51 protein-coding genes (2 of these 51 running past the window's edge) are annotated in these 57671 nt (G+C 60.9%); 42 read left to right on the top strand and 9 right to left on the bottom strand.

Annotation, left to right across the window (positions count from 1 at the left end; translation table 11 throughout):
- The 8 genes from FIU28_RS17360 to FIU28_RS17325 form a co-directional block, all read left to right on the top strand.
- Nucleotides 1-1123, top strand: the 3' portion of a protein-coding gene (locus FIU28_RS17360) for an ABC transporter substrate-binding protein (RefSeq protein ID WP_143574446.1). It extends 20 nt beyond the left edge of the window; the window shows 1123 of its 1143 coding nt (coding positions 21-1143); its start codon lies off the left edge, out of view; its stop codon occupies nucleotides 1121-1123.
- A 63-nt stretch (nucleotides 1124-1186) separates the two neighbouring features.
- Complete coding sequence (locus FIU28_RS17355) at nucleotides 1187-2062, top strand: branched-chain amino acid ABC transporter permease (protein ID WP_143574445.1); 876 nt, start codon at nucleotides 1187-1189, stop codon at nucleotides 2060-2062.
- A gap of 10 nt (nucleotides 2063-2072) precedes the next feature.
- A complete protein-coding gene (locus tag FIU28_RS17350) occupies nucleotides 2073-3044 on the top strand; it encodes a branched-chain amino acid ABC transporter permease (RefSeq protein ID WP_168209958.1) in 972 nt (323 codons plus the stop codon).
- Complete coding sequence (locus FIU28_RS17345) at nucleotides 3041-3778, top strand: ABC transporter ATP-binding protein (protein WP_143574443.1); 738 nt, start codon at nucleotides 3041-3043, stop codon at nucleotides 3776-3778. The genes FIU28_RS17350 and FIU28_RS17345 overlap by 4 nt, the downstream gene beginning before the upstream one ends.
- Nucleotides 3765-4472, top strand: a complete 708-nt coding sequence (locus tag FIU28_RS17340; RefSeq protein ID WP_143574442.1) for an ABC transporter ATP-binding protein — start codon at nucleotides 3765-3767, stop codon at nucleotides 4470-4472. Before FIU28_RS17345 ends, FIU28_RS17340 begins: the two co-directional genes overlap by 14 nt.
- A 22-nt stretch (nucleotides 4473-4494) precedes the next feature.
- Nucleotides 4495-5811, top strand: coding sequence for an aspartate aminotransferase family protein (locus FIU28_RS17335; protein ID WP_143574441.1), 1317 nt, complete (start codon nucleotides 4495-4497; stop codon nucleotides 5809-5811).
- An 84-nt stretch (nucleotides 5812-5895) separates the two neighbouring features.
- Nucleotides 5896-7566 carry a hydantoinase B/oxoprolinase family protein gene (locus FIU28_RS17330; RefSeq protein ID WP_143574440.1) on the top strand — a complete coding sequence of 557 codons (1671 nt, stop codon included), beginning with the start codon at nucleotides 5896-5898 and terminating at the stop codon, nucleotides 7564-7566.
- Nucleotides 7567-7568: 2 nt separating this feature from the next.
- Entirely contained in the window at nucleotides 7569-9611 is a 2043-nt protein-coding gene (locus tag FIU28_RS17325) for a hydantoinase/oxoprolinase family protein (RefSeq protein ID WP_143574439.1), read from the top strand.
- Between the two features lie 624 nt (nucleotides 9612-10235).
- On the opposite strand, the gene FIU28_RS17320 is transcribed toward FIU28_RS17325, so the two are convergent.
- Nucleotides 10236-11324 carry a hypothetical protein gene (locus tag FIU28_RS17320; protein WP_143574438.1) on the bottom strand — a complete coding sequence of 363 codons (1089 nt, stop codon included), beginning with the start codon at nucleotides 11322-11324 and terminating at the stop codon, nucleotides 10236-10238.
- A 54-nt stretch (nucleotides 11325-11378) separates the two neighbouring features.
- Nucleotides 11379-12002 (bottom strand): tyrosine-type recombinase/integrase, encoded by a 624-nt coding sequence (locus FIU28_RS17315; RefSeq protein WP_143574437.1) that lies wholly within the window; start codon nucleotides 12000-12002, stop codon nucleotides 11379-11381.
- Nucleotides 12003-12409: 407 nt separating this feature from the next.
- Here FIU28_RS17315 and FIU28_RS17310 point away from each other — a divergent pair, with 407 nt between their 5' ends.
- Nucleotides 12410-13426: an NADP-dependent oxidoreductase gene (locus FIU28_RS17310; RefSeq protein ID WP_302466995.1), complete on the top strand. Its 1017-nt coding sequence runs from the start codon at nucleotides 12410-12412 to the stop codon at nucleotides 13424-13426.
- Nucleotides 13427-13439: 13 nt separating this feature from the next.
- Here the strand turns inward: FIU28_RS17310 and FIU28_RS17305 are convergent, their stop codons facing one another.
- Nucleotides 13440-14264, bottom strand: coding sequence for a shikimate dehydrogenase family protein (locus tag FIU28_RS17305; RefSeq protein WP_143574436.1), 825 nt, complete (start codon nucleotides 14262-14264; stop codon nucleotides 13440-13442).
- A 123-nt stretch (nucleotides 14265-14387) separates the two neighbouring features.
- Here FIU28_RS17305 and FIU28_RS17300 point away from each other — a divergent pair, with 123 nt between their 5' ends.
- The 9 genes from FIU28_RS17300 (at nucleotide 14388) to FIU28_RS17260 (ending at nucleotide 22816) form a co-directional block, all read left to right on the top strand.
- Nucleotides 14388-14852 (top strand): MaoC family dehydratase, encoded by a 465-nt coding sequence (locus FIU28_RS17300; protein ID WP_143574435.1) that lies wholly within the window; start codon nucleotides 14388-14390, stop codon nucleotides 14850-14852.
- Nucleotides 14833-15651: a 3-ketoacyl-ACP reductase gene (locus tag FIU28_RS17295; protein WP_246660722.1), complete on the top strand. Its 819-nt coding sequence runs from the start codon at nucleotides 14833-14835 to the stop codon at nucleotides 15649-15651. Before FIU28_RS17300 ends, FIU28_RS17295 begins: the two co-directional genes overlap by 20 nt.
- A 37-nt stretch (nucleotides 15652-15688) precedes the next feature.
- Nucleotides 15689-16456, top strand: a complete 768-nt coding sequence (locus tag FIU28_RS17290; protein ID WP_143574434.1) for an SDR family NAD(P)-dependent oxidoreductase — start codon at nucleotides 15689-15691, stop codon at nucleotides 16454-16456.
- Between the two features lie 124 nt (nucleotides 16457-16580).
- Nucleotides 16581-17435 carry a branched-chain amino acid ABC transporter permease gene (locus FIU28_RS17285; protein ID WP_246660721.1) on the top strand — a complete coding sequence of 285 codons (855 nt, stop codon included), beginning with the start codon at nucleotides 16581-16583 and terminating at the stop codon, nucleotides 17433-17435.
- Nucleotides 17435-18421, top strand: a complete 987-nt coding sequence (locus FIU28_RS17280) for a branched-chain amino acid ABC transporter permease (RefSeq protein WP_143574433.1) — start codon at nucleotides 17435-17437, stop codon at nucleotides 18419-18421. Before FIU28_RS17285 ends, FIU28_RS17280 begins: the two co-directional genes overlap by 1 nt.
- A complete protein-coding gene (locus FIU28_RS17275; RefSeq protein ID WP_143574432.1) occupies nucleotides 18418-19179 on the top strand; it encodes an ABC transporter ATP-binding protein in 762 nt (253 codons plus the stop codon). The genes FIU28_RS17280 and FIU28_RS17275 overlap by 4 nt, the downstream gene beginning before the upstream one ends.
- A gap of 11 nt (nucleotides 19180-19190) precedes the next feature.
- A complete protein-coding gene (locus tag FIU28_RS17270) occupies nucleotides 19191-19937 on the top strand; it encodes an ABC transporter ATP-binding protein (protein WP_246660720.1) in 747 nt (248 codons plus the stop codon).
- 37 nt (nucleotides 19938-19974) lie between these two features.
- Entirely contained in the window at nucleotides 19975-21126 is a 1152-nt protein-coding gene (locus tag FIU28_RS17265) for an ABC transporter substrate-binding protein (protein ID WP_168209957.1), read from the top strand.
- Between the two features lie 49 nt (nucleotides 21127-21175).
- Nucleotides 21176-22816, top strand: a complete 1641-nt coding sequence (locus FIU28_RS17260; protein WP_143574431.1) for an AMP-binding protein — start codon at nucleotides 21176-21178, stop codon at nucleotides 22814-22816.
- A 14-nt stretch (nucleotides 22817-22830) separates the two neighbouring features.
- Here FIU28_RS17260 and FIU28_RS17255 read toward each other — a convergent pair whose 3' ends face one another.
- The 3 genes from FIU28_RS17255 to FIU28_RS17245 form a co-directional block, all read right to left on the bottom strand.
- Nucleotides 22831-23478 carry a TetR/AcrR family transcriptional regulator gene (locus tag FIU28_RS17255; protein WP_143574430.1) on the bottom strand — a complete coding sequence of 216 codons (648 nt, stop codon included), beginning with the start codon at nucleotides 23476-23478 and terminating at the stop codon, nucleotides 22831-22833.
- Nucleotides 23479-23572: 94 nt separating this feature from the next.
- Entirely contained in the window at nucleotides 23573-24526 is a 954-nt protein-coding gene (locus FIU28_RS17250; RefSeq protein ID WP_143574429.1) for a dihydrodipicolinate synthase family protein, read from the bottom strand.
- A 34-nt stretch (nucleotides 24527-24560) separates the two neighbouring features.
- The gene (locus FIU28_RS17245; RefSeq protein WP_143574428.1) at nucleotides 24561-24848 is read right to left on the bottom strand and encodes a DUF1330 domain-containing protein; all 288 of its coding nucleotides are present in this window, start codon (nucleotides 24846-24848) and stop codon (nucleotides 24561-24563) included.
- Between the two features lie 210 nt (nucleotides 24849-25058).
- Between FIU28_RS17245 and FIU28_RS17240 the strand changes: the two genes are divergently transcribed.
- The 4 genes from FIU28_RS17240 (at nucleotide 25059) to FIU28_RS17225 (ending at nucleotide 31861) form a co-directional block, all read left to right on the top strand.
- A complete protein-coding gene (locus FIU28_RS17240; protein WP_168209956.1) occupies nucleotides 25059-25835 on the top strand; it encodes an enoyl-CoA hydratase/isomerase family protein in 777 nt (258 codons plus the stop codon).
- Between the two features lie 76 nt (nucleotides 25836-25911).
- Complete coding sequence (locus FIU28_RS17235; RefSeq protein WP_210247733.1) at nucleotides 25912-27075, top strand: acyl-CoA dehydrogenase family protein; 1164 nt, start codon at nucleotides 25912-25914, stop codon at nucleotides 27073-27075.
- Between the two features lie 33 nt (nucleotides 27076-27108).
- On the top strand, nucleotides 27109-28302 hold the full coding sequence (locus FIU28_RS17230) for a CaiB/BaiF CoA transferase family protein (protein ID WP_246660719.1): 1194 nt from the start codon (nucleotides 27109-27111) through the stop codon (nucleotides 28300-28302).
- Between the two features lie 43 nt (nucleotides 28303-28345).
- Nucleotides 28346-31861, top strand: a complete 3516-nt coding sequence (locus FIU28_RS17225; protein ID WP_143574425.1) for an indolepyruvate ferredoxin oxidoreductase family protein — start codon at nucleotides 28346-28348, stop codon at nucleotides 31859-31861.
- A 22-nt stretch (nucleotides 31862-31883) separates the two neighbouring features.
- Here FIU28_RS17225 and FIU28_RS17220 read toward each other — a convergent pair whose 3' ends face one another.
- A complete protein-coding gene (locus FIU28_RS17220) occupies nucleotides 31884-32360 on the bottom strand; it encodes a hypothetical protein (protein WP_143574424.1) in 477 nt (158 codons plus the stop codon).
- Between the two features lie 92 nt (nucleotides 32361-32452).
- Entirely contained in the window at nucleotides 32453-33814 is a 1362-nt protein-coding gene (locus tag FIU28_RS17215; RefSeq protein WP_143574423.1) for an IS1182 family transposase, read from the bottom strand.
- A 513-nt stretch (nucleotides 33815-34327) separates the two neighbouring features.
- Between FIU28_RS17215 and FIU28_RS17210 the strand changes: the two genes are divergently transcribed.
- From FIU28_RS17210 to FIU28_RS17190, 5 genes are read left to right on the top strand one after another with little or no spacing between them, the layout of a single operon-like run.
- On the top strand, nucleotides 34328-35782 hold the full coding sequence (locus tag FIU28_RS17210) for an MFS transporter (RefSeq protein ID WP_143574422.1): 1455 nt from the start codon (nucleotides 34328-34330) through the stop codon (nucleotides 35780-35782).
- Nucleotides 35782-37320 (top strand): FGGY family carbohydrate kinase, encoded by a 1539-nt coding sequence (locus FIU28_RS17205; protein WP_143574421.1) that lies wholly within the window; start codon nucleotides 35782-35784, stop codon nucleotides 37318-37320. The genes FIU28_RS17210 and FIU28_RS17205 overlap by 1 nt, the downstream gene beginning before the upstream one ends.
- 3 nt (nucleotides 37321-37323) lie before the next feature.
- Nucleotides 37324-39000: a glycerol-3-phosphate dehydrogenase/oxidase gene (locus FIU28_RS17200; RefSeq protein WP_143574420.1), complete on the top strand. Its 1677-nt coding sequence runs from the start codon at nucleotides 37324-37326 to the stop codon at nucleotides 38998-39000.
- Nucleotides 39001-40548, top strand: a complete 1548-nt coding sequence (locus tag FIU28_RS17195; RefSeq protein ID WP_143574419.1) for an FAD-binding oxidoreductase — start codon at nucleotides 39001-39003, stop codon at nucleotides 40546-40548.
- A gap of 9 nt (nucleotides 40549-40557) precedes the next feature.
- Nucleotides 40558-41142, top strand: coding sequence for a glycerol-3-phosphate responsive antiterminator (locus tag FIU28_RS17190; protein ID WP_143574418.1), 585 nt, complete (start codon nucleotides 40558-40560; stop codon nucleotides 41140-41142).
- Between the two features lie 225 nt (nucleotides 41143-41367).
- Here the strand turns inward: FIU28_RS17190 and FIU28_RS17185 are convergent, their stop codons facing one another.
- Nucleotides 41368-42546 carry an IS30 family transposase gene (locus tag FIU28_RS17185; RefSeq protein ID WP_143574417.1) on the bottom strand — a complete coding sequence of 393 codons (1179 nt, stop codon included), beginning with the start codon at nucleotides 42544-42546 and terminating at the stop codon, nucleotides 41368-41370.
- A 179-nt stretch (nucleotides 42547-42725) separates the two neighbouring features.
- Between FIU28_RS17185 and FIU28_RS17180 the strand changes: the two genes are divergently transcribed.
- The 15 genes from FIU28_RS17180 to FIU28_RS17110 form a co-directional block, all read left to right on the top strand.
- Complete coding sequence (locus tag FIU28_RS17180) at nucleotides 42726-42947, top strand: hypothetical protein (RefSeq protein ID WP_168209923.1); 222 nt, start codon at nucleotides 42726-42728, stop codon at nucleotides 42945-42947.
- A gap of 742 nt (nucleotides 42948-43689) precedes the next feature.
- The gene (locus FIU28_RS17175) at nucleotides 43690-44502 is read left to right on the top strand and encodes an alpha/beta fold hydrolase (RefSeq protein ID WP_246660718.1); all 813 of its coding nucleotides are present in this window, start codon (nucleotides 43690-43692) and stop codon (nucleotides 44500-44502) included.
- 440 nt (nucleotides 44503-44942) lie between these two features.
- A complete protein-coding gene (locus FIU28_RS17170) occupies nucleotides 44943-45626 on the top strand; it encodes a TetR/AcrR family transcriptional regulator (RefSeq protein ID WP_143574415.1) in 684 nt (227 codons plus the stop codon).
- Between the two features lie 109 nt (nucleotides 45627-45735).
- Nucleotides 45736-46779: an NAD-dependent epimerase/dehydratase family protein gene (locus FIU28_RS17165; protein WP_143574414.1), complete on the top strand. Its 1044-nt coding sequence runs from the start codon at nucleotides 45736-45738 to the stop codon at nucleotides 46777-46779.
- Between the two features lie 71 nt (nucleotides 46780-46850).
- On the top strand, nucleotides 46851-47537 hold the full coding sequence (locus FIU28_RS17160; RefSeq protein WP_143574413.1) for a DUF4286 family protein: 687 nt from the start codon (nucleotides 46851-46853) through the stop codon (nucleotides 47535-47537).
- 21 nt (nucleotides 47538-47558) lie between these two features.
- Nucleotides 47559-48407: a fumarylacetoacetate hydrolase family protein gene (locus FIU28_RS17155; RefSeq protein WP_143574412.1), complete on the top strand. Its 849-nt coding sequence runs from the start codon at nucleotides 47559-47561 to the stop codon at nucleotides 48405-48407.
- A gap of 3 nt (nucleotides 48408-48410) precedes the next feature.
- On the top strand, nucleotides 48411-50033 hold the full coding sequence (locus FIU28_RS17150; protein ID WP_143574411.1) for a GMC family oxidoreductase: 1623 nt from the start codon (nucleotides 48411-48413) through the stop codon (nucleotides 50031-50033).
- 340 nt (nucleotides 50034-50373) lie between these two features.
- Entirely contained in the window at nucleotides 50374-51228 is an 855-nt protein-coding gene (locus FIU28_RS17145; protein WP_168209955.1) for an IclR family transcriptional regulator, read from the top strand.
- Nucleotides 51229-51248: 20 nt separating this feature from the next.
- A complete protein-coding gene (locus tag FIU28_RS17140; protein WP_143574409.1) occupies nucleotides 51249-52208 on the top strand; it encodes a dihydrodipicolinate synthase family protein in 960 nt (319 codons plus the stop codon).
- A gap of 85 nt (nucleotides 52209-52293) precedes the next feature.
- Nucleotides 52294-53487: an ABC transporter substrate-binding protein gene (locus tag FIU28_RS17135; protein ID WP_143574408.1), complete on the top strand. Its 1194-nt coding sequence runs from the start codon at nucleotides 52294-52296 to the stop codon at nucleotides 53485-53487.
- A 51-nt stretch (nucleotides 53488-53538) separates the two neighbouring features.
- Nucleotides 53539-54420, top strand: a complete 882-nt coding sequence (locus FIU28_RS17130) for a branched-chain amino acid ABC transporter permease (RefSeq protein WP_168209954.1) — start codon at nucleotides 53539-53541, stop codon at nucleotides 54418-54420.
- A 71-nt stretch (nucleotides 54421-54491) separates the two neighbouring features.
- Nucleotides 54492-55421: a branched-chain amino acid ABC transporter permease gene (locus FIU28_RS17125; RefSeq protein ID WP_210247732.1), complete on the top strand. Its 930-nt coding sequence runs from the start codon at nucleotides 54492-54494 to the stop codon at nucleotides 55419-55421.
- A complete protein-coding gene (locus tag FIU28_RS17120; RefSeq protein ID WP_143576246.1) occupies nucleotides 55418-56134 on the top strand; it encodes an ABC transporter ATP-binding protein in 717 nt (238 codons plus the stop codon). Before FIU28_RS17125 ends, FIU28_RS17120 begins: the two co-directional genes overlap by 4 nt.
- The gene (locus tag FIU28_RS17115) at nucleotides 56127-56825 is read left to right on the top strand and encodes an ABC transporter ATP-binding protein (protein WP_143574405.1); all 699 of its coding nucleotides are present in this window, start codon (nucleotides 56127-56129) and stop codon (nucleotides 56823-56825) included. The genes FIU28_RS17120 and FIU28_RS17115 overlap by 8 nt, the downstream gene beginning before the upstream one ends.
- A gap of 79 nt (nucleotides 56826-56904) precedes the next feature.
- On the top strand, nucleotides 56905-57671 hold the 5' portion of the coding sequence (locus tag FIU28_RS17110; RefSeq protein ID WP_168209952.1) for an NAD(P)-dependent oxidoreductase. 121 nt of this gene lie beyond the right edge of the window; the window shows 767 of its 888 coding nt (coding positions 1-767); it begins with the start codon at nucleotides 56905-56907; its stop codon lies beyond the right edge, outside the window.

Here is a 57671-nt window from a genome sequence, read left to right as displayed (position 1 = left end):
TTCGATGATGGCGGCGCTGATGCTATCCTTCGTCGGCACCGCGTATGCGCAGCAGACGGGTCCGATCCTTGTCGGCGCCACGGTGCCGATGACGGGGCCGCTGTCGCTGACCGGTAAGCAGTATCAGAACTCGCTGGCGATGGCCGAAGAGGACATCAACAAGGCCGGCGGCATCAACGGCCGCCTAGTCAAGATCGTATTCGAGGATACACAGGCCTCCAACGGCACCGCCGTGAACGCCTTCGTCAAGCTTGCGCAAGAGACCAAGCCGGCGTTCTTTTTCCTGTCGAGCTATTCGACGCAGAACCTTGCGGTCGCGCCCGAGCTGAAGAAGGTGCAGATCCCGGCCATGTACGCCGGCGGTGCCGATGCCGTGGCCGACGGCGGCAACGAATGGATGTTCCGCATCCGTCCGGCTGACAGCGTCGCCGCAGAGGGCATGGTGAAGGCCTCGGCCGACGTGATCAAGGCCATGAAACCCGGTATTCTCTACATCCAGAACGATTTCGGGCAGGGCGGCGCGCAAACCGCTGCCAAGCGCTTCGAAGCCGCGGGTACGCCGATCGTCGGCATGGAGGCTTACGGCCAGAACGACAAGGACTTCTCGGCACAGCTACTAAGCCTGCGCAGTAAAGGCGCCGACGCGATCCTGATCTTCAACTATCCGCAGGACGGCGCCCTGGTGCTGCGCCAGGCCAAGATGCTCGGTTTCAAGATGCCGCTGGTGACGTCGTCGGCGGCCCTGGTGCCGGCTGCCATGCAGCTGTTGTCGCCCGCCGATCTCGATGGGGTTTGGGGCGTCGTCGACGCCTTCATGGATGTCAGCGTCGGCGGCAAGATGAAGGACTATGTCGAGCGCTTCAAGACCAAGTTCGGCATCGATCCCGATCCCTACGGCCTTGCTTACTACGACGGCGCGCTGCTGATGGCCGACGGCATGCGCAAGGTCGGCACCGACCCGAAGGCGCTGCGCGAGTGGCTCGCGGCGGTCAAGGACTGGCCGGGTATCGGCCATGTCTACGCCTATGATGCCAAGGGCAACGGCGTTCGCGACCTTGCAATCGTCAAGGCCAAGCAAGGCACCAAGACGCTCGAACTGGTGCAGCCGGTCTCGCTCAACTGACCATCACATGAACGGCCCCGCGATTGCTGAAGCGGTCGCGGGGTATCAACGAGCAGGGGCCTCATGGCGGATTTCGTACAGTTGCTAGTCAACGGATTGGCGATCGGAAGCGTTTACGCGCTGGCGGCGATCGGATTTGTCATCGTCTACTCGGCGACCGGCGTGGTTAATTTTGCTGCCGGGCAATTCGTGATGTTTGGCACATTTGCCGGCGTTGCGACGCTCATCAATGCCCAGTTTCCGTGGCCCGTCGCCTATGGTGCGGCGCTGCTGATCATGGCGCTGTTCGGCCTGCTGTTTTTCATCTCCGTTTATCTGCCGCTGCGGCGCGGGTCGATCGTCACGATTATCATCGGTACCGTCGCAATCAGCATCACCATGCAGAATGCGGCATTGCTGACTTTCGGATCGTGGCCGTTCCGTCTGCCGTCGCCGGTCGAGGACAGTGCTGTCGTTGTCGGCGGCGCAATCATTTCGACCCACGCGCTGGGCGTAGTGGGCGTCACGGCCCTCATGGTCGGCGGCCTATGGCTGTTGTTCAACCGCACCTCCGTCGGCATCGGCATGCGCGCCGTATCGCAGGATCTGCAGGCCGCCAAGCTGATGGGGCTCAAGGTCAATCGGCTGTTGGCGCTGTCATGGGTGCTGGCGGCCATCCTCGCCGGTGTTGCCGGCCTGATGCTGGGGCCGATGTGGTTCGCCGACGTTAATATGGGTGATCCGATTGCGCTGAAGGCGTTCGCTGCGACGATCATCGGCGGCTTCGGCAGCCTGCCGGGCGCCATCGTCGGCGGCCTCTTCGTCGGGCTCAGCGAAGTGCTCGGCGCGTCTTATGTATCGTCGGCTTACAAGGATCTGATCTCGTTCGGCATCATGATCATCTTCTTGCTGGTGCGTCCGCAGGGCGTGTTCGGCGAGAAGATCCAGGACCGGGGTTGATCCGATGGCGATGCGCGCTCCCCTTTTGATCGCCGTGGCGATCCTCGTCCTCGGCAGCCTGCTGTCGCTGGTGCTGCCGGAATATTATTTGCGGCTGCTGAACCTTTCGGCAATCTCCGCGGTGGCGGTGATCGGCCTGAATTTCGCGTTCGGCTATGCCGGCCTGATCTCGCTCGGCCACGCGGCATTCGTCGGGATGGGGGCCTATGGCCTTGCGATCCTGACCACAACTTGCGGCTGGTCGCCGTGGCTCGCGGCGCCTGCTGCGGTGGCCGCCACCGCGGTGCTGGCTGCGTTGATCGGCTTTCCGCTGCTGCGCCTGCGCGGTCACTATCTTGCGCTGGCGACGCTGGGCCTCAACGTCTCCTTTTACATCGTCACGTCGAACTGGATTTCGCTCACCAGCGGCACCAACGGCATTGCGCGAATTCCCGAACTGGCGATCGGCTCGTTCGCTTTCTCGGGTGAACATCAGTTCCTGTGGCTCGTGCTCGTGGTGCTCTCTGCGGTCGCGGTTGTTGCGGCGATCTTGCATGCGTCGCGTCATGGCCGTGAGATGATGGCGGTGCGCGATGACGAGATCGCATCGGAGATGATCGGGATCGATACCACGCGCGTCAAGATCACCGCCTTTGTGCTTTCGGCGATCTGTGCGGCTATCGCGGGATGTCTGTTCGCGCTGCATGTCCGGTTCGTGGCGCCGGAGGATTTCACCTATGCGCATTCGATCACCTATCTCGCGATGCTGATCGTCGGCGGTGAGGGCACCATTATCGGTGCGATTCTCGGCGCGATCCTGCTCACCTTCCTGCCGGAATGGCTTCGGTTCCTGGGAACGGCCTACCTGTTCTTTTTCGGCCTACTGATGCTGGTCATACTGGTGTTCCTGCCGACCGGGCTTGTCGGGCTTGGGCAGCGGCTGCGAAGGCCGCGAAGGCGCGTGTCGCCGGCCCCCGTGGCCGCACCGGAGGCCACGTCATGACGGTGTTGGAAGCGCGCGGCGTTCACAAACGCTACGGCGGTCTTGCCGCTTTGGCGGATGTCGATCTGACGGTGGAGAAGGGCCAGTTCGTTGCGGTGATCGGACCGAACGGCGCGGGCAAATCGACGCTGCTAAACGTCCTGACCGGGTTGGCGATGCCCGACCAAGGACATGTAGTGCTCGACGGCAACGACATCACACGGATAGCGACCAACCGGCGTATCCGCGCCGGACTGGGTCGCACGTTCCAGCATGGCCGCGTTTTCGCGCGGCTCACCGTGCTGGAAAACGTGATGACCGGCGCGGCGATCCGCGGCGATCTCAGCGAGGCCGGCCTGCGCGAGGTTGCGATGGAGGTCATCACGCAGACCGGACTCGCCGACGAAGCCCACGAGGCGATCGGATCGCTCTCCTACGGCCGCCGTCGCATGGTCGAGCTCGCGCGCGCGCTCGCCTGCCGGCCGAACGTGCTGCTGCTGGACGAGCCGGCGGCAGGCCTGAATTCCGGCGAGGTGGACCAACTGGTCGATCGCCTGACGCAACTGCGCGCCTCCCACGGTCTGGCCATCGTGTTGATCGAGCACAACATGGGTATGGTTATGCGCCTCGCCGAGCGAATCTTCGTGCTCAATTTCGGCTGCAAGATCGCGGAAGGAACGCCGGCGGAAATCCGGGCAAACCCCGCCGTGCTGTCGGCCTATCTGGGCGAAGGATATGTCCATGCTGACGTGTAACGAACTCGTCGTCGCGCATGGCGACATCGTTGCGCTTCAGGGCGTGACCCTTCACGTCGATGCTGGCGAAACGGTCGCGCTGATCGGTTCCAACGGCGCAGGAAAGACGACGCTGCTGCATACGATCTCCGGCCTCAACCGGGTGTCAACCGGCGACATCCAGCTCGAGGGCACCTCGATTGCCGGCTGGTCTACCAACCGTCGCGTGGCCCGGGGCATCGCGCAGACCCCAGAAGGGCGTCGGATCTTTCCAGGTCTTACGGTCGAGGAAAACCTGACGCTGGCCACCGTCAGCTGGCGTCGCTGGGGCCAGTCCATCGCGGCCGATCTCGACCGTGTCTTTGAACTGTTCCCGCGATTGAAGGAACGTCGCAAGCAGCTCGGCTGGTCGCTGTCCGGCGGCGAACAGCAGATGCTGGCGATCGGGCGCGCGCTGATGGCGCGGCCAAAATTGCTGTTGCTCGACGAGCCCTCGCTCGGCCTCGCGCCGCGGCTGGCCGAGGAGGTCTATGAGCGCGTCAGGCTGATCAGCAAGTCCGGCCTGACTATCCTGGTCGTCGAACAGAACACCGTGCTGGCGCTGTCAGTCGCCGATCGAGCTTATGTGCTGGAGACCGGGCGCATCGTGCTCGAAGGACCGGCCAGCGAGCTCAAGCATAATGCGCGCGTGCGCGAAGCCTATCTGGGCCGTTAAACCTGAAATCCAAGGAAGCAATATGTATCCGAACAATCATGATCGTTCCCGCGACGTCTACCAGCGCGCGCTGAACAGTCTGCCGGGCGGTAACACCCGCACCACCGTTTTCATGAAGCCGTTCCCGATCTATGCAGCATCTGGCGCCGGCTGCCGCGTGCGGGATCTCGACGGTAACGAATACATCGATTGCATCAACAACTTCACCTCGCTGATTCACGGCCATGCGCATCCGGCGCTGATCGAAGCGGCCACCAAGCAGTTGGCGCTCGGTTCGGCGTTCGGCATGCCGACTGAGTCCGAAGTCGATCTCGCCGAGCTTTTGACGGCGCGGCTGCCGTCGGTCGATCAGGTCCGTTTCGCCAATTCCGGCACCGAAGCCGTGATGATGGCCCTGAAGGCGGCGCGTGCCTATACGGGCCGCCCGAAGATCGCGAAATGCGAGGGCGCTTATCATGGCTCCTACGACTATGCCGAAGTCAGCCTCGATCCGACGCCGTCGGCCTGGGGCGGCAACGCGCCGGTCTCCGTCCCCTATGCCAAGGGCACACCGGAGAACGTGCTGGCCGATGTGGTGACGATTCCCTTCAACGACATCGAAGCGGCGGTGAGCCTGATTCGCGAGCATGGTGCGGAACTCGCTTGCGTGCTGGTCGACCCGATGCCGAACAGGGCAGGGCTGGTGCCGGCCGACAAGGCCTATCTGGAGGCGTTGCGCGAAGTGACTCGCGAAGTCGGCGCGCTGCTGATCTTCGACGAGGTCATCACCTTCCGCCTCGGCTATCACGGCGCGCAGGGCTTGTGGGGTATCGAGCCGGATCTCACTACGCTCGGCAAGATCATTGGCGGCGGCTTCCCGGTTGGCGCCATCGCGGGCGGCAAGGAGTTCATGTCGGTGTTCGATCCTTCCTCGGGCAAGCCGGCGCTGCCGCACGGCGGTACCTTCTCGGCCAACCCCGTCACCATGCGTGCCGGCATCGCCGCCATGGAACTGCTCGACGATGCGGCGTTCGCGCGGCTCGACAAGATTGGCCAGGCGGTCCGCGACGGCATCGACGCCGCTTTTCGCAACACCGGCGTGCCCGGTCGCACCGTCGGCCTGGGCTCGTTGCTGAAGATCCATTTCACGGATCGCCAGATCCGCGACTATCGCTCGGCTTATCTGAACGATGCCGAGACGAAGCGGCAGACCGTGTTCAATGCGGGGTTGCTCAATCGCGGAATCTTCGCGGCGAATTACGGATTGATGGCGCTGTCGTTGCCGATGACCGATGCCGATGTCGACACTATCGTCGAGGCGGCGGCGGGCGCGCTGCAAGAGGTCGCCGCACTCGGCTGATCGGACGACCGTCGTATCATGTCTGCTCCGGCCGGCGTCACGCCGCGCCGGAACGGATCTCTCTTTTTCGCAAGCAGGCTCGCGATGACTTTGAAAATCGATCCCATCACCCGCTCGGTCGTGCAACATCGCCTGAGTTCAATCGTCAACGAGATGGGCGAAGCGATGCTGCGCACGTCCTATTCGCAGATACTGAACTCGAGCCGGGATTTCTCGCTCGGCATCTGCGACGTCAACGGTCGGCTGATCGCGCAGGCCGACCATATCCCGGTGCATGTCGGCGCGCTGTCCTGGGCCACGCTGGCGGTCGAGGAGCGCTTTAAGGACGTCAAGCCGGGCGACGTGGTGCTGCTCAATGATCCCTATCATGGCGGCAGCCATCTTCCGGACCTGACGGCGTTCGTGCCGGTGTTCGATGGCGACCGCCGGCTGTACTGGACCATCGTGCGGGCGCATCAGAGCGACATCGGCGGCGCGACCCACGGTGCGTATAATCCCGGCGCGACGGATATCTGGCAGGAAGGCCTGCGTGTCCCGCCGATCCGGCTTTATGAGGCCGGCAAGCTTCGCGATGATCTGCTCGACATGTTGGCGCTGAACGTGCGCAACCCGCGCGATTTCCGCGGCGATCTGGCGGCCATGGTCGGCGCTGCGCATCTCGGCGAACGCCGCGTGCAACGGCTGTTCGCTGAATTTGGCGGCGAGACTGTGGAGGCGGCCGTAGAGACCATCCTCGATGCCGCGGAGCAACAGACCCGCGCGGTGCTATCGACTTGGAAGGACGGCGTATTCTTTGGAGAGGCATTCCTCGACGATGACGGTCATGGCCGTAGCGACATCAAAATCGCGGCAAGGGTGACCAAGAAAGGCACTAACATCGAGATCGATCTGTCGGACTCCGATCCGCAGACCACAAGCTTCGTGAACTCGTCGCATGCCAACATGCAGGCCGCGGTGGTGATGGCGTTTGCCTATCTCATCGACGCCGATATTCCGAAGAATGCCGGCGCATTGCGGCCGCTTACGGTGGTGGCGAAGCAGGGCACCATCGTCTGGGCCGACCCCGGCCTGCCGGTGACGATGTGCACCAGCCATCCCTCTAATGAGATCGTCGAAGCAATCGTCAAGGCGTTGTCCGCATCGTGCCCGGAACGCGCGATGGCGGGCTGGAGCCGGCGCTTTCGCATCGCGATCCAGGGCGAGGATCCGCGCACCGGCCGAAGCTTCATCTGGCACATGTTCCAGGCGCGGCCCGGCGGCGGTGCGTCGTTCGGCGGCGACGGCTGGTCCTCGATCGGCGAATGGCACACGGTCGGCGGTATCAAGTTCGGCAGCATTGAAGTCGCCGAGGTGCGTTTCCCGTTGCATTTCCGCCATCACGAATTCCGGGCGGACTCCGGCGGCGAAGGCAAATATCGCGGCGGCCTCGGGGTCTCGCTGGACCTGGTGATGGAGACGGCAAAACCCGCGCGCGCTAATACGGCGGGCGAAGGCACCAGGCACGGCGCCTGCGGCATGCTCGGCGGCAGCGATGGCCAGCCCCACCATTATTCGCTGATCTCGGAAGGCCGCGCGCCGCGCGTGTTGCGGACCAAGGAGGTCGGCATCGAGGTGCTGCCAGGCGACTGTTTCAAGATTCTATCGAGCGGCGGCGGCGGCTATGGGCCTCCCGACCAGCGCTCGCCGCAAGCCCGCGCACGCGATGTCGTGCAAGGCCTCACCACGACTGAATCAAAGACCGAGCAGGTATCCTGAAGATGTTTACGATTGGAATTGATGTCGGCGGCACCTATACGGACCTGGTTGCGATCGAACGCAACGGCAACACCGTATTTGCGAAGTCGCCGTCCACGCCGCAGGATCAGTCGCTCGGTGTAATGACCGGGCTCGAAGAACTCGCGCGGCGGCTCGGCCTGTCGCGTGCCGAAATGCTCGGCCGCACCGATCGTCTGGTGCACGGCACGACGGTCGCCACCAACGCGCTGCTCGAACGCAAAGGCGCGCTGGTCGCGCTGCTCACGACGCAAGGCCACCGCGACGTCATCGAGATGCGCGAAGGTCTGAAAGACGATCGCTACAATCTTCGCACCGCGCCGCCCGAGCCGCTGGTGCCGCGCGAGCTACGCTTTGGCGTGCGCGAGCGTGTCCGGCCGGATGGCGAGGTGTCGATCCCGCTCGATCAGAATTCGCTCGGCAAGGCAATTGCCGCCATACGGGCGGCGGGCGTGACGTCGGTCGCTATTTGCTTCCTGCATTCCTATCGCAATCCCGCGCACGAGATCGCCGCGGCCGAGCGGCTGCAGCGCGAATTGCCTGATATTAGCGTGTCGCGATCGAGCGACGTGTTGCCGCAGATCAAGGAATACGAGCGCGTTTCGACGACCATCGTCAACGCCTATGTCGAACCGGCGGTGCGGCGTTATTTGACCAATCTGGAAACGCGGTTGAAAGAAGCCGGCCTGGCCAGCCAGTTGTTCATCATCCTGTCTCACGGCGGCATGGCACCGGTCGCCGAAGCGGCGCGCCTCGCTGCCGGCACCGTCCTGTCCGGCCCCGCCGGCGGCATCTCCGGATGCCGGCGCTGCGCCGAGTTGCTGGGGATACCCGACCTAGTCCCGTTCGACATGGGCGGCACCAGCACCGACATCTCGCTAATCACCGATGGCCGCGCGTCGCTGTCAGCCGCTGGCGGTCTTGCCGATCAACGCATCGCGCTGCGCAGCCTGGACATCGCGAGCATCGCCGCCGGCGGCGGGTCGATCGCCACCGTCGATGCCGGCGGCACGTTTCGTGTCGGCCCCGAAAGTGCCGGCTCGGTGCCGGGGCCGGCCTGCTACGGCAATGGCGGCGTCGAGGCGACCGTCACCGATGCCAATGTCATTCTCGGCTATCTCGATGCGTCTGCCTTCATGGGCGGCAAGCGTCCGCTGGACCGCGCGGCGTCCGAAGCGGCCATCGACCGTCTCGCGACATCGCTCGGCCTGTCCCGCGAGGATGCCGCGGCCGGCGTCTACCGCATGGTTAATCTCCGTATGGCGGACGGCATTCGACTCATGACCCTGCGCCGCGGCGTCGATCCACGGCGCTATGCGATGCTCAGCTTTGGCGGCGCAGCCGGCCTGCATGCCGCTGAAGTCGGGCGCGAGCTCGAGATCAAGCGCATCATCGTGCCGACCGCGGCGTCCGTGCTGTCGGCTTGGGGCATGTTAACAAGCGATCTGCGCTACGAGGTGAGCTGCACGCACTATAGCGCCGGCCAGCGTATCACGCCGTCGGAGGTGCGCACTATTTTCGCAGATCTCGCGATGCAGGCTACCAGCCGAATGCAATCGTGGTTCGGCGGCGAGGTGGTTGTCGAACGCTCCGCGGAGATGCGTTACGGCGAACAGATATTCGAGATCGACGTTCCGTTGGACGATCTCGACTGGGCGTCGGGCGATATCGTGGACCTGATCGAAGAGCTGTTCCATCGCCGTCACGAAGAACTTTACACCTATGCGTCGCGGGATCAGGAAGTCGTATTCTTCAACGCGCGCGTGGCGGCGGTCGGCATTATTCCTGAAGTAGCGAGTGTGTCGCGCGCGATTGCTGCGCCTTCCGCTTGCGCACCGTCAAGCAGCCGTAAGGCATTTTTCGGGACCTGGAAGGACGTGCCGGTCTATGCAGCAGATTCGTTGAGGTCGGGTCATGAAATCGAAGGTCCCGCGATAGTCGAGGCGGAAACGACGACTGTGGTGATCAATGTCGGCGACCGCATCACGATCAACAACCTTGGTTGGCTCGATATCTCGCTGGCGTAGGGGATGTTTAGACAAATGCGGTCGTCGGATCGCTTGCATGTCGCTGCATAATGGCTGCTTTTGGCGCAAAGCGGGCTGTCATAGCAGCCAAGCGGCAGGCCCTAATTGCAAGTCTTGCTTATGTCTTTGCCGCAACGGTATCCGTGTTGTGCCTGTGCCACTTAGAACCGGCCACTCGACAAAACCGAGGTCTGCTACCGCGCACTGGCCGGCCGCAAAGGACGAGATCTTGCCCCGCGTATTCGACTGGACTTCATGGCCGAGACCTTCGATGGGAGCGAGTTCGCATGGAAGACGCGCCGTCAATTTCCGCTGTAGCCGGGAAGCTTAGGATGACTTCGGGCAGCGAGGTCGTAGAGACGACTATCGGCACGTCGGCCTAAAGCTGCGACACCTTCCGCTGAAGTTCCTATGCCGACCTACCTCACGCGCCGGCGTGTGGTGACGCGCCTCGAGGCCTTGACTGCCCGGGCCGGCCGATGGAAAAATACTAGCGGTCTGTTGCTGGGCCTGCCCAAAGCCAGGGTCCTCCTAGGGCGTTATGTTCATCACATCGAAGACGAGACCTGCATCGTTAAAGTATTGAACTGAATTTCGTTCCACGAACGACAACGCTGCATTTTCCTAGTGAACGCTCTCGCCCATTTCCAACGCTTTCTCTAGCTCCTTCTCAGCACGCTTGATCGCTTTCAGGTCGGCGGCGCGCCGTTTGTATTCGTTGTGGTCGAGGAGCCGGTCGCAACAGAGCGCATCCGTAAAGGAGGCTAATCTGTCAATGATCCCCAATCGGACACCTTCCGGCATCATGACTAATTCGAGAAGACAGGAAAGTTCGTCGATCGACCAGCTTTTGACCGGTCTTACGAGCCAGTCGTCGCCCGGCACCAGGTCAAACTCTTTGCGAAGTCGCTTGTGGCCTTTGACTTCGCTGGCGGCATGCAATCTTTTCACTGCGTCGCCCGACACGGAGGCGATGATGCCGTCTTCTCCACTGCTCACAAAGGTCAGATCGAGCCGAAACTTTAGTTTGTCCGATAGGACGTTGGCGATTGCGGCGACGTAGGCCGGCTTGGCTGCTTCCTTCATATCCTCGAAGTCCACAAGCTCTTCCAGAATTCCATAGATTTCCTCCTGTTCGAGCGACTCGTAATCACTCCTGCTTTTGCAGTCCATGGCTTCTTCCCGCGCCATCCGGCTGCTTTCCCTTTCGAGAGATCTCACCAATTCGGCATCCATTTCATCGTCCATCCACATGGAAAGCGGCACCACGATGGATGTCCGGCCGGCCGCCAGCTTCGCCTTCGCGCCAAATTTCTTCATCCTTTTCCCCTTTCGATGGCGAACCTCGCTCGTATGCAGCGACGTTTCAAGGGTAGCGGTTAATAAATGCAGGGATATTTGATCGTCCTGCGGATGATGCCTTACTGGGACCAGCATTTCCGACGGGCAGAGATCGACGCGGCGCACACCGTGCTGCCCCGATCCTTGAGCGGGATGGATGGTTAATGTCGCCGATGTCGCGCGCGACGCGGGAGATTGCGTAAAGGGTTGCTGTTTCTTGGCTGCGGACCACCCTATGGCCAGCGGCTTGGGCTTGCGCGGGAATACTGGCAACGGAGGCTTGCGGGCTTCACGTGCGGTGGCGATGTCCGCTGCTGGCGCCGCGATTGTCGTGCCGCTGGCAACGGTTGTAGGGGCGCTTGCGTCTCTCAACCGCCAGCAATTGGCGCGAATCGGCCACCGGCGGTGATGCCGGTGGCCGATTGTTTAGAGCTCGATCTGTTCAGCCATATTCAGCGCGTCATCCACCTCGATCCCGAGATATCGAACTGTGCTCTCCAGCTTCGTGTGACCGAGGAGGATTTGCACGGCGCGAAGGTTGCCGGTCTTGCGGTAGATCAGGGCCGCCTTGGTACGACGCATTGAGTGCGTGCCATACATGTTCGCATCCAAGCCGATGCTTTGGACCCAGTAGTGAACTAGTCGAGCATATTGGCGAGTGGATATGTGAAGACTTTCGTGAAGGCGGCTTGGAAAAAGAAAACGCGAGCGGGTAGAACGGAGGTTTGGAAGGCAGGCTTCGACTGAGATCCTTGATTGTTCCGTGATTTCGAATTGTACTGGTCGCCCGGTCTTCTTTTGGACGATTGTGGCTCGATTCCGCACTTTCATCCCTAGACAAACATCGTCCAAGCGCAGCTTGACGAGGTCGCAAGCGCGAAGTTTGCTGTCGATCGCCAAGTTGAAGATTGCCAGATCGCGCTTTGATCCTGCGAGTTCAAGGCGAACGCGGATGGACCAGACGTGCTTTGGTTCGAGCGGCTTCTTCTGACCGACAAGCAATCCCTTGTTCCAAGGTTGGTGAGTTTTAGCGGTAAGACGTGCAGACATGAGCAGGCCTCCGCCGTCCCGCCCACCGCATCGCTCACCGCGAGCAAGTCAATCTATTCCGATTGTTCGATGCGGTCCGAATCGAGCAAATCCTTGACTGGCGGCCTATGGCGCAAAGCGGACGGTGCGCACAATTTTGGCTCAGCGCACGGAGTGCTGACATGGAAGTCTGGAAACCTTGGGTGTTAGATCGAGACGTAACCGAAAATCGCCGGCGCCTTCCGACTTCCAGCTGCTGGATTTTAGCTTAGGCTAGGGAGTGCACGATAATTAAAAGGCGCGTGCCCCGACTCTGTAGTCGAATATGGAATCAATCCAACGAGCGGACAGTATCAAAAGGATAAATTCCGTTTAAACTCTCAGTCCTTCGGGTAATCTGGTAGACTGAATCGCAAAGATCTATGAAAGTGATGAATGTGAATAGACGTATTGTCCTTGCCTGTCGTCCAGATGGCGAACCGCGGCTGACCGACTTCCGTTTGGAATCTGTCGATATGCCGCAGGCACCGGACGGTTCATTGCTACTCAAAACGAAATTGCTCTCGCTCGATCCCTATATGCGCTGGCGTATGAATGACGCTCCGTCTTATGCGCCACCTGTGGCGCTTGGTGCGCCAATGGTGGGAAGCACAGTCAGCGAAATCGTCGTATCCCGCCATCCGGATTTCAAGGAAGGTGAGCTGGTGCTCGGCCAATCGGGCTGGCAGGAATTTGCGATATCGGACGGCGCCGGCCTTCGGCGGCTCGATGAGGCGCACGCGCCCGTGTCCACGGCTCTGGGCATCCTCGGTTCGCCCGGTCTGACGGCCTATACGGGGTTGTTGAATATCGGACAGCCCAAGGTGGGCGAGACATTGGTCGTCGCCGCTGCCACCGGGCCGGTCGGTTCGCTGGTCGGCCAGATCGGCAGGCTCAAGGGATGTCGCACCGTTGCCATCGCCGGCGGCGATGAGAAATGCCGCTACGCACGCGACGTGCTGGGCTTTGACGTCGCGATAGACCACCGAAGCATGAACTTTCGTGCGCAGCTTGAAGCGGCATGTCCGGCCGGCATCGATATCTACTTTGAGAATGTTGGCGGAAAGATCTGGGAATTCGTGCATCCCTTGCTCAATCCATTTGCCCGCGTCCCCGTATGTGGCCTCGTCTCGCAATATAATGATGCCGGCGAAGAGACCAACAAGAGCAATTCCTCGGAATTTATGCGCAGCATTCTCGTCAAGCGGCTCACCATCAGAGGCTTCATCGTCACCGACTTCGCGGCACAAATGCCGGATTTTCTGCGTGACGTTGGCGAGTGGCTGTCAGCCGGAAAACTCGCTCACCGGGAGCATATTGTGGATGGGTTGGCATCTGCTCCCGAGGCGTTCATCGGCATGCTGAAGGGCCGGAATTTCGGCAAGCTGATCGTCCAGGTCAGCTAGTCCGGCCGCACGCTCAGCGATCCATGAAGAAGTCGACGACGGCCGTCAGTTGCGAGCCCAGCATCTCCCTGCCGTAAACGACCTTGCAGCCGGACTCCAGAGCCATGCGCAACAGGCGGGTTTCGTCCGGCTTCATGACGATATCCATCACCGCGAGATGCGGCGGTAGGTGATTGACTTGCAGCGGGCAGGCCGTCGGGTCGAGCATTCCGACCGGCGACGCATTGATCAGAACATCTAACTGGTCGAGGTCGAGCGACTCGCCTGCCGCTACATCAAAGCTCGGGAAAGCCTGCTGCATCTGGTTAACCGCGGCAGATGCGCGCGCCGTGTCGGGATCAATGATCCGCAGCGACCGCGGGGCCTGTGAGGCAAGCGCCACGCCGATCGCGGATCCCGCGCCGCCGGCGCCGAGCAGCGCGATCCGCTTGTCCTTGATTGCCACGCCGCGCCGGCGAAGTGCGGCCACGCAACCCACTCCATCGAACATCTCGCCGATCCAGCCTTCTGCCCGCTTCGCCAGTACGCTCACGGTTCGGGTGATCCGTGCTTGCGGTCCAAGCGACGCCATGAAGCGGGCCGCCCGTGCCTTGTAGGGAACGGTGACGATCAGGCCATCGAGGTTCGCGATGTCCATGATGGCTGGCATCAACTCGTCGAAGCGCTCCGGAACCACGTGAATCGGAACCACGATCGCATCAATTCCCCGGGCAACGAATTCGTGGGTGACAAATTCCGGAGAACGGACCTGCTCGATGGGGTGGCCCACGATTCCGTAGAGACGCGTTCGTCCGGAAATATACGGCACGCTCAGCGGCGAAAATTCTTCTCGTGTCATGCGGGCCACCTGCAGGCCGAGCCCGCATCTGTCTGTCACGCTTTCCGGGATGGGGCGTATTGACCTACGTGTAAGTCAGCGTTAAACACGAGGCAAGTCAAAAACAATAATGGGAGGCGACGCGTGCAGGACACGGATTTTCACGTGGCGGTCGGTCAATCGATCCGCTTTGCAAAGACGGTTTCGGAAAGCGACGTTTATCTCTTCGCTGGTATTACAGGCGATCTTTCAGATGTTCACTGCAATGAGCAGTTCATGGAAAAGTCGGCTTTCGGGAAGCGCATCGCGCACGGCGTCCTGGCGATGGGCTTCATGTCCACCGCCTCGACCGTGATGTTTACGCCGCATGTCAGTAAATATGTTGGATTGACGCCGGTATCGCAGGGCTACGATCGCGTTCGCTTCATCGGCCCGGTCTTCTTCGGTGACACGGTGACCGTAAGCTACACGATCGAAAAGCTGGACGGCGCGAAGAACCGCACGTTTTCCAACGTCGAAGTGAAGAACCAGCGCGGAGAAGTCGTCGCTGCTGCCGTGCACATCATGAAGTGGGTGCCGGTCCCCGTGCTTGACCAGAACGCAGCCTGAGGAACGCGACATGGCTGGTTCAATTCAAGACGTGCGCGTTGCGCTCGTCACAGGCGGTCGGCGCGGCATCGGACGCGCCAGCGCCTTTGCGCTGGCCGACAACGGTTTCGATGTCCTGATCAATGACCTGGAACACGACGAGGCAGCGGAAGAGACTGTTCAGGGCATCAAGGATCGTGGCAGGCGTGCTTCGTTCATTCAGGCTGACGTCGCCGATCTTGGCCAGCATGAACGCCTGGTCCGGGAAGCGCAGTGCTTCGGGCCGCTGTCCTGCTTGCTCAACAATGCCGGTGTGCAGACCAGGCACCGCGGCGATATTCTGGAAACGCCGCCAGAGAGTTTTGACCGGTTGATGTCGATCAATCTGCGAGCCTCCTTCTTCCTCACGCAGCGCGTCGCCAGGCAGATGCGCGACGACGATAGGGGCGATCGTACGCGGCCCACGCGCTCGGTGATCTTTATTTCCTCGGGAAATGCAGTGATCGCAACGGCGGCGCAGGCTGAATATTGCATCTCCAAGGCTGGCGTCGCGATGATGAGCACGCTCTACGCGTTGCGCCTCGCGGAATATGGCATCGCCGTTCATGAGGTGCGACCCGGGATCATCCAGACCGACATGACCAAGGATGTTTTCGAGAAATATAACGGCTGGGTCGAGGCCGGCGGCTTTCCGATGGCGCGGTGGGGACAGGCGGAGGATGTCGGCAATACCGTCGCCCAGCTCGCCTCGGGGCGCATGCCGTATTCGACAGGCCAAGCGTTTTTCGTCGATGGCGGGATGCATATCCGTCGCACATAGGCTGCGTTGATGCGCGTGCAATTGATCTGAGGACAATATGTACAATTATGCGGGACAGGTTGCAGTTGTGACCGGAGCTGCGATGGGCATCGGGCGCGCCATTGCGAGAAAGCTTGTCACCGAGGGCTGCCACGTGGCGCTCTGGGACAAGAACGCGGAGGCGCTGAGCGGCGCGTTTGCGGAGCTTTCGGCGGGCGGAAGCGTTTCAAAGGCCGTTATCGATGTGACTGACCTCGATGCGGTCAAGTCAGGTGTGGCGGAAACCATCCGGCATCACGGTCCCATCGATATTCTTGTCAACAATGCGGGCGTAGGTCAGGTTGCATCGATCATCGACGACAAGCCGGAAGACTTCGAATCCACTATGAGGCTGAACGTGTTCGGCACATTCAACTGTTGTCATGCCGTCGTGCCATCCATGGTGCTTCGAAAATCCGGTCGGATCATTAATCTTTCGTCGTGGTTCGGAAAGGTTGGCAGGCCAAGTTCACTGGCCTACTGCGCTTCGAAGTTCGCCATCCTGGGGATGACGCAGTCGATGGCGCTGGACCTTGCCGCTCACGGCATTCGCGTCAATGCTGTTTGCCCCGGCGCAATTGCGAACACCCAGATGCGCGATTTCGCAGATACTCAACTCTCAGCTAGGGGCTTGCCGACGGCCGCCGAGCGAGCCCATACCATACCCCTCGGCAGACTCGGGGAGCCCGAAGATGTCGCCAACGTGGTGGCATTCCTGTTGTCGAGCCAGGCTGACTACATGACGGGGCAGGGCATCAATGTCACCGGCGGCGTCTGGATGAACTGAGCTGCGGCATCTCGCAACACGGAAGCCCGCTGTCGTTGCTTGACACTCTGTAACAACTATCCTTACATGTAAGTAAGTAAAATGGAGCGGATAACCGCTTCAAAAAATTCTGAGGAGACGCGCGTTGTTCGAATTGATGGAGTTCGTGGTCCGCGGTGCGCTGCTTGGCGTCATCTACGGGCTGCTGGCATTCCCGATCAGCCTGGTCTTTGCCACCACCGGATCCGTCGATCTGGCGGTCGGTGCCTACACCGTCCTCGCGGTGGCGATTGCTTGGGCGATTGGCGGCCCGGTTGGCATTGTCCTGGGCATCGGCGCGGCGGTCCTGTCGTCGGCGATCGTCGGCTTCATCTCCATGCGGCTGAACAGGCCGGGAACGTTCGATCATATCACCGCCGTGCTCGGGACATTCGGCCTCGCGACCTTCCTCGAGTCGTTCATCCTGACATTCTACGGCAAGGATCCGATGGCCAATCAGATGTTCGACGCCTTTTGGGATGTATTCGGCGTCCGGATCAGCCCACAAGCGCTGATCAATATCTCGGTCAGTCTGGCGCTGCTCGCCGCGCTTTATGTCCTCCTGTACCGGACTCCGTTCGGCCGCATGATGCGTGCCAGCGCGATCAATCCGCTCGGCGCTGCGCTGAACGGCATTCCGGTTCAGGCGATCTGGTTCTGCACCTATCTGCTTGGCGGGTTGCTGGCGGGTGTCGCAGGCATCCTGGTGCTGTACACCACCGGCGCGGATTACAGCACCGGGTTATCACTGACCATTTCGGGCTTCGGTGCGGCGATCATCTTCGGCATGAACAGCCCGCTGCGCGGCTTTGCCGGCGGCCTCGTCACGGGGCTCGTCCAGGTACTCAGTTCGGCGTACCTGCCGGGCGGCTGGGTCACGGCCGCGCCGATGATCTTCATCTTCATCGTTCTGGCGCTGGGCCCGATGAACCGGATTGCGGCGACCGGAGGACGTGTCTGATGAAGCTTGGTACATTTGACAGGCTGCGACCCGCGCTTGTTCTTCTGGCGATCATCGCGGTTCTGACGCCATTCATTGTTGGCAAGCCCTTCTGGCTCGACAATTCGATTCTCGTCGCGATCTTCTCGTTGATGGCGCTGTCGGTCGGCATGTCCTACGGGCAAGCGGGCATTCTCTCGGTAGCCACGGCTGCGTTTGCCTCTGTTGGCGCGTATGCCACGAGCATCGCGACGGCGCAGTTCGGCCTGTCGCCGCTGGTCGGTCTGCTGCTCGCCGTGGTGTTGCCGATGTCGCTTGGCTATCCGATGGCGCGGGCGATCACGCGGCTATCGCCGATGCCGCTGTCGATCGCTACTTTGTTGTTGAGCATGGTGCTGGAAGTCGGCATCCGCGAAGGCGGGGACTTCACCGGCGGCTATATCGGCCTGTCCGGGATTCCGAAACTGTCCTTCGCCCCGACGCTGGCGTCGATGCATGTACTATCCTGGGCTATCGTCATCATTGTCATCGCATTATACGCCAACCTGACCCATTCCGCGATCGGCCGTGCGGTCAAGACCGCACGCCACGATCCGCTCCGGGCGACGGCGGACGGCGTCGACGTGCCGAAGATTCTGGCCAGCTATTTTGCATTGTCGGCCGCAGTCGCAGGCCTGTCCGGCTGGCTCTACGCCCATCACCTCATGTACATGGGTCCGGAATCCCTGACCATTCATGTTTCGATCAAGACGATGCTGATGACCGTCATCGGTGGTGCCCAAACGTTCCTCGGGCCGGTTGTCGGGGCGGCGTTCCTGACGCTGATTACGCTGTATCTTCCGGCTTCGGAAACGCAGGGCATGATTTTCGGCGCCACCTTGGTGCTCGTGCTGCTGGTGGCCCCGCGCGGAATCCTTGGTACGGACTGGATGAAGCTGATTTCCCGCACGAAAAAGCGCGACGCGCCGGCTGCGCCGGTTGTCCCGGCAAGCGAGCATGTATCATGAGCGTTCAGGTTCACGAGGTCACCGTTGATTTCGGCGGGATTGTTGCGCTCAGCAAGGTTTCGCTGAAGCTCGAACGCGGGCAGATTCTTGCCGTCATCGGGCCGAACGGATCCGGCAAGAGCACACTGTTCAACTCCATCACCGGAATGGTTACCGCTGCAAGCGGGAAGATCATCGTGGATGATACGCCGGTCGATGGCATGCAGCCGCACCGGCGGATCGCATTGGGGCTGGCGCGTACATTTCAGACGCCGAGGTTCGACCCGCATATAACCGTCGAGGAGGCCGTTCTGTGCGGTTTCTATCCGGTGTCGCAGTCGGGCATGCTGTCGGCCTTGCTCAGAGCGCCCAAATCGGCGAGGCAGGAGCAGACCTTCAGCGAGCGCTGCGCCGAGATCCTGCAGGATCTGCGGCTCTCCGAGTATCGCCACACCAGGATGGGCGAGCTACCGATGGGGCAGGTCCGTCTCGTCGAGGTGGCGCGCGCCGTCGCCAATAATCCAAAATATATCCTGCTGGACGAACCCGCCGCCGGCTTGGCTCGAGACGAGCAAGCCATGCTGAGCTACGAAGTTCGACGACTTGCAGAAAAAGGCGTCGGCGTTCTTCTCGTCGAGCACAATTTCAATCTGATCCGCGAACTGGCCCAGCACGTCATCGTTCTGAACCGCGGAGCGATGTTGCTGTCGGGCAGCGCGGAAGATATCGCGCGCGACAAGTCCTTTATCGACGTCTACCTGGGCAGCAGCGGCAGGTGATGGGACCGGACATGAACATGATGAAGCCCACTGTCTCTGCAGGCCGCTCCACGATTATTGCCTGCGCCAATGTTCACGCGCGCTACGGGCGCATCACGGTCGTCTCCGACGTCACGCTAGATGTCGCCGCGGGTGAGATGATCGCGATCCTCGGTGCCAATGGGGCTGGCAAGAGCAGCCTGCTCGGCGCTATCGCGGGCACGGTCGCGGGCAGCGGGCGCATTGAGGTCAACGGCCAGGCCATCAACTCACTGCCGTCGCACAAGCGCGCAGTCATGGGTCTGTCGCTGGTCCCGGAACAGCGTCGGAACGTCTTCGCGGCGATGTCGGTCAAAGAAAACATCGATCTTGGCTTGCGGCTGTTACCGATCGCGGAACGGGAAGACCAGCGCGATTTCATTATGGGCCTGTTTCCGATCTTGCGCGAACGGCAGTCCGCTGGCGCGGGAATGCTGAGCGGCGGCGAGCAGCAGATGCTGGCAATCAGTCTGGCGCTGGGACGAAAACCGGACGTGATGATTTTCGACGAGCCGACGCAGGGACTTGCCCCGGCGGTCTTCGATACGTTGCAACATGCCTTCGACGTGCTCAAGAAGCGCGGACTGGCCATGATCCTGGCCGAGCAGAACGTGCCGTTCGCCGCGCGCGTTGCCGACCGCTACATGATTCTTTCACAAGGCTCTGTCGTCCGCGAGGGCCCTGGTCTGGATCTCGCTAATCCGGAAGATATTGCGGCGGTGTTTCTCGGATCGAAATAGTAGGAAAAAATTAAACAAACAAAAAAGGGAGTTTGAAATGCGAAGGAATTTTCTGAAGTCACTCGCAGCCATGGCTTTGCTCGGAACCATGTTCACCGTGCCGGCACGCGCGGCGGACGATGTCATCAAGGTTGGTGGCATTTTCAGCCTCAGCGGACCGGCGGCGCCGTTCGGTATTCCAGAGCGGGACGTTGTGGAAATTCTGGCCAAGAAGCTCAACGCCGAAGGCGGCGTCAAGGGCCGCAAGATCGAAATGGTGTTTCACGACGACCAGAGCAATCCGACCGAAGCTGCGCGCGGCGCGACCCGCCTGATCCAGCAGGAGAACGTCCAGGCCATCATTGGCTCAACGCTCGGCACAGGCACGCTGGCCTTGATGCCGATTGCGATGGCCAACAAGGTCCCCGTGCTTGCTCCGATCGGCACCATCGATGCGACCTCGAAGAAGCACGCGTTCTGGCCCTGGCTATTCCGATCAGCCCCAACCGAGCAAGTTATCCTCGACGGAATTATGGAGCGCGGCGTATTCACACCGAAGCGCAAGAAATTTGCCGTCATGTATCAGGAAGACGCCTACGGCAAGGCCGGCATGGAATATGCGCTGAAGCTTTCCAAGGAACATGACATCAATGTCGTCGCTTCGGTCAGCGCGCCGCTCAATGCCATCGACCTGACCGCGGCGGCTACCAAGATTCGCAATGCCAATCCCGAGGTCGTCCTGCTTGAGACCTCTGCGCCGGCACTTGGAGCCGCTTTCGTTCGTGCCGCAAAGCAGGTTGGGCTGAACGCCCCGCTGATCGGATCGGGCAGCCTGAACCAGCGGCCTTTCCTCGACGCGGCGGGGCCTGCCGGCGAAGGCGTTCAGGTGGTCTCGCTCGGAAACTGGGACGATCCCTCCGAGAAGCAGAACGCACTCGGCGACATCCTGCGCGCGGCCGGCAAGAAGCCGTCGGGCTACGCCGAGTTGTTGGCGTCCACCGGCTTTCTGGTTCTGGTCGAGGCGCTCAAGCATGTTGAAGGTCCGCCGACCGGAGCACTGATCCGTGACGCCATCGAGAATATCTGCGAGTTCAAGGACACCTTTATCGATGGCAGCATCTGCTATTCCAAGGATCAGCATGAAGGATTCTCCAAGGATTCCCTGGTGACGGTGGAGATCTCGCAGGGAAAATTCAAAACGATCAAATGACTTGCAGAACGGCCGGTCTGATGTGACCGGCCGTATCGGGATTCTTTCGATGTCACGACCGTTGCTCGATCTGCCGTTTACCTCGTGGTCCTACGATCGGATCCTGCGTTGGCGTGCCGAGAATACGCCGGATCGCCCGTTCATCTGTTTCGAGGACGGCGTCTATCAGAGCTATGGAGAGATCTGGCAGTGCGTCTGTGATCTGGCGAAGGGACTGGCGAATGCGGGCGTCCAGCGAGGCGACCGTGTCGCGATTTTCGCCGGGAATGGCCTGACGGCCGTTCATGTGTGGCTCGCGATCAATGTGCTGGGCGCGACCGATGCCCCCATCAATCCCGCGTTTCGCGGCCAGTCCCTGGTGCACGCCCTCAACATGCTCGGTGTCACCATCGTGATTGCCGACAGGCAGCTGTTGCCGGTGCTGGATGGGGTGGCGAGCGAACTGACGGCGTTGTCTCATATTTATTTTATCGAGGACCCGATGGCGGTCACCGATCCATCGACAAGCATCGGTTCCATTGCGGTGGCGCCGCTTCGGGAGTTGGTCGATGATGCGAGCGGCTATCAACCGGCGGGGGCAAGCTTCGACAACATCTCATCCGTTCTGATGACGTCGGGGACATCGGGTCCATCGAAGGGGGTCATGGTGCCGCACGCCCAGGCGATCCTTATCGCGAGAAACTCCATCGATGGCATGCGAGTGACGGAGACCGACATCTACTACGTTGCTCATCCGGTCTTTCACATGTCCCCGCGATATTGCGCCATCACCGCAGCCATGCTGGTCGGGGCGCGCGTCTGGCTGGATACACGCTTCAACGCCGAGCAATGGCTGGATCGCATCAAGCTATCCGGGGCAACGGTGACCATTGGTCACGGCCCCTTGCTCGAGATGATCTACGCCCAACCACCGCGAGCGGATGACGCTGAAACCGCTCTGACCCGTATCGGTACCTCGCCGTTTCCCAAGCACATTGCTGCGCCTTTCGAACAGCGTTTTGGGATCAAGGGCATCGAGACTTGGGGAATGACCGAGATCGGCATCCCCTGTTGGCATCCGTACGACGCACCGCTTCGGCCTGGCTCGTGCGGGAAAATTCTGACGGAGTGGTTCGAGGTCGAGGTGGTCCATCCGGACACAGATGTTGTTCTGCCCGTTGGTGACTTGGGCGAACTGGTGGTTCGGTCCAGGTATCCGTTCACCCTGATGCAGGGGTACCTTGGTCGGCCGGACGCCACCAACGAGGCGTGGCGTAACCTGTGGTTCCACAGCGGCGACAGCGGTTATATCGATTCGGACGGATGGGTGTACTTTGTTGATCGCCTGAAAGACCGGATTCGCCGCCGCGCCGAGAATATTTCCTCCTACGATATCGAGGTTGCCGCTCAGCAATTCGCGGGCGTCCGCGAGGCTGCAGCAATCGGTATTGCGTCGGAATTTGCCGGGGATGACGACGTCAAGATTTGTGTGGTGGCGCTACCAGGATGCGAGGTGCATCCGGAGGCGCTGATCATACATCTCGCGAAGCGACTGCCACACCACATGGTGCCGCGTTACGTCGAAGTTCTGGTCGAATTGCCCCGCACGCCGACGAAGAAAGTCCAGAAGGCGCAGCTACGGCAGGCCGGCGTTACGCCGCAGACGTGGGACCGCAAGCTTGCCGGCATCGTGCTGCGGCAGTTGGCATGATTGACGGTACCGGTTCAGGTATGTTCCTTCTTCCGGGCCGGCTTTTTTGCTGCCCCTACCGGCTTCTTGCCGGTCCCGTAAGCGGTTTCGATGGTCGAGAGCGTGGCCTCCCAAAGCTCTGACAATCGCCCAAAGCGTCCGGAGTCACGGGTGACTGACCCAGCATAATGAATGATCGTCGCCAACTGAATCACGATATTCTGCTGCGGGGCATCTTCACGCAATTCCCCGGCACGGACGGCTAGGCTGACGCCGATCCGAACCAGGCTCTCGAAATCATGTGACGTGCTTTGCAGGATGGACTGCATTTTCGGCGTGAGCGCGTCTCGATCCGACCGCAGCCGGATCATCAGGCTCCAGGGGTGGCCCTTGTCGCCGTTGGCGTTGAATTTGTTGTAGCGCTCGCGATTGAAAGCCAGCGTGGCATCGATCTTTGCCCGCAGCGTCGATTCCGGGTCAGTCCAGATTTTGGTATACCGCTCGATCGTACCGCGGGCGTAGTCCTCAAGAACTTCCTCGACCAATCCGCTCTTGTTGCCGAAATGATAGTGCAGGTTGGCGCGGGTGGTATTGAGAATCTCGGAGATCTCCCGGAAGCTGACCCCACGATACCCGTACTTTACCAGAAGATCGGCCGTGGTCGATTTGATCTTTTCCCGCATGATACGCCTACAAATGAAAAGGGTGCCTCGAATCCATGTTTCGCAGCACCCAATTGTTTCAGTTTATCGCTTGAACCGCAATTGTTCCCGCGGCTTACGCCGCCGCATGAACCTTGGTTTCTGGCAGCAAGCCGGCGCGGGCCATGGCACCTCGGATCCGCTCGATTTCTGCTGCGGGCAGTTTCTGCAGGGGGGGCCGGACGGCCGCCGAAGGCAGGCGACCGAGGATGACCTGGGCTTCCTTCATCCGGTTATGCATATCCACTCCCGGAGCCGAGTAGAAGGCGTGTGTGGTCGGGTAGATGCGGTCGGCAGCGGCTTTCGCTGCAGCCATGTCGTTGTTGCGAACGGCTTCATAGAGGGCGACCTGCAGGTCTGCGATCGTGCTGCCGGCGCCGGAAAGCAGGCCATTGCAGCCGGTTACCAGCGAGCTGAACAACCACGCACTGTGCGTCGTCAGGACGTTGAACGGTCGCGGACCGTTCTGCAGTTCGCGCACGGTGAATTCGTGGCGCGCGGGGTCGCCGCAGGCATCCTTCATGGCTGCAATCGACGGAATTTCGGCCAGCATGCGGACCAGCACGTCGTGCGGATAGCAAAGGCCGGTTGCCACAGGAAACTGGAAGATAATCAGCGGCAAATCGGTCGCATCGGCGATTCGTCTGAAATGATCGACGATCATGTCCGGACGGGCACCCAGCATGAAAAGGCTCGGTGGGAAGATCAGCAACGCCGAGGCTCCGCCTTTTTCCGCCATCTTGGCGATCCGGATGGCATCCGGTGCATTCTCGGCATACACGCCGTTGACGATCGGGAGCTTCGATCCCAGCTCGTCCACGGTGACGTCGAGAATTCGCTGCTGTTCCTCGAACGAGCATGACGATACTTCCGATGCGTGACCGTTGACGGTGATTGCGGAGATGCCGCGCGTTCCAGCGACATCACGAAGGTGCTTTCGGTAGCTCGCTTCGTCGATGGACAGATCGTCTTTCAAGGGCAGCAGACAGGCGGGGATGACCCCCGAGCAATCATATTTAGTACGGCTCATTACTTTTTCTCCGTGATGTAAGCAGCGATAGTTCTCAAATGCCTTCGAGAACAACGATATTTGCAATCGAGGCGCCGTCGCGGGCCTCGCGCGCCTTCAGGTAGATCGCCGAATTGTAGAATGCCTTCGCCTGATCGACTGAGTCGAACTCGACAATGACAAACCGACGATCGGGGGCGTCCCCCTCCAGCGCAATCGGCAAAGACCCGCGTACGTGATAGCGGCCCCCGAAAGCCTCGATCGCTTCCTTCGCGAGCGGCTTGTAATTTTCATAGGCTGCAGGATCCGTCACCTTCACCTGCGCCACGACAATGGCTGCCATGCTTTGTTTTCCTCCACTTTCAATTGCCCTGAAAGTGTCACTGACATACATGTAAGTCAACAAGCGGATCTGGCGTTTTCCGCTGATTCCGGCCGAAAATTGCAAATCTCATCAAGAATATTGACCTGCACGTCAGTAAATGACATTTTGTCGGAATGGGCATGCGCCCTGGGTGGAAACATGAAAATAAAAATCGAAAAACACGGTCGCGTGGCGGTTCTGGTTCTCAATAATCCGCCGATGAATGTGGTGACGCTTGAATTGACGCGTGAGATGAGCAAGGCGCTGGCCGAGCTGGCTGCTGATCCGGAGGTGGGTGCGCTCATCCTGACAGGTGAAGGCGACCGGGCGTTCTGCGCCGGCTCCGACATCAAGGAATTTCCGGGTCTGGTCGCGGATCGTGCCATCGTCAGCCGAAAGCTCGGTTTTGAGAATGAGACCTACGGTCAGGTCGCGCATTTCCCCAAGCCAACTATCGCAGCCATCGAAGGTCTTGCGCTTGGCGGCGGGCTCGAACTTGCGGCAGGTTGTGATTTTCTCGTGGTCTCCGCCAATGCGCGGCTCGGGCTTCCGGAAATCAAGCTGGGCGGCTTCCCCAGCAGTGGCGGCACGGTCCGCGTGACACAACGCATCGGTCTGGCGCGCGCCAAGGAGATGATGATGTTCGGCGACATGATCGATGCCGAAACCGCGCTGGCGTGGCGTCTCGTTAACAAGGTGGTTCCGAGCGGCCAGGTCCGGGCGGCCGCGCTGGAGATGGCCGCGCGATTGGCCGCGGGGCCGGCACAGGCAATGTATGCCTGCAAGAAGGCGATCGAGGATGCGGTGAACTGCCCTGAAGCGGAAGCGATCGCGACAGCGCTGCGGCTCAGCGAAGGGCTGTCCCGAACGGCCGATTTCTCCGAAGGCGTTCGTGCCTTCACCGAAAAAACACCGGCCCGGTTTTCCGATCGACTTGACGTGCGGGTGTTCGACGTCGCCGGCTGACCATCTCTTCTTGAATTGACATCCGGCGCAGCGAACAACGCGATCGCCGGCAAAAAAAACTGCGGAGGATTTGCGCGTGATCGACTTTTCGATATCTGAAGAAATGACCATGGTGGTCAAGACGCTGAAGCGCTTCATTGAAACTGAACTGAAACCTTACGAAGCTGAAGTCGAGGAGAAGCAGTTCGTTCGTCCGGAACTGGCACTCGAACTCAAGACCAAAGCCAAAGCACTCGGCCTGTTCGCGCTAGGCATGCCGGAAGAATCCGGCGGTGGCGGTCTCAGTGCCGTCGACATGTGTCTGTGCGAGGAACAGTTCGGCTGGACCAAGGATGCGCTCGTGCGTCGCGCGTTTGGCGCCATTCCGGCCGCGCTGGAAAATTGCGTCGGTGAACAGCGCGAACGCTATCTGTATCCGGCGGTTCGCGGCGACATCGGCGTCGCGCTCGGCATGACGGAACCGAACGCCGGATCGGATGCCGCCGGCATTCTCACCACGGCCAAGCGCGACGGGTCCGATTTCATTATCAACGGGTCGAAGCACTTCATCAGCGACGCCGACCTCGCCGACTCGTTCATCATCACCGCCGTGACCGACCCCACCAAGGGCGCCAAGGGGATTACGGCATTCCTGATCGATCGCGGTACGCCGGGTTTCACCATCGGTCGCATCCAGTACATGATGGGCCTGCGCGCCACCAATCATTGCGAGCTTGTCTTCGAGAACTTGCGGGTTTCCGAGGCGCAGATGCTCGGCGCCGAAGGGCAGGGGCTCTATCAGGCGCTGTCCACGATCAATCGCGTCCGGCTCGGCATGGTCGGCGGCCGTTGTATCGGCATGGCCAGCAAGTTGATGAAAATGAGCATCGACTATGCCAACGAGCGCAAGCAGTTCGGCAAGTCGATCGGCGAATTCCAGATGGTACAGGCGATGCTGGCGGACATGGCCACAGAAATTTACGCAGCGCGCATGATGGTGCTCAACGCCGCCTGGGAAACCGATCAGGGCATGGACCCACGTGAAAAGGTCTCGATGGTGAAATACTTTGCGTCGGAAATGCTCGGCCGCGTTGCCGACAAGGCCGTGCAGATTTTCGGCGGCATGGGCTACTGCAAGGAAATGCCGCTCGAACAGATGTACCGTGACGCGCGGGTGTACCGGATCTTCGACGGCGCGTCAGACATTCACCGCATGGTCATCGCGCGAAGCCTGCTGAAGAACGGCTCGCATCCGCTTTGACGCGCTGAAATCCGGATATCCGAGGTAGTTACCATGCTCAGCAAGATGCGCGTCTTAAGTTTCTCCCATTTCGTCCAAGGGCCGGCAGGTTCGCAATACCTTGCCGACCTTGGCGCCGAGGTGATCAAGGTCGAGCCGATGACAGGCGCGTTCGAGCGCAATCACACCGGCGGCCACGTTTATATTGACGGTCTCAGCGCGAGCTACTTTGCCGTCAACCGCAACAAGAAATCGATTGCAATCGACCTCAAGAATCCGAAAGCGAAAGCAATTCTTTACGCAATCATTGCCAACTGCGACGTCGTCACCGAGAACTATCGCGGTGGCGTGCTCGACAGGCTCGGCTTTGGCTACGAGGCGGTCAAAGCCGCCAAGCCCGACATTATTTACGCCTCGGCCAGCGGCTGGGGACCGCGTGGGCCGATGGCGGACAAGCCCGGCCAGGACCTGCTGGTGCAGGCGCGCTGTGGCCTGGTCGCAGTGACCGGCAATCTGGAAGAGATGCCGACGGTGCCGGGCGTTCCCCTTGTCGATCAGCATGGCGCGGCGCTGCTCGCGATGGGCGTGATGGGCGCCTACATCAAGAAACTGGCAACCGGCGAAGGCACCCGCGTGGAATCGAACCTGCTAAACGCCGGCCTCGATCTGCAGGTCGAATCGATGGCGGTGTATTTTTCCGGCAAGCGGACGCCGCAGCATTTCGAGCGCCACCCGCAGCTTGCCAACTGGCATCTGGATGCGCCTTACGGGGTCTACAAGCTGGCCGATTGCCATGCCGTGATCAGTCTCGGCGGTGACATCGAGCAATTTGCCGCCGCCATCGGCTCCCCGGCACTGGTCGCCCTAGGCAAGGATCGTATGGCAATGCGTGACGAGTTCACAGCCATCCTGGCGCAGGAACTGCGAGGCTGGAGCTATGCGCGGCTCGAGCAAAGGCTGACGCCGCATGCGCTGTGGTTCGAGCGGGTGCAGAATTACGACCAGATCCGGGTTGATCCACAAGTTGTCGCCAACGACTGCTTCATGGAAATCCCGATCGGCAACGGCACGGCCACGGTGCTCGCCCATCCGGTACGCTACGACGGCGAGGCTCCGCCGCTGCGCCGCATGCCGGTCCATCTCGGTGCAGACACGCGACAGGTGCTGCGCGACGTCGGCGGCCTGACTGATGCGGCGATCGATCAACTCGTCGCCGCAAAAGTGATCCACTGTCCCGAAGCCGCGTAACGCAGCCGGACGGTCAGCTTCCCAACCACGATTGGCGCATCCGATGTCGACAACCACTCTGCTCCGTGACGTAACGCTGGACGACAAGTACACACTGCCGTCCGGCAGAATTTATCTGTCGGGCATTCAGGCATTGGTGCGATTGCCTTTGATGCAGCGTGCGCGCGATGCCAAGGCAGGTCTTAACACCGGCGGCTTCATCTCCGGCTATCGTGGCTCGCCGCTCGGTACGTATGACAATGCGTTATGGTCGGCAAAGAAGCATCTCGAGGCTGAGAACATACATTTTCAGCCCGGCCTGAACGAAGACCTGGCAGCCACGTCGGTCTGGGGAAGTCAGCAGGTCGGACTGTTTCCGGGCGCCAACGTGCAGGGCGTCTTTGGCATCTGGTACGGCAAGGGCCCCGGCGTCGATCGCAGCGTCGATGCGCTGAAGCACGCCAACGCGGCGGGAACTTCACGCTTTGGCGGTGTGCTGGCACTGGCGGGTGACGACCATGGCTGCCAGTCATCGACTCTGGCGCATCAGTCAGAGCAGGTCTTTCAGGCGGCGATGATGCCGATTCTGAATCCGTCCACCGTGCAGGAATATCTCGACTTCGGCATCTACGGGTTTGCGCTGTCGCGCTATTCTGGTTGCTGGGTCGGCTTCAAGGCAATCTCGGAAACGGCGGAAAGTTCGGCTTCGATCGAAGCCGACCCCGAGCGCATGCAGTTCGTCGAGCCCGGCGAATTCGACATGCCGGCCGGCGGCCTGCATATCCGCTGGCCGGATCCGCCATTGGAGGCCGAGGCTCGCTTGCACGGCGACAAGATGCGCGCCGTGGCAGCTTTCGCCCGCGCCAATCCCATCGACCGGATCGCACTCGACTCGCCCGCGGCGACACTGGGGATCATTACGACCGGCAAGGCCTATCTTGACGTGCGACAGGCGCTGGCGGACCTTGGCCTGTCGGACGCGGCGTGCGCCGAGATCGGACTGCGCGTCTACAAGGTCGGCCTGACCTGGCCGCTCGAAGTGCAGGGCGCGCGCCGTTTTGCGCAAGGTCTCAAAGACGTGCTGGTTGTCGAGGAGAAGCAGGGCTTCATCGAAACCCAATTCGCTCATGCGATCTTCAACATGGACGCGGGATCGCGGCCGTCCGTTGTAGGCAAGCGTAACGAAGACGGCGAAGTGCTGTTGCGCAGCGAGGGAGAACTGTCGCCCACACTGGTTGCGCGCGCGATCCTGTCGCGACTGGAACGGCAAGGATTGGGCAACAGCAATCTGACGCAGCGCATTGCGCGTCTGGAATCCTTTGAACAGGTCGCCCGGACGCCCCAGATCAAGTCGCAGCGGGCTCCGTTTTTTTGCTCCGGTTGTCCGCACAACACGTCAACGCAGTTGCCGGACGGCAGTCGCGCCATGGCCGGCATCGGTTGCCACGGCATGGTGATGTGGATGCCGAACCGCAACACCGAGACCATCACGCACATGGGCGGCGAGGGGGCCAATTGGATCGGCCAGGTGCCGTTTACGTCCGAGAAGCATGTTTTCCAAAATCTCGGCGATGGCACTTACACCCACAGCGGACTGCTGGCGATCCGCGCCGCGGCTGTAGCGAAAGTCAACATCACCTACAAGATCCTGTACAATGACGCCGTCGCGATGACCGGCGGGCAATCGGCTGAGGGCGGTTTCACCGTGCCGCAGATTGCCACCCAGGTGGTGGCCGAAGGTGCCGCCCGCGTCGTGATCGTCTCGGACGAGCCCGACAAGTACACCGACAAGAGGATCTTTCCGCCGGGTATCAGCTTCCACGGCCGTGACGAGCTGGATTCGGTGCAACGCCAGTTACGTGACATCAACGGCCTCACGGTCCTGATCTACGACCAGACTTGCGCGGCTGAGAAGCGCCGCCGCCGGAAGCGCGGCCTTTACCCCGACCCGCCGAAGCGTGCGTTCATCAACGATCTGGTCTGCGAAGGCTGCGGCGACTGTTCGGTCAAGTCGAACTGCGTGTCGGTCAAACCCCTGGAGACCGAACTCGGCCGCAAGCGGGTCATCGATCAGTCCAGTTGCAACAAGGACTTTTCCTGCACAGACGGCTTTTGCCCGAGTTTCGTTACCGTGCATGGTGGCGGGTTGCGCAAGCCGGTGAAGGCCGCGGGGGACGCCGCCGGCGATCGGTTCGCGGCGCTTCCTATGCCCGTGATCAAGCCGTTGCTGGCACCCTACGATATCCTGATGACGGGCATTGGCGGCACGGGTGTCGTGACCATCGGCGCGCTGCTCGGAATGGCGGCGCACATCGAGGGCAAAGGCTGCTCGGTGCTGGATTTTACCGGCCTGGCGCAGAAGAACGGTGGCGTCATGAGTCATGTCCGTCTCGCGCCGAAGCCTGAGGATATCGCGGCCGTTCGCATCGCTGCGGGCGCAGCCGACCTGTTGCTGGGTTGCGATATGGTGGTCGCTGCGTCACCCGTCGCACTGTCGCGCATGGAACACGGCGTCACACGTGCGGTTGTCAACACCACCCTGACGCCGACCGCGGCTTTCGTCACCGACGGCAATATCGACTTCGAAGCCAACCTGATCCACCGCGTGTTGCGCAAGGCTGTCGGCGACGACGGCATCGATTTCATCGATGCCTCGCGTATCGCCACGGCGCTGATGGGCGACTCCATCGCCACCAATCTGTTTTTGCTGGGCTACGTGTTCCAGAAGGGCCTGCTGCCGATCGGCTTCGAGGCGCTCGACCGGGCCATCGTCCTGAACGGCGGCGGCGTGCAGAACAACCAGCGCACCTTCGCCTGGGGGCGTCTGGCGGCACACGATCCGGCGTCGGTCGATGCATTTGCAACGCCGGCCTCGGCGCCGGTGGTAAAGCCGCTGACCTTGCCGGAGCGCATTGAATCCAACGCCAAATTCCTGGCGGCCTACCAGGACCAGGCTTACGCGCAACGCTATCGAAACATCGTCTCCAACATCAGTCTGGCGGAACGCCGGGCCGTGCCAGGCAGCGAGGCCATGACCGGTGCGGTCGCCGGCAGCCTGTTCAAGTTGATGGCGTACAAAGATGAATACGAGGTCGCGCGGCTTTACACGGAAGGCTCATTTCGCGCGAAGCTGGAGCGCCAGTTCGAGGGAGACTACAAGCTCCAGATCCATCTGGCGCCGCCGCTGCTGTCGCGGCGTGACCCGGTGACGGGCCATCTCAAGAAACGAGCATTCGGCGGATGGGTCCTCACGGCGTTCAGCGTCCTGGCGCGTCTCAAGGGCCTGCGTGGGACATCCCTGGACATCTTCGGATACACCGCCGAGCGCCGTATGGAACGGCAGTTGATCGATCGCTATATCGCCGATGTCGGGCAACTCAGCGGGGATCTCGACTCCGGCAATCTCGCAATCGCGGTCGAACTGGCCAGCTTACCAGAAATGGTAAAAGGGTACGGTCACGTGAAGGATCTGAACATCGCCGCGATGGACGAGCGACGGAGACAGATCATGATGCAGGTCGAGAACTGCAATCGATCGGCGCCCTCCAGTGAATCGCTCAAGGCGGTCGCGATTCGGTGACGTGCGAGCGGAACGGGATGTCTTACGTACCCTGCACGGCATGGGCAAACCCATTGAGAGTCGCCCGCGTCAACGTGCGCCCGATGTCTGGATCATTTCCGCTCCGGTACCAGAGCAGCATATTGCCGTCGTGGACGGCTTCCAGATAGAGCACGATGTCCCGGGTGGCCTGTCTGGTGCTGAATTCGCCGGTCGATTTTCCAGCATCGATGATCGCCTCAAGCAGCGCGGCAAGCTTGTGGTAGATGCGAAACATCTGGGTTCGGATCTTGGATTTGGCGCGCTGAGGAACGCCAGCGCCGATGATGATCGCATTATCGATCGTGCGGCCGTGCAGCGATTTGCATATGTAAGGCCGATGCTTGCTGGAACGTCGGCTCAAAAGGCCCCGCTGTGCCCTTAGACCTGTGCCAGCCGTATCTTCTTCGAACGCCGTGGATTGCTGATAGAGTTGATTCCGTGACGAGGTCGGCGATAGGTAGAGGTTGACGTGGCTCATGTGACCGCTTCTGGCGGATTGTGTTGAAAAAGTCGCCGTCGCAACTGTTCGCGACGTCTCAGTAAGCAAAGCGCGCGCCAGTTCGTCTCGGCTCAGGCAGGCATTGGGCCGGGCGACGGGACCAGCTTTGCCAGTCTTCGGAGGTTCTGGGCAGTAGCGGCGAGCAGGAACTCGTCGTGAGCGCCGTAAGGGCCTCTCAGCCGGAGCCGGTCCAGGCGCAGAATGCGCTTCAGGTGCGCGAACAGCATCTCGATCTTCTTGCGCTCACGTCGCGACGTCACATAAGCCTCGGTCCTGGCGATGCCGCGCGCCACATCTCTCGCGCTCTCGTAGACGGAACGCGGCACCTTGCGGGAGGGCATCTTCGGACAGCACCGTGGCTTGAGCTTGCAGATATCGCAGTCATACTTGCTTGCACGATAGTGAAGTGTAGCTCCGTCATTGACCAGGGTCCCGGTAGAAGCCAGCACTTTGCCTGCCGGGCAGCGATAGATGTCGGTCTCTGCATCGTAGGCGAAGTCGTCCCGCGGGAACGTCCCATCTTTACGGGCTGACTTGTCAAACACCGGAATGTGCGGCTCGATCGCGCGCTCGTCAACCAGCCAACCCAGCATCTCGGCTGATCCATAAGCGCTGTCGGCAGCCAGCCGCTCGGGGCGCAATCCGAGACGTTCTTCCGTGCGGTCGATCATCGTGCGTGCTGCGCCGACCTCGGCTTGTCGGATGGCGCGGGTCGCTTCGACGTCGACGATAATCGCCACCTTCAGATCAATCAGGTAGTTGTCGGCATAGGCGAAGAAGGCGTGCCCCTTGTGAGCACCCGTCCATTGCGCGGCCGGATCTGATCGCGAGATGAACTTCGGCACCGTCTCGCTCGCCGTGCCCCAAGCGGCATCATCGAGTGTGTCGAGATATTCCCGGACCGACCGGCGCGTCCGGGCGATCGCCTCCCAGTCATGTTGGCCGGCTCCTGCGGCCGAGCGTTGTTTGTTGGCGTCAGCAGCGATGAGGCTCGCATCGACCGCAAAGGCGGCACCGTCGACCAGTCCCTCCGACACACAGCGACGCACGACCGTCTCGAACAGCTTGCGCAACAGATCGCAATCGCGGAAGCGGCCATGCCTGTTCTTGGAGAATGTCGAATGATCCGGCACTTCGCCGTCGAGACCGAGCCGGCAGAACCAGCGGTAAGCGAGGTTCAGGTGGACCTCTTCGCACAGCCGACGTTCTGACCGGATACCGTAGCAGTAGCCGACCAGCAACATCCGTACGAGCAGTTCGGGATCAATCGAAGGTCGGCCGGTCGAGCTGTAGAATGGTGCCAACTCGCTACGAACACCCGACAGGTCGACGAAGCGGTCGATAGCCCTCAAAAGGTGAGATGCCGGCACGTGCCGCTCGAGTGAGAACTCGTAGAATAGAGCCGCCTGATCAGTCTGCTGCGGACCCATCATCGATTCAGCCTCCGTCGATACCGATAGTGAATCAGCGATCGCGCTCGGCTTCAACTAGGGTTTTTCAACACAATCGGCGCAAAGCGGCCGTTTGGAAAAGGTCGTTTGTGCATCGCCTTGATAGGCCATCCTTTTGCCGTCGCCTCCTTCATGGCGACCGCTTTCCCTGGCTTAGCGAGGTCGGTAATGCGCCGCCTGCATGCGCTGGCATCGCTAGGAGACTAGCAAATGTGAATAATCCTAGCCGGAGAAGACCGGTAAAGATTGCTGCAGGTACCGTTGGCCTGCTGGCGCTGCGGGTGCTGCAGATAAACAGATCGCTCGAACTGCCGACGTCAGTCGCATCCGAATTATCCCCGAGCTATGCGATGCCGGTTTGACAACGGATAAGCCGCGTCATAGGTTCTCCGGACAGAAGCAAGATTTAAGACTGTCTGTAAGATGGTCATCTTGCTTGTGTTCGATTCGTGCTGACCTCCTTACAGATTAAAAAAATATCTGGGGAGGCTGTCGGTGCAATCTATTTCAGTAAAAATTCGTGGAATCGATGACGTGCTTTCGTTCATTGATTCTCGTACGGGGATTACCGGAAGAGCCGGGGTAATCTGGTGGCTTGCCCTCGGCGGCCTATTTTTGGATGCATTTTCAAACTCGGCGCTCAGCGCGGGCCTTGCCCCGATGACGCGGGATCTGCATCTCGCTGCTGCCCAAGTCGCTCTTCTCACTTCTTTCGCTTCGTGGGTCGCCATCGCCTTTAATCCAATTGGCGGTTGGATGGCTGACCGTTGGGGGCGTGTGCGGCCGCTGATCTTGGCGAAAGTATTCGCTATCATTGGTGCATCTCTCGTGATTTTTGCCTCGAATTTCGAAACCATCCTCGTCGGACGTTTTTTCGTCGGTGCTGCTTACGGTATCGATTTCGCTATCGCCATGGCCGTGCTGGCCGAATTTACACCGGTTCGATTCAAGAGCCGGCTCAATACCTGGCAGGGCATGTGGTACACCGCCGTCTGCAGCAACCTGTTGCTGGCAATGCTGTTCTATTCGTGGAACGTAGGCGACTCGATCTGGCGTTATTCGGTGGCCGCCACCGCCGTAGTTGCCGTCACGATGCTCGTTCTGCAGTACACGCTGCTGGTCGAAAGCCCGGTCTGGCTTGCCCGTAAAGAGCGTCTTGTCGAAGCGGCTGCTGCCATGACCAAGATTTATGGTCAGGTGTTCGTCGCGGCACCTGCTGGCGAGCGCATTCCGGTCGAAAACCAGGCACGCCGCGGTCTCGCCAACGTTTTGCTGATCTTTCGTGGCGTCTATCTTCCGCGTACGATCCTGGCTGCGACGGTCCAGATCGGCCAGTCAATCCAGTATTTCGCGGTGGGCTGGTATCTTCCGTTGATCAGCGCGGCAATGTTCGGCAAGGATTTTATCTTGGGGACATTGGGCGCACTTTTGTTCAACGTTTTTGGCATCTTCGGCGGCTTCCTCTCTCCAACGATCGGTCGCGCGCTCGGCCTTCGCCGGGCCTCGGCCTTTGGCTTCGCCGCGGTTTTTGTGATGCTGCTCATTCTTGGATTGTTCAGCGATCGCATGCCGATTTGGCTCGCCGCCATCGTGCCTTGCCTCTTCATCCTGTTCCATTCGGGCGGTCCCGGCGCAAACGGCAAGAGCCTGTCTTCGCTGTCGTTTCGTGGCGAACTCCGCGCTGGCGCCAATGGCGTGATCGGTGCGCTCGGATCTATTGGTGCGGCTGTTGGCTTGTTGGTGTTCCCGCTATTCCGAGAATGGTACGGGTTAAATCATACGTTCCTGATCCTGTCGGCGGTTCCGCTAGTCGCCAGCATCATTTGCTTCTCGATCAACTGGGATCCGACGCGCACCACGATCAATCCCGATAACGAGGCCGACGCGCCGCAATTCGAGGGCGATAATGTGCGCGCAGCCGCACTGCGGCCGGCGGTTAAGACTACCTGATGGCCGAAACCCAGAAAGATGTGATCCTGGCGGTCGACGAGGGGACGTCCGGCACACGCGCCGCGACGGTCTCCCACGACGGCAATGTATCATGTCTCGAATACCTACCGTTGCTGGTCGATACGCCGCGACCCGGCGTTGTCGAGCAAGACGCTAACGCCATCCTGGAGAAGACGCTCGCGGCATGTCTCGCTACAATCGCGCGGTCGGTGGCAGAGGGGCAGCGCATCGTTGCGCTGGCCCTCGCCACTCAGCGTGCGACGGCAGTGCTGTGGGACAGAAACACCGGGCGGGCACTCGTGCCCGCCATGGTTTGGCAAGATTCGCGCTACGTCGGGCTTCTGGATCAACTCGCACCGACCTGGGACAAAATACTCACCCGCGAAGTCGGACGACCCGGAGGTGTGAGATCGCCCTATATCTGGGCCGCTCAACATCTTCTAAATACGCCTGCCATCATTGAGGCTTACGACGAGGGACGATTGTGCTTCGGCACGATCGACACATGGCTACTGTGGCATCTGACCAACGACAGGATCCACGTAACCACCCCGACGAACGCGACCTCCGCTGGCGCTTACGTGCTGGCCGAGCACCGTTATCATCCAGGGTGGCTGGCAGCTTTGCAATTTCCGCAGGACCTGCTGCCGGTGTTGCGTTCTGACGCCGACAGCTTCGGACGGACCAACGTCAGCCTGCTAGGCATCGACGTTCCTATCCTGGCGAGCATGGGCGACCAACACGCCGGGGCGCTCGGGCTCGAATGCCTCGATCGCGGGCAGGCGATGTGTATCCACGGCACCGGCAGCTTCGTCGATCTCATCACCGGACCCACGCCACCGGTGAATATCGGGCTTTACGACGGCACTACGACAATGGTCGCGCGCCGTAGCCTCGACACGTCGCGCTTCGCAGTAGAAACGTTCGTTGCGACCACCGGATCCGCGCTCGACTGGGTCTGCGAAAAGCTTCGATGGTTCGAGAGTGCGACCGAGATCAGCCGCCTTGCGGCTGAGGCGAAGTCGGCCCGGGGCGTCACGTTCCTGCCAGCGCTCACTGGTTTGCGCGTACCGAAAATGCAGGCCAATGCGCGAGCTTCGCTCACTGGAATTTCCATCGCTTCTACGCGCTCGGAAATAGCGTTCGCGATACTTGAAGGCATCGCGCATTCGGTCACCACCTGTCTCAAGGCGAACGAGGAAGTTTCCGGTGTTGATGTCTCGGAGCTGATCGTTGGCGGAGGGCTCTCGACAAGCGACACCTTGTTGCAGATCCAGGCCGATCTCATCGGTAGGCCGATCCGGCGCAAGCCCAACACCGCGCGCGCGACGTTGCGTGGTGTCGCTTATCTCGCCGGCTCGACGGGTCTGCAGTGGGACGTTCTCAAGGGTGGCACCACGCCTGGCCCTGACGAGCAGGTTTTCGAACCTGCGATCAGTGCTGACCACCGGGAGCAGCGCCGGGCGCTTTGGCACTCGCGCATCAAGTCCGAACTCGAACACGCCGACACTTTCGGGGCCGGCCAATCGGAATACTGAACCATGAACTTTCTTCCCTCATTGAAACCCAGCCGAGCCAGCGCGGAAATGACCGGCGTCGAACCCCAAAGGTTCAACCGCAGCGAAAATCTGGACCGTCTGGAAAACGAGCGTTTCGATATTCTGATCATCGGTGGCGGCGTCACTGGCGCTTACGCCGCGATGGACGCCGCATTGCGTGGCTTTCGCGTAGCCCTTGTTGAGAAAGACGACTTTGCGTCCGGAACTTCATCAAAATCCTCGAAAATGGTCCATGGTGGCCTGCGCTACATCGAGCAGGGCAATATCGGTCTGGTGCGGCATTCGTTACTTGAGCGTCAGCGGCTTCGTCGTAACGCGCGACATCTGGTGCAGCGACTTCCGTTTCTGTTTCCGATCATGGAAAAGGCTGGAGTGTTCGACAAGCGTCTTGCCAAGGCGTTCGAGGGCCTACTCTGGACCTACGATATCGTCGGTGGATGGCGCGAAGGCGTCCTGCACCAGCGCCTCAGCAAGGCGGAGGTCCTGTCGCATTGCCCGACCTTCAAAGAAGACGATCTGATCGGTGGTTTGATGTATTTCGACGCTCGCGTCGATGATGCCCGCCTGACCCTCAATCTTGCCCGAACCGCCGCCTTCCACGGCGCGACCATCGTCAACCATACGAAAGCTCTCGAGATCACGCGCGACATGCGCGGCAAGGTCGATGGCGCCGTCGTGCAGGCCGGCGAACGCGAGATCCAGATCAAGGCGGCTGTTGTCATAATGGCGACGGGCGTTTGGCTTCGAGATTGGAGCGGAATCAAGAAGGGCGCAGACAGGACGCTTGAGATCAGGCCTGCAAAGGGCGTCCACGTTGCCGTTCCCTGGTTGAAGATCCGCAATGACTGCACTGTGACAATCCCAGTGCCGGGCCGAAGCCGACGCGCAACCATCACGCGCTGGGGCGACGTCTCGTATCTCGGCACGACGGACGAGGATTACACCGGCGACCTCGACGACGTGCTGTGCACGCGCGAGGATCTGGATTTCCTTCTTGAGGGCGCACGCTCGGCGCTAAAGACCGATTTGAGTCCGGAAGATGTCGTCGGCAGTATCGCCGGATGCCGGCCGCTCGTGGCGCCGCCCGGCGGCAAGACGCTTGAGATCAAGCGAAACCACAAGATCGACATCGCGGCAGATGGCCTTGTCACCGTTGTGGGCGGCAAGCTCACCACATCGCGCCACATGGCTGAGGAAACGATTGACGCCGCGCAGAAGGTGATTGGTAAGAAGGCCCGGTGCCAAACCAAAAGTGCCTACTTGTTAGGAGCGCCAGGCTACGACTCACAGGCCATTGTGGCTTCCGGCGGAATGCAGGCACATCTCGGTGAGAGATACGGGACCGAAGCACGCTTCGTCAGCGATATTCTTCAGTCTGATCCGAAGCTCTCGACGCCGATTGTTGAGGGGCTGCCGCACAGCGAGGCCGAGGTTGTATATGCGATCCGACACGAGATGGCTGGTAGTATCGATGATGTATTATCGCGGCGCATGCGGGCCCGCTTAATGGCACGGGACGCCTCCGTGCGGGCCGCGCCCCGCGTTGCAGAAATTCTGAAGTCCGAACTCGGGCTTTCCGAACAAGTCGTCGCGGACCAGGTGAAAGATTTTCTCGCCAGTGTCGCGCATGAAAAACTCGTTCTTATGGGAGTTAAGTAGATGCTTAGCAAAGATGCCATCCGCCGCGGTTACAATCGCGGCAAATACGTCGTCGGTGCGCACACGCCACCAGCTTTTGTGGCTCGCCTCACGGAAACATCGTCGACGTCAGGATTGCAGCGAGATCCTGTCGCTGTCAGTGAAGATATAATCGCGAAGCTGCGGGCCGTCTCGGATGAGGTGATTACCGAAACCTCTGCTGTCGTCGCCTGGACACGTGATTGGTGGGCCGCATCCATGGTGACGGAGACCGCTGGTAAGCCGGCTACCCCAAACGCTGTTGTTGTTCGGGTCTCGACCGTAGAGCAGGTGCAAAGCGTCATGCGCATCGCCAACGGAGCGGCAATTCCGCTCACGGTTTCGGCCGGCCGCAGCAACGTTACGGGCGCTGCACTCCCCGTGCGCGGCGGCATCGTGCTCGACCTCTGCGACATGAACAAGATGATCGGCTTCGACAAGGAAAGTCAGATTGTTGAAGTCGAAGCCGGCATGTTCGGCGACGTTTTTGAACAGATGATCCAGAGCGACTATGGCATGACGATGGGCCACTGGCCGTCCTCGTTTGGCATCAGCACGGTCGGCGGGTGGGTCGCCTGTCGCGGCGCAGGCCAGCTATCCACGCGTTACGGCAAGATCGAAGACATGGTGTTTGGCCTCGACGTGGTCCTGGCGGACGGCAGCCTGGTCACCCTCGGTGGCTACGCGCGGGCCGCGCTGGGACCTGACCTGCTGCAGCTTTTCATTGGTTCCGAGGGCACGTTGGGCATCGTCGTCCGCGCGCGTTTCAAGCTGCATCGTCTGCCGGACTATGGCCGTGCCATCGCTTACGGCTTCACGTCCTTCGCGGATGGCCTCGAAGCCTGTCGCCAGATCATGCAGCGCGGCGCCAATCCAGCTGCCCTGCGGCTTTATGACGGTCTAGAAAGCGGGGTGCAGTTCGGTCTGCCGGAATCCAACGTACTTCTTATTGCCGATGAAGGCGCGCCCGAGATGGTCGACGCCGTGATAGCGATCAGCCAAAAGGCATGCGAGGAACTGGGTGAAAAGCTTGACGATGCCGCCATTCTGGAGCGCTGGCTGGACACCCGCTATTTGACCGGCAAGAGCGCGGAAGGTTTCAAGCCAAGTCCCGGATTCGTTGCCGACACGCTGGAGATGACTGGCCGCTGGCGCGATCTTCCCGCGATTTACGACGAGGTTGTTGCTGCGCTCAAGGCCATTCCCGGAACGCTTGCTGGTTCGGCGCACCAGTCACACGCCTACGTAGATGGTGCGTGCCTATACTTCTCGCTTCGCGGCGAAGTTGCGGTCGACAAGCGGGCCGAATGGTACCGCCAAGCGTGGGATGCCGCCAATGCAGTGCTTATCAAGTTCAATTCCAGCCTCAGTCACCATCACGGCATCGGCTTGCTGCGGGCACCCTATATGGCAGACGCGTTGGGATCCGCCTTTCCAGTTCTAAAAACCGTCAAGCGTGCGTTCGACCCCCAGAACATTCTGAACCCGGGGAAGCTGGGACTGAGTGACAACGTCGTCGCGCGCCCCTAAACAACGACGATGGACAAATCACTGGCGATTAGGCTGACGAGGCACCCGGTTATTGCGACGCTTTACGGCGCCGAGCATCTGGATGACTTCATCGATGGCGAGGCCGAGATTTCGATTGTTGCCAATTTCGAGCTTCGCAAGCTGCAGTCAGTGATCCAGTCGCTTCTGGATGCCGACAAATATCCCATCGTCAACATCGACAGTTGCGATGGGATTTCCCAGGATAAGGGTGGGATCGAGTATCTTGCCGAGATCGGAGCGAAAGGTCTGGTCTCAACGCGAGTGGCAACCATTCAGCGTGCAAAAAAGTCTGGTCTCGTAGCGGTACAAAAGGTTTTTGTCACCGACCGCTCCACCTTTCCGAGAAGCGTCTCGGCGCTAGAGCAAAGCGAACCTAACTTGGTTCAATTGATGCCGGCGCCGATGCTTGCTCTTATCTCGGCTCAAGCGCGCAAAGCGATGCCGCCCATCATGGCATCAGGATTTGTGTGTGGCCGCGACGATATCGTGAGCGCGATTCGCAATGGTGCGGTTGCAGTCTCAACTAGCGACAAGAAGCTTTGGCGGCTCAGTGGCAAAAGCCTTCGTCAATGATTAACGGGCGCATGCATGGACCGAGAGAGACCGGCCGCTCTTGGCGGCAGGTTCAACCGATCGCTGCAACACATTCGGCAAACTTCTCAGCTGGCGTCTGAGAGGCTGACTGAAAATGAAGGAGAGTCATTTCAATGGGTTGGGTAGGTCTTGATCGAAAGCCAGTTCGCCCGGTTGTATGCAAAAGATCCGCAGCTTCGGGCGGTCGCTGATTTTCGAACCAACTCAACCATCTCCGAGCACGTTTCCAAGCCATTGAAGTTGCTCGCAAACATTATGAGTCAGACTCTGATAGATCAAGGTCTTTCGTGGTCTTTCATTGAGCAGCCTCGCGATGGCATTAAGCCTGGCTTGGCTGTGGAGCGATAAATCGGTGCCACGCGGAAGATACTGGCGCAGCAATCGGTTTGTGTTTTCGTTTGATCCGCCCTGCCAGGGAGATCGAGGATCACAAAAATACACCCCGACCTCGGTGGCCAATGTCAGGCGCTGATGGTCGGCAAGCTCCTTGCCTCTGTCCCAGGTCAGTGACCGGTAAAGCTCGCCGGGCAATCGCCGCGATTGTTTGATCAGTGCCGATACGACGCTTTCGGTATCCTTGTTTGCAACCTTGACCAGCATCACGTAGCGCGAATGGCGCTCGACAAGCGTTGCGATGTAGCTGTTTCCTGATCCACCGATCAAGTCGCCTTCCCAATGGCCAGGCACCGCACGATCTTCAACAGAGGGTGGTCGCTCGCTAATGGATACAGCATTCTTGATCTGGCCGAGCCCGTTTCGTTTCATGCTGGCGTGCCGGGAGCGGCGAACCGTGCGCCTCGCCCTTAAATGTTCGAGCAACTCCTTTTTCAGCACGCCACGCGCCTGAATGAAGAGGCTGCGATATATCGTCTCGTGTGACACCTGGTTCTGAAGCTCCCTCGGATATGTTCGTTTCAGCCAGCCTCCAATCTGCTGCGGTGACCATTGCCGTCGCAGCAAGCTTGATACTGTCCGCCTTAGGAACGCACAGCAAGCCAGCTTGCAAAGCTTGGGGCGCCGCCCCCGATCCCAGGCAGCCTGATCAGACCCTGCAGCCCGATAGCAATCGGAACCACCATTGCGCTGCACCTCCCGGCTGATGGTTGACGGAGTTCGTCCCAAATGACGCGCAATCGAGCGTAACGAGCGGCGCATGCAGAGCCATCGAGAGATTTCCTCTCGTTCGGAAAGTGTCAGCGCTTGTTCGGCCCGGTGCCGATCCGGCGGGCGGATACCGCCTGTAGGCGAGATGACCGAGAAGACCGACGATGACTCGCGGTCAAACCGGCGTCCGATCGAACTCATCGGCTCGCCAGCCTGCCAGCGATCCCAGATCTCAGATCGCTGAGTGGCCGAATAATTAATGCGACGTCGCTGCTTCATGTCCCACTCCATCCTTGCTGAAGACTAGAGTGTTGCGATGACCGGTTGAACCCGCCGCGTAAAGCGGCCGTCCAAAAGGGGCATTTCGCAAACAGAGCATGACCGGTTGAAACAGCGGCCTGCTCCACAGCGGTGGCGCAGTGATGCCCGGCCTCACGTTCGCGAAGGTCGGAGACGGCATGAACGACGTGCCGGCGCTCGCCGCCGCCGATGTTGGGATCAAAATCGCCGGCGGCACCAACGTCGCCCTAGAGACCGCCGCTGCCGTTCTTCACGGCAAGATCTCCGAATCGCCGCGATGGTCGATCATTGGAAGCACACGATGCTCAACATCACGCAAAACATCGCGGTCGCGCTTGGACTGGCCGAGCGAACGCTCCGCACCGCGTCAGAGGGCGTGACCGATGCCGGGAGGCTGGCCATTCGAAATAGTCCGACGCACACCCGTCGGAAACTAATAATTTCCCGCAAAGCCCGGAATCTATGATTGGCCCGCACTGCGAAAGCCGACACGGATGCGTTCAAACTTGCCGTGTTTTTGGTAGTCTGAGACAATTTTTAGTTGACTGTTTGGTTGTCCGAATTCAGAAGCTGCGTGCGCTCGACGCTCCTGATCCACGCAACACTCGCTCATTGGCGTTATGACGGTCTCATCGGCGAGAAAGGTGCGGTTGAGAGGCTTCGGAACGTCGGACGTGGATTGTCGTTGTACGACATCAGCCAACAGGGAGCGTCGGGATGTCGAAGGTCACCCATAGCCACGGTCGCTTTTTCGAATCGTTGTCGGCCGCATCCTTCGCGCAGACCGCAGCTCACGGACATCAGGACATCAATTAGCGAGGGACAAGGAAGTCCATCCCTCCCTGACGTCGCAGGTGACTGTAAACTGATTTCGGCGCCCAGCGCCGATGCCAGACGGTGCTCGATCCGACTTCGGTCGGTTCAATCGTCAGCCGTCCCACCGAGATCGCGCCCTAAAATCGCGCTGCGGCGGGCATCGATGTATCTGCGGCGGCGCCCGCAAAAAAGTAGCTCATTCCTGCAGAGTTTGAAACGCCTCAATATTTGGCCGAGAGTGGGTCTCTCGACGAGTGAATGATCTTTTAGGATGGGACTGCGCAGGTGAACAGGTGGAAAGTAGCTGTGTCGTTGGCGGTGGTCGCGGTCGGCGGATACTTTTTTCTAAGCAAATTCGCCATCCGGCACGAAACCCTGGCATTGCATGATCAGGTGCGAAATCGCGACGTGATGGTGGATATGGCCGTCCGCCGCGATGCCGAACTCAAAGCGAATGCCGGCTACTCGACGCTGCCCGTCGCCGTGATCAGCCAAGGCAACACCGTGAAGAACACCGAGTATTCCTTCATCGCGAACGCCCTCGCCGCAAGGGGTTATCTCGTCCTCAGCGTACAGCATGACCTGCCGACCGATGCACCTTTGGTTACCGTGAAGGGCGCGCTGTACGCAGGGCGGCTGCCAATCTACGAGCGGGGCGAGGCCAACATCGACTTCGTGCTCGGCGAGATGAAGAGACGACAACCGAACGCGGACTACGGCGATCTGACCTTGCTGGGCCATTCCAACGGTGGAGACATCTCTATGTATTACGCAAAGCTGCACGCCTCTCGCGTGAAACGTGTCGTCACCCTGGACAATCTACGTGTCCCGTTCGTGACCGACGCCCGCCTCAAGATCCTGTCCTTCCGTTCGCATGATGACGTCTTCAAGGCGGACCCGGGCGTAGTGCCGGACGAGGACGCGGCGAAGGCTGCAGGCATCGACATCGTTCAGACCGACGCGCAACACACCGACATGAGCGACCGCGGTCCAGATCTGGTCAAGGCTTCTATCGAAGCGACGCTCGAGCGCTTCCTCGGCGACAGCTCTTCGAGCGATCTCACTTCGGCGGTCTCGAGCAAGCTGGCTGTGTTCGATCCTCAGACGATGGTCCCTTAAGGAAATTATAGAGCAGGTTCAACATGAGATCACCGAGCTGGACCTCCTGAGGCGAAATTGCCGATGCGTCAAGAAGCCATAAATCTACGCGTGCTAAATAGCTTGGCCGCGATCTGGCGCAGGACGGTCAGAAACGCGTGCAGGAAAACTTAACTGCTGCAGGAGATCGATTTCGCGCAAGCGTCCTCGTCCGCTACAGCGAACGGAAGGAGGCGGCCGACAAGCTGGCGGACCGGTTGCGGCTGAGCGAAGCGCTCGGACTTGCCGCACTGCGTCGCCTATCGCCTCGGTTTTTGAAGGCGTTTAACTTCAGAAAATTGACAGGCCGCTTGTGGCGCAAAGCGGACCATCGAGTTCGGCCGTAACGCTTCCAAGTTACGGATTGACCGATCATTTTAAATACGAGATAGGTGAATTTATCTATTAACGAGTCAACGCGCGTGTCCCTGACGCATGGAGGCGTTCCGAAAGTCAGTGCGATGAAAACGCGACGTGCGGCCCCTAAAATCATTGCGCGTGATCCCCTCGCGACCAAGGCGCGGATACTCGACGCTGCGACAAGCGAATTTGCATCGCGAGGATACGATGGCGCCCGGGTCGACGCGGTCGTCAAGCGGGCGCGCTGCAATATCAATCTCGTCTATCATTACTTCGGCAACAAGGAAAAGCTCTTCATCGCTGTGATGGAGCGCGCCTATGGCAACATTCGCGCACACCATAAGGATATGGAGTTGCGCCACGCGGAGCCGGAAGAAGCGATGCGCGGCCTAATCGTGTCGACGTTCCGGATGTTTGTGAATTCGCCGGATGCGATAGGGCTTCTGGTCTCGGAAAATATCCACCGCGCGCGCCACATCAAAAATTCGCAGCTGATCGTCAGCATGTATGATGCCTTGCTGGATTTCATCCGGGAAACGCTCGACCGCGGCGCCGCGAAGGGCGTGTTCCGCCGGGGCGTCGATGCCACGGACCTGTTCATTTCGATCAATGCCGAAGGTTATTTTTACCTTTCGAACCGGCATACGCTCGGCGTCATCCTGCATCAGGACTTCATGACGGAAGAACGGCTGCACCAGCGCGAGACGTTCATCACTGAGGTCATCATGGGATTCCTTCGCCCCTGAGAGCGTCGTCGTCGAACCAGAAATTTTGAAAATTTCATGCGTCCGACTCGCTTGACACTGACGTGCCGGACTACTAAGTGAACGCTTAATTAAAAACGGAGGAAGCAAAATGAGCGAGTTCCTGCAGTCGCACGATCTCCCAGCCACCATTGCCACCGAAGAGATCCTCGAGGAGTTGTTGTCGCGGCCGCCGGAATGGCTCGGCAAGCTGCTTGCGGATGCGCCGGGCGACATCATGGTTCTCGGCGTCGGCGGCAAGGTCGGCCCCACGCTCGCACGCATGGCGAAGCGGGCGGCGCCAGACAAACGGATCATCGGCGTGGCGCGCTTTTCCGAGGCTGGACTTCGCGAACGGCTCGAGAGCTGGGGCATCGAGACACTGTCGTGCGATTTGCTTGACCGCGAGGCGCTTAATGCGCTGCCGGATACGCCGAACATCATCTACATGGCCGGCAAGAAATTCGGCACCGACGTCGACCCCAGCTTCTCCTGGGCGATGAATACGCATGTACCGGCGATGGTTGCCGAGCGTTTCCATAAATCCCGCATTGTGGCGTTTTCGACGCTATGCGTTTATCCGTTCGCGCCGATCAGCGGCGGCGGCTGGGACGAGAGCGTCCAGCCGGGAACGGTCGGCGACTATCCGACCAGCTGCACGGGGCGCGAGCGGATGTTCTCCTACTTCTCCCGCCAGCACAAAACGCCCGGCCGCCTCATCCGGCTCAACTACGCGATCGATATGCGCTACGGCGTGCTTCACGATATCGCCCGCTGGGTGATGGACGGCACCGCGATCCCGATCGGAACCGCCTACGCATCGGTTATCTGGCAGGGCGACAGCAACGCGCAGATACTCGGCGCGCTGGCACACGTCACGACGCCGACGTCGCCGCTGAACGTCGGTGGCCCCGAGCATATGAGCGTGCGCATGGCAGCCGAGGAATTCGGCCGCATCTTCGGACGCAAGCCGGTCTACGAAGGCGAGGAAACGCAGACGGGCTGGTACAACAGCACGCTGGCAGCGCAGCGGCTGTACGGCTATCCGACGGTGTCGCTGGCACGCATGATCGATTGGGTCGCCGACTGGATGCAGCGCGGCATGCCGTCCCACGACAAGCCGACCCATTACGAGGAGCGCGGCGGTCAGTTCTGATCGGTCCTGCCGGACACACCGCGTGCATCGACCATCGATGCGCGCGCCCTCCCTGATGCTGGAAATCCAACATGAGCAAGACAACTGCACCAGGCCTCGGCCTAATGGCGTTTTGGTCGGACATAGATCCCGATTACGTTCTGCGCTATCAGCAGTGGCACAATTGCGAGCACATCCCAGAACGCGTCGCCATTCCAGGGTTCCGCGAGGGTCGGCGTTATCGTGCCATGGGCGACGCGCCTCACTTCATGATGTTCTATGAAACGGATGCGACCAGCGTGCTGGCGTCGGACGCCTACATGGCCGCGTTGAACGCGCCGACCGACTGGACGCGCGAGGCGCTGACCCGCTTCAGGAGCCCGGTGCGCAGTATCTATTCGCGCTTGGCTGAGGTCGGCGACGCGGGACGTTTCGCGGCGCCCTACATCACCGCGCTGCGGTTCGATCTGCCGGACGGCCGTGAGGGCGACTATGTCGGCGCCTGGATGCAGGCCGTTGGCGAATGCCGCGGCGTATCGCGGGCGCGGCTGTGGCGGGCCGATGCCGCAGTCAGCAATATCGCGACGTCGGAGCGCAAGATCTACGGCGGCGGCCCTGGCAAGCAGGCCTATCTGGTGATGATCGAACAGACGTTGCCGCCGGATCGGCTTACCGATCCAGTCGCCGCAGGCGATGCTGCCTGCGCAGCGCCCCGCCAAGACGAAGAACGCGGCGCCTACTGGCTCGAGATCGCCCATCGCATCGCCGACCACTCATAAATTGCAACTGCGGGAATTTATATGAAGCTTGTCAGATTTGGAAACGTCGGCGAGGAACAGCCGGGCATCATCGATCAGGCGGGCGCGGTGCGTAGCCTCGCGGGTGTCATCGCGGATCTCGACGGCGCCGCGGTCTCGCCGAAGGGGCTGGCCAAGCTCGCCGCGCTGGATTTGGACAGCCTTCCGCTCGCCCCGCGGGGCGCCCGGATAGGCCCCTGCGTTGGCCGCGTCGGCAAGCTGATCGGCATCGGCCTTAACTATTCCGATCACGCCGCGGAAGCCGGGTTGCCGGTCCCGACCGAGCCGATCGTCTTCCTGAAAGCAACGAGCTCGATCTCGGGCCCTTACGATCCCGTCGAAATTCCCGCAGACGCGGTGAAGACGGATTGGGAAGTCGAACTTGCTTTCGTGATCGGCACGCGCGCCAAGAACGTGTCCGAGGCCGACGCGCTGAAGCATGTCGCCGGTTACTGCATCCTCAACGACGTCTCCGAGCGCGCGTGGCAGATTGAACGTCAGGGCCAGTGGACCAAGGGCAAAAGCCACGACACGTTCTCTCCGCTGGGACCGTGGCTCGTGACGTCCGACGAAGTCGTGGATTCCGGTAATCTCGGCATGCGGCTCGAGGTCAACGGGGTGAGCAGACAGGACGGCTCGACCCGGACGATCATTTTTGGCGTCGGCCATCTCGTCAGCTATTTGAGCCGCTTCATGACGCTACACCCCGGCGACGTCGTGACCACCGGCACGCCGCCCGGCGTCGGTCTCGGCATGAAGCCGCCACTTTATCTCAAGGTCGGCGACGTGATGCGGCTCGAAATCGACGGGCTCGGTCATCAGCAGCAGACCGTCGTGCTGGAAGGCGCGTAGCCGATGGCCGGTCAGGACGCAGCCTCCATCGGGCAATTCGACTACATCGTCGTCGGCGCCGGGTCCGGCGGCTGCGTCCTCGCCAACCGTCTGAGCGCCATTCCGAACGCCCGCGTGCTTTTGCTGGAAGCCGGCGGCAGCGACAACCGGCTGTGGGTTCACATCCCCGTCGGCTATCTCTACACGATGGGCAACAAGGCCGTGGACTGGTGCTTCAAGACCGAGCCCGAGCCGGGACTGAACGGCCGCTCGCTGAATTATCCCCGCGGCAAGGTGCTTGGCGGCTGTTCGTCGATCAACGGCATGATCTATATGCGCGGCCAGGCGCGGGACTATGACGTCTGGCGCCAGATGGGCAATTCCGGCTGGGGCTGGGACGATGTCCTGCCGTACTTCCTGAAGTCGGAGCGGCACTACGGGCCCGCCGACGACCATCATAGCATCGGCGGCGAATTGCGCGTCGAGGAGCAGCGCCTGCACTGGCCGGTGCTCGACGCCGTCCGTGAAGCCGCGGCCGAACTCGGCATCGCGCCGACCGATGATTTCAATCGCGGCGACAATGAAGGGGCTGGCTACTTTGCGGTGAACCAGCGCGGCGGCGTGCGCTGGAACGCGCGCAAGGCCTTTCTCGATCCCGTGAAGAACCGCAAGTACCTGCGCATCGAGACCCATGCCGAGGTCGAGCGCATCGATATCGAAGACGGCCGCGCCACCGGAATCGTCTACCGCAAGGGCGGACAATCTTTCCGCGCCGACGTCGGCGGCGAAATCGTGCTGGCTGCCGGCGCCATCGGCACGCCGAAACTGCTCGAACTCTCGGGCATAGGCTCCGGCGAAGTGCTGTCGCAACACGGCATCGCGGTGAAGCGCGAGCTTCCCGGCGTCGGCGAAAATCTGCAGGACCATTTGCAGATCCGCACCGTATTCGGCATCACCGGCGCCAAGACGCTGAATGACATGACGGCCGGCTGGTCCGGTAAGCTGCGGATCGCGGCTCAATATGCCTTGCGGCGCAGCGGCCCGATGGCGATGGCGCCAAGCCAGCTCGGAATTTTCACGCGCTCGTCGCCCGACTACGAAAGTGCCAATATTGAATATCACGTCCAGCCGCTGTCGCTGGAAGCCTTCGGCCAGCCGCTGCATCGCTTTCCCGCGCTGACCGTCTCGGTGTGCAATCTGCGCCCGGAAAGCCGCGGCACCTCGCATATCCGCAGCGCCGCATCTGGCGATGCGCCGAAAATCCAGCCGAACTACCTATCGACCGCGAGCGACCGGATCGTCGCGGTCGACAGCATCCGGCATGCGCGCAGGCTGATGGCCACCAGGCGCCTGCAGGAGTACCGGCCGGAAGAGCTGAAGCCCGGCCTGTCGGTGATGACCGAGGACCAACTCGCGCGCGCTGCCGGCGACATCGCCACAACGATCTTTCATCCCGTCGCGACCGCGCGGATGGGGCAGGATCCGATGGCCGTGGTCTCATCCGATCTGAGGGTGCATGGCGTCGACCGCCTGAGTATCGCGGATGCTTCTGTGATGCCGACGATACCATCCGGCAATACGCACGCCGCCGTGACCATGATTGCAGAAAAAGCCGCAGATCTTATTCGCGCGCGGCGCGGTATCTAACGACAAACTACATTTGCATAATTCCATTTGAAAACTTGATTGCGCCTGATCGGCGCTTGACACCAGCAAGTCGAAACGACTTAATGTAACGACGTTACCCCTAGAAGGTAACGATAAACTCTGGAGGCTCTGTTGCGGTCGTGTTCAGCCATTCGCAGCTACCGCTGTCTGATGATCGCGCGACGCGGATCACGCGGTCGCATCGTTGGCTGGCGCCGCGCCGGCTGGCTTTCAGCTTTATCTTGCACGACATCGCGTCTGGAGCGCCTGGGATCGGCCATGGAAGCGATCAACGCTGGCGCAAGCCGGTTGTGGTGCAGTTGATATGGAGAAAGTTGTGATGGCCGGGACGCGCTCCGATTCCAAGCGCAGTGCGACCAAGCCGGTGGAGACGACCGTGCTCGCTGTCGAGCGCGCGCTGGAAACGATCCAATTGCTGTCCGACGCTGCGGATGGCCTAAGCTTGGCGGAAATTTCGCGCGAACTGATCATCAATAAGGCGATCGCATCGCGTCTGCTCGAGACGCTCGAACATGCCGGCTATGTCTGGCGTGACGATGTCGCGCAGCGCTATCACCTGACCTACCGGATCAGCAATCTCGGCCTGCGCCAATTGCAGCAATCCGGACTGCTTGGCCAATGCACCAGCGTTCTGGAAGACTTGGCGGAGCGGACCGGCGAACTTGTCCGCCTCTCGGTGGTAGAGCGCGGCGAGAAGATCACCTGGGTCTATGCGGTGGTCGGAACGCGTCGCACGTTGCGCATCGATCCTAATTTCAATTTCGAAGTCAGCCTGCACAGCCACGCTACCGGCAAGGCGTGGCTGATGACCCTGCCGTTCCAACGCGCGGCCAAGTTGATCGACCAAGCCGGGATGGCGTCGCTGACGACGCACACCAATGTCGATTACGAGATCCTGCGCAAGGAGCTCGACAGTTCCAGCCGGCGCGGCTTCGCCTCGACCTTCGAGGAAAATGAAATTGGGGTAGGGGCCGTTGCCGCCCCGATCATGGCGTCGCGGCTTTCCGGCGCCACCGAATGCGTCGGCGTGGTCTCGGTGGCGGCTCCCACCAACCGCATGACGCGGACACAGATCGAGGCCTGCGGCCCGCTGGCCGCGGAGGTCGCGTCCCGCCTCGCGCGGATGTGGCCGCTGGACGAGCGCTCCCCGTTGCGACTTCAACGACCGGCATGACTGACAGACAGGAGACCGACATGAATAAATTGACCGACTTCGCGCCCCGTGGCGTCATCCCCGCGGTGCTGCTGCCGTTTCACGATGATTTTTCGATCGACGAAAGCAGCTTCCGCAGCCATTTGCGTGATATCGCCGCCGTCAAAGGCCTGTCGGCGGTGACCGTAAACGCGCACTCCACTGAAGTTGCCTCGTGCACGGCGGAAGAGCAGAGCCGAATTCTTGAAATCACCATGGACGAAATCGGCGACCGCCTGCCGATCGTTCATGGCGTCTGGGCTGACGGCAGTCTGGAAGCGGCGCGCATTGCCAAGCGCGCGCAGGCCGGCGGGGCGTCCGCTTTGCTGGTGTTCCCACCGGCCCCGTTCACGCTCGGACAGAACGCCGACATGGCCGTCGCCCACTTCAAGACGATTGCTGCGGCGTCCGATCTGCCGATCATCCTGTTCCAGTATCCGCTGGCGACCGGGCAGGGCTATCCGATGGCGACGCTGACGCGGCTGCTCGACGAGATCCCGAACATCCGCGCGATCAAGGACTGGACCCAGAACGTCCAGCAGCACGAAAACCAGGTGCGCGTGCTGCAGTCGCGTAGCCGGCCGGTCAATGTGCTGTCGACCAACAGCGCCTGGCTGTTCAGTTCGCTAGTGCTCGGCTGCACCGGATTGCTGTCGGGCAGCGGCAGCGTGATCGCCGACCTGCAGGCGCAGCTGTTCCGCGCCGTGAACGCCAACGATCTCGTCGAGGCGCGCCGCCTGAACGACCGCATTCATCCCGTTGCGAGCGTGTTCTATACCGAGCCGTTCGTCGACATGCACAACCGGATGAAGGAGGCGCTGGTTCTTCTTGGGCGCTTGCCACGGGCCGTCGTTCGCCCGCCGCTGGTGAAGATCAAGGAGCCGGAGATCACGCGCATTCGCGAGGCCCTGATCGCGGCGGGATTGCTGGATGCGTCCGGCAACCGGCGCGAAGCCGCTTAGTTTTTAAGAACGACGGCACGGCAGACGCAAGATCTGCCGGCCGAATTACCAAATCAAAAAAACAATTCATTGGGATGGAAACGAAATGACACACAAGAAGTCTTGGCTCACCGCCGTTCTGGCGACGGCGACGCTGGCGTCGGCCGGCATTGGACATGCGCAGGAGAAGCCTCCGGTCAAGATCGGTTTCGTGACCGAATTGACCGGCGCCTGGAGCTTCTTCGGCACCAGCTGCGTGGCCGGCCTGAAGATGGCTGAAAAGACGCTCAACCCGCCGGGCAAGCGCAAGATCGAGTTCGTGATCGCCGACGATCAGACCAGCCCGGCGCAGGCAGTGGCGGCCTCGCGCAGCCTCGACGTGCAGGACAAGGTGCTCGCGCTGAGCGGCCCGACCAGCTCCGATACGGGCCTCGCGGTGTACGGCTATGCCGAGCAGAACAAGGTGCCGTTCGTGGTGCCCGTGGCGGCGTTCCCGCAGCTCACCAAGCCCGGCACGCGCTACACGTTCCGCCTCGAGCCCGATGCGGTGGGCTGGGGCTATGCGATCTCCAAGTTCGTGGAGAAGCAGAAGCCGGGCGGCAAGATCGCCATGATCTATTCCGATTACGCGCTGATGCGCGCGATCACCGCCGGCATCAAATATCAGGCGCCGCGTTCCGGCCTCCAGATCGTCGGCGATATCGCCTTCCCGCAGGGCTCCAACGACGCCACCGTTCAGGCCGCGCAGATCCTCGCTGCCACGCCCGATTTCGTCGTGGTCAGCGGCGCCGGCGGTTTCGACAATACGATCACCAACCAGTTGCTCGACCTCGGCATCAAGCCGGAACAGATCATCCACCCGTTCGGCATCACCACGCAGGTGATGAACTGGGGCAAGCGCAGCGTCGGATCCTATTACGGCACGTTCTTCGACTCCAACCTCGATTCGCTGACGCCCGAAGGCAAGACCTTCGTCGAGGAGTTCACGGCGCAATACGATCGCCCGCCGTCCTATGGCGAGAACTTCTGCTACGTCACCGCCAACGTTATACGCGAAGTGATCGACGCCAATCCGGACGCCGCCGACGACCGCGAGAAATTCCGCGATGCGATGTCGGCCTTGAAGACCAAGGAAAAGACCTCGGGCATTCCGATCGAGTTCGACAAGAACGGCGCACGCATGGAGTTCATGTACTTCCTGCAGATGAAGGAAGTGACCGCTAAGACCTACAAGGCCAAGCAGGCCTTCTACATCGAGTGGGATCCGGAAGTCATCCCGGTCTACACGCTGGTCAAGTGATAGCCAGGGCCGCCGGACATTCGGCGGCCCGTTTCTCCCGGAGTAGCGCGCTTGTCTGACGCAAATCTTATTATTTTTCTTTCAACGATATCGACGGGCCTGATTCTGGGTTCGATCTTCGCACTCGTCGCCGTCGGCGTGACGATCGTCTATGGCTCGATCTGGATGCCCAACGCCGCGAACGGCCAGTTCTTCGTGCTGGCCGCGTTGCTGGGCTGGACCATGACGGTAAGCTGGGGCATTCATCCGGCCATCGCTGCCGTCCTGGTGATCGGCATCAGTGTGCCGCTGTCGTACGGGCTCGAATACATTCTGGTGCGCCGGTTCTACGACGTGCCCAATCGAAACATCTCCTACTTCGTGCTCAGCCTCGGCATCACGCAGATTCTCACCGGTATCTTCGCGGCCACCTATGGGCGCTGGAGCGACCAGTTCCAGTTGCCGCCGCTGATCAGCGGCATCACCTTTGTCGGCCCGTTGCCGGTCGCCAACAACCGGCTGATGGTGCTGGCGCTGGCATTGTCCATCCTCGCGGCCTTGTTCGCGCTGCTGCGCTATCATCGCTACGGCCGCGCCATCCGCGCCGTGTTCCAGAACCGCGACGCGGCTGCCCTGCGCGGCGTCAACGTCAAGGCCAGCTACAGTCTGTCCTTCGCGCTCGGCAATGCCGTGATCTTTGCCGGCGGCATCCTGTTCGCGCTTGCCTACAGCTTCGATCTCACGGTGGCGTGGACGATGTCGATCACCGCCTTTGCTATCATGATCATCGGCGGTCCCGGCTCGGTGCTGGGTGCGGTGATCGTCGGCATGGTGTTCGGCTTCACCCAGGCGGCGGTCTCGACGGTCGCGAGCCCGACCATTGCGGCGTTTTCCTACCTTGGCGCGATGCTGTTGATCCTGCTCTTCAAACCATCGGGACTGTTTGCGCGATGACGCCTGTCACAGAAAACAAAGACCGTTGGCTGCTCGCCAAAGGGCATTGCTTGCCGCTGGCATTTTTTGCAATGGTCGCCTTCGCAACGCCGTTCCTGTTGTCGGGCAATCGCTACTTCGCCTTTGTTGCCGGCGTGACGATGATCCACATCTTGTGGGCGTCCGGCATGAACCTGCTGTACGGCTACACCGGGCTGATGCCGCTGATGTTCGCGGGCCTGGCCGGCATCAGCGCCTATACGGTCGTGGGGCTTACCGCGTCGGGCTGGTCGTTCTGGCTGGCGCTGCCGGTCGGGGCGTTGGCGGCATCGATATCGGGAACAGTGCTCGGGCTGCCGTCGCTTCGCCTCAAGGGCTTCTATTTCACGCTCTGCTCGCTGGTGATCCAGACGGTGGTGACGCTCGGCTTCATCTACTTCTCGGGTCTCACCAACGGCGATACCGGCATATCGCAGATACCGCTGCCGTCGATGGGCGGCCAGCCGCTGTCGGCTCTTGCCTACGATCTCGTCCTGTCGGCCGCGGCGGTGATCGGCGTGATCGTTCTGATCTTCATCGTCAAGTCGACGCTGGGACGGAGGCTGATCGCCATTCGCGAGGATGATGAGCTTGCCGGCATGCTGGGGATCAACGTCACCGGCTACAAGATGATCGCCTTCTTCATCGGCTCGCTGTTCGCCGGAATCGGCGGCGCGCTGTACGCGCCCTATATCGGCTTCATCTCGCCGCGGTCGTTCGATGTGTTGATCAGCATGAACATCTGGCTGATGGTCGCCTTCGGCGGCCGCGGCACGATTTGGGGCCCGGTCATCGGCGCCATCCTGCTCGCGCCTTTGTCGTTTCTGCTGCAGGAATATTACACGGTGAAGGACATCCTCTACGGCCTGCTGATCATCGCGGTGATCGTCCTGATGCCGGCCGGAATCGCCGGCGGCTTCCTGCGAAAGAAAAAAGAGACGGCGCCGCTCGACGTGCCGGCTACGCCCAGGGGTACAAAATGAACGATATCCTGCTGGATGTGAAAGCGGTGTCGAAGCGGTTCGGCGGCGTGGCGGCGCTGAAGGGAATCGATCTCGTGCAGCACCGCGGCGAGACGCTGGGCATGATCGGGCCGAACGGCTCCGGAAAAACCACGTTCGTCAACGTGATCTCCGGCCACACCAAGCCGAATAGCGGCACCGTGTCTTTCGACGGCCGTTCGGTATCCGGGACCAACCCGTTCCAGATCGCGAAAGCCGGGCTGACGCGGACTTATCAGGCGGTGCGGGTGTTCGGCGAACTGACGGTACGTGAGAACGTCGCCACCGCGCTGGTCGATGCGCGCGACGCGGCTTCGCCGGAGGCGGTGGCGGAAATCGCCGACTGGCTGCGCATCACCCATCGGTTCGACAAGCCTGCGGGATCGCTGACCCTGATGGAGCAGCGGCAGGTCGAACTGCTAATGCGGCTGGTGCAGAAACCCAAGCTGATGATGCTGGACGAGCCGGTGGGCGGCCTGTCCTCGGCCGAGGTGCGCACCATGATCGGCGTGCTGTCGGAGCTCAAGGGTCGCTGCACGATCTTCGTCATCGAGCACACCATGAAGGTGATCCGCGAACTGGCCGACAAGGTCGTCGTGCTGATGGCCGGCGAGAAGCTTGCTGAGGGGCCTCCGGCGCAAATCCTGGCGGACCAGCGCGTAATCGATAAATATCTCGGGACAGCAGATGCTTGAAATTGAAGATCTGACGGTACGCTACGGGCCGTTTCTCGCTGTCGATCATCTCGCGATGAGCGTCGGCAAGGGCGAAATCGTCGGCGTTGTCGGTCCGAACGGCGCCGGCAAGTCCTCGATCGTCAAGGCGATCGGGGGGCTCGTTGCGCCCAAGTCGGGACGCTTGACCTTCGACGGCAACGATCTGCAGCAGGTGCCGACGCACAAGCGGATCGAACTCGGCATCTCTGTCGTGCCCGAGGGCCGCGGATTGTTTCCGCGCATGTCAGTCGAGGAGAACCTCGTCATCGCCGGCGATCCGCTCGGCGACAGCAAACGCACCTTACGAAATATCGAGCGCTGCTACGTCATGTTTCCGATCCTGAAGGAGCGGCGCTGGCAGGCGGCCGGCACGCTGTCGGGGGGCCAGCAGCAGATGGTCGCGGTGTCGATGGGCCTGATGTCGGACCCGCGCCTTCTGATTCTCGACGAGCCTTCGCTCGGCCTTGCGCCAATCGTGATCGGCGAAATCGGCAAGGCGCTGAAATTGCTCGGCGCGGAGGGGCTGACCGTGGCGTTGTTCGAGCAGAACGCCAAGCTGACCTGCAACGTCGCGGAGCGTATCTACATCCTGGCCAGCGGTGCCGTTCGGCATCACGACCGGGCACAGGATTTACTGAACAATCCGGAAATCCTCGACCATCTGATGTAGCGCAGGCTGCATGACATGCGGGAAGGGCCTCGTTCCGAGGGGCTGCTCCTGCAGATCCGCGTTTCTGAAAGGCATAGCTATGATGATCGGCGTTGCAGGGCTTGGGCGAATGGGAAGCGCGATCGGCCAGCGGTTGATCGAGGTCGGGCACGAGGTTTCCGTTTGGAACCGCTCGGCGGAAAAGGCCGGGCCGCTGGCCGAACTCGGCGCTCACGTTGCCGCGTCACCGAATGAGTTGGCGCAGCGCTGCGATATCATCATGACCGTCCTCACAGACGCGGAAGCGATCGGTCGCGTGTTCGACGGCCCCGAAGGGCTGCTGGGCGGCGACGTCGCCGGAAAACTGTTCGTCGAAATGAGCACGGTGCAGCCGGCGATCCAGCAAGCGCTCTCGCTGCGAGTGATAGAACGCCGCGCCGCGTTTCTCGAATGTCCCGTCGGCGGCACCGTCGGCCCGGCGCTTGGCGGCAAGCTGCTCGGCTTTGCCGGTGGCACGGCGGAGGACTTCGAGCGGGCGAGGCCCGTCCTCGACCAGCTCTGCCGTCGCGTCGAACTGATGGGTCCGGTGGGCGCAGGGTCGAGTATGAAGCTCGCCGTGAACCTGCCACTGGCCGTGTTCTGGCAGAGCTTTGGCGAAGCCTATGCGCTGTGTCGACATCTCGGTCGCGATCCCGATTGGATGGTCGAATTCTTCGCCGAAACGTCGGGTGCGCCAAACGTGCTTCGCTCGCGGGGACCCGCCGTCGCGCGGGCGCTGCAAGGCCAGGATCCCGGCTCCGCCACTTTCGACTGCGACTCCATCCGCAAGGACTTGCGCACCATGGTCGCCGAAGCGGCGACCCTCGG

It is taken from the genome of Tardiphaga sp. vice154 (genome assembly GCF_007018645.1).
Classification (GTDB): domain Bacteria; phylum Pseudomonadota; class Alphaproteobacteria; order Rhizobiales; family Xanthobacteraceae; genus Tardiphaga.
The sequence above is the reverse complement of the archived record's forward strand: the minus strand, read 5'-3'. Positions and strand labels throughout refer to the sequence as shown.

Coding starts and splice junctions, on each gene's coding strand:
- FIU28_RS17355 (WP_143574445.1), top strand. CDS start 1,187: ATGGCGGATTTCGTACAGTTGCTAGTCAACGGATTGGCGATCGGAAGC.
- FIU28_RS17350 (WP_168209958.1), top strand. CDS start 2,073: ATGCGCGCTCCCCTTTTGATCGCCGTGGCGATCCTCGTCCTCGGCAGC.
- FIU28_RS17345 (WP_143574443.1), top strand. CDS start 3,041: ATGACGGTGTTGGAAGCGCGCGGCGTTCACAAACGCTACGGCGGTCTT.
- FIU28_RS17340 (WP_143574442.1), top strand. CDS start 3,765: ATGCTGACGTGTAACGAACTCGTCGTCGCGCATGGCGACATCGTTGCG.
- FIU28_RS17335 (WP_143574441.1), top strand. CDS start 4,495: ATGTATCCGAACAATCATGATCGTTCCCGCGACGTCTACCAGCGCGCG.
- FIU28_RS17330 (WP_143574440.1), top strand. CDS start 5,896: ATGACTTTGAAAATCGATCCCATCACCCGCTCGGTCGTGCAACATCGC.
- FIU28_RS17325 (WP_143574439.1), top strand. CDS start 7,569: ATGTTTACGATTGGAATTGATGTCGGCGGCACCTATACGGACCTGGTT.
- FIU28_RS17315 (WP_143574437.1), bottom strand. CDS start 12,002: ATGTCTGCACGTCTTACCGCTAAAACTCACCAACCTTGGAACAAGGGA.
- FIU28_RS17305 (WP_143574436.1), bottom strand. CDS start 14,264: ATGACACGAGAAGAATTTTCGCCGCTGAGCGTGCCGTATATTTCCGGA.
- FIU28_RS17290 (WP_143574434.1), top strand. CDS start 15,689: ATGTACAATTATGCGGGACAGGTTGCAGTTGTGACCGGAGCTGCGATG.
- FIU28_RS17280 (WP_143574433.1), top strand. CDS start 17,435: ATGAAGCTTGGTACATTTGACAGGCTGCGACCCGCGCTTGTTCTTCTG.
- FIU28_RS17275 (WP_143574432.1), top strand. CDS start 18,418: ATGAGCGTTCAGGTTCACGAGGTCACCGTTGATTTCGGCGGGATTGTT.
- FIU28_RS17270 (WP_246660720.1), top strand. CDS start 19,191: ATGAACATGATGAAGCCCACTGTCTCTGCAGGCCGCTCCACGATTATT.
- FIU28_RS17265 (WP_168209957.1), top strand. CDS start 19,975: ATGCGAAGGAATTTTCTGAAGTCACTCGCAGCCATGGCTTTGCTCGGA.
- FIU28_RS17260 (WP_143574431.1), top strand. CDS start 21,176: ATGTCACGACCGTTGCTCGATCTGCCGTTTACCTCGTGGTCCTACGAT.
- FIU28_RS17255 (WP_143574430.1), bottom strand. CDS start 23,478: ATGCGGGAAAAGATCAAATCGACCACGGCCGATCTTCTGGTAAAGTAC.
- FIU28_RS17250 (WP_143574429.1), bottom strand. CDS start 24,526: ATGAGCCGTACTAAATATGATTGCTCGGGGGTCATCCCCGCCTGTCTG.
- FIU28_RS17245 (WP_143574428.1), bottom strand. CDS start 24,848: ATGGCAGCCATTGTCGTGGCGCAGGTGAAGGTGACGGATCCTGCAGCC.
- FIU28_RS17230 (WP_246660719.1), top strand. CDS start 27,109: ATGCTCAGCAAGATGCGCGTCTTAAGTTTCTCCCATTTCGTCCAAGGG.
- FIU28_RS17225 (WP_143574425.1), top strand. CDS start 28,346: ATGTCGACAACCACTCTGCTCCGTGACGTAACGCTGGACGACAAGTAC.
- FIU28_RS17220 (WP_143574424.1), bottom strand. CDS start 32,360: ATGAGCCACGTCAACCTCTACCTATCGCCGACCTCGTCACGGAATCAA.
- FIU28_RS17215 (WP_143574423.1), bottom strand. CDS start 33,814: ATGATGGGTCCGCAGCAGACTGATCAGGCGGCTCTATTCTACGAGTTC.
- FIU28_RS17205 (WP_143574421.1), top strand. CDS start 35,782: ATGGCCGAAACCCAGAAAGATGTGATCCTGGCGGTCGACGAGGGGACG.
- FIU28_RS17200 (WP_143574420.1), top strand. CDS start 37,324: ATGAACTTTCTTCCCTCATTGAAACCCAGCCGAGCCAGCGCGGAAATG.
- FIU28_RS17195 (WP_143574419.1), top strand. CDS start 39,001: ATGCTTAGCAAAGATGCCATCCGCCGCGGTTACAATCGCGGCAAATAC.
- FIU28_RS17190 (WP_143574418.1), top strand. CDS start 40,558: ATGGACAAATCACTGGCGATTAGGCTGACGAGGCACCCGGTTATTGCG.
- FIU28_RS17185 (WP_143574417.1), bottom strand. CDS start 42,546: ATGAAGCAGCGACGTCGCATTAATTATTCGGCCACTCAGCGATCTGAG.
- FIU28_RS17180 (WP_168209923.1), top strand. CDS start 42,726: ATGAACGACGTGCCGGCGCTCGCCGCCGCCGATGTTGGGATCAAAATC.
- FIU28_RS17165 (WP_143574414.1), top strand. CDS start 45,736: ATGAGCGAGTTCCTGCAGTCGCACGATCTCCCAGCCACCATTGCCACC.
- FIU28_RS17160 (WP_143574413.1), top strand. CDS start 46,851: ATGAGCAAGACAACTGCACCAGGCCTCGGCCTAATGGCGTTTTGGTCG.
- FIU28_RS17155 (WP_143574412.1), top strand. CDS start 47,559: ATGAAGCTTGTCAGATTTGGAAACGTCGGCGAGGAACAGCCGGGCATC.
- FIU28_RS17150 (WP_143574411.1), top strand. CDS start 48,411: ATGGCCGGTCAGGACGCAGCCTCCATCGGGCAATTCGACTACATCGTC.
- FIU28_RS17145 (WP_168209955.1), top strand. CDS start 50,374: ATGGCCGGGACGCGCTCCGATTCCAAGCGCAGTGCGACCAAGCCGGTG.
- FIU28_RS17140 (WP_143574409.1), top strand. CDS start 51,249: ATGAATAAATTGACCGACTTCGCGCCCCGTGGCGTCATCCCCGCGGTG.
- FIU28_RS17135 (WP_143574408.1), top strand. CDS start 52,294: ATGACACACAAGAAGTCTTGGCTCACCGCCGTTCTGGCGACGGCGACG.
- FIU28_RS17125 (WP_210247732.1), top strand. CDS start 54,492: ATGGTCGCCTTCGCAACGCCGTTCCTGTTGTCGGGCAATCGCTACTTC.
- FIU28_RS17120 (WP_143576246.1), top strand. CDS start 55,418: ATGAACGATATCCTGCTGGATGTGAAAGCGGTGTCGAAGCGGTTCGGC.
- FIU28_RS17115 (WP_143574405.1), top strand. CDS start 56,127: ATGCTTGAAATTGAAGATCTGACGGTACGCTACGGGCCGTTTCTCGCT.